The sequence below is a fragment of the Streptomyces sp. NBC_00104 genome (genome assembly GCF_045160825.1).
GTDB lineage: Bacteria > Actinomycetota > Actinomycetes > Streptomycetales > Streptomycetaceae > Streptomyces.
Genome location: NZ_CP108215.1, coordinates 9426621 through 9483726 on the forward strand (window position 1 = coordinate 9426621; position 57106 = coordinate 9483726).

At 71.5% G+C, this 57106-nt stretch carries 48 protein-coding genes and 3 pseudogenes (2 of these 51 only partly in view); 20 read left to right on the forward strand and 31 right to left on the reverse strand.

What is annotated here, in order from left to right:
• Positions 1 to 1501, forward strand: partial view of an alpha-mannosidase gene (locus OG272_RS41180; protein WP_405895741.1) — the final stretch only. Its footprint begins 1547 nt before the window's first position; only the last 1501 of its 3048 coding nucleotides appear in the window; its start codon lies beyond the left edge, outside the window; it ends in the stop codon at positions 1499 to 1501.
• Between the two features lie 158 nt (positions 1502 to 1659).
• Positions 1660 to 2541, forward strand: coding sequence for a sulfotransferase (locus OG272_RS41185; protein ID WP_328224407.1), 882 nt, complete (start codon positions 1660 to 1662; stop codon positions 2539 to 2541).
• 142 nt (positions 2542 to 2683) lie between these two features.
• Here OG272_RS41185 and OG272_RS41190 read toward each other — a convergent pair whose 3' ends face one another.
• Complete coding sequence (locus tag OG272_RS41190; RefSeq protein WP_327726835.1) at positions 2684 to 3817, reverse strand: ATP-grasp domain-containing protein; 1134 nt, start codon at positions 3815 to 3817, stop codon at positions 2684 to 2686.
• A gap of 277 nt (positions 3818 to 4094) precedes the next feature.
• On the opposite strand from OG272_RS41190, the gene OG272_RS41195 reads away from it, so the two are divergent.
• Genes OG272_RS41195 through OG272_RS41205 form a run of 3 tightly spaced genes read left to right on the forward strand, consistent with a single transcriptional unit; the run spans position 4095 to position 6629 of the window.
• Positions 4095 to 5006, forward strand: coding sequence for a metallophosphoesterase (locus OG272_RS41195; protein ID WP_326574631.1), 912 nt, complete (start codon positions 4095 to 4097; stop codon positions 5004 to 5006).
• A complete protein-coding gene (locus OG272_RS41200; protein ID WP_405895742.1) occupies positions 4951 to 5661 on the forward strand; it encodes a 4'-phosphopantetheinyl transferase in 711 nt (236 codons plus the stop codon). Before OG272_RS41195 ends, OG272_RS41200 begins: the two co-directional genes overlap by 56 nt.
• On the forward strand, positions 5658 to 6629 hold the full coding sequence (locus OG272_RS41205) for a polyprenyl synthetase family protein (RefSeq protein WP_405895743.1): 972 nt from the start codon (positions 5658 to 5660) through the stop codon (positions 6627 to 6629). The genes OG272_RS41200 and OG272_RS41205 overlap by 4 nt, the downstream gene beginning before the upstream one ends.
• A gap of 770 nt (positions 6630 to 7399) precedes the next feature.
• Here the strand turns inward: OG272_RS41205 and OG272_RS41210 are convergent.
• The 6 genes from OG272_RS41210 to OG272_RS41235 form a co-directional block, all read right to left on the reverse strand.
• The gene (locus OG272_RS41210; RefSeq protein WP_405895744.1) at positions 7400 to 8824 is read right to left on the reverse strand and encodes a cation:proton antiporter; all 1425 of its coding nucleotides are present in this window, start codon (positions 8822 to 8824) and stop codon (positions 7400 to 7402) included.
• A gap of 669 nt (positions 8825 to 9493) precedes the next feature.
• A complete protein-coding gene (locus tag OG272_RS41215) occupies positions 9494 to 9721 on the reverse strand; it encodes a hypothetical protein (protein ID WP_326574627.1) in 228 nt (75 codons plus the stop codon).
• Positions 9722 to 9846: 125 nt separating this feature from the next.
• Positions 9847 to 11274 (reverse strand): FAD-dependent monooxygenase, encoded by a 1428-nt coding sequence (locus tag OG272_RS41220; RefSeq protein ID WP_327726830.1) that lies wholly within the window; start codon positions 11272 to 11274, stop codon positions 9847 to 9849.
• Positions 11258 to 12472, reverse strand: coding sequence for an MAB_1171c family putative transporter (locus OG272_RS41225; protein ID WP_327726829.1), 1215 nt, complete (start codon positions 12470 to 12472; stop codon positions 11258 to 11260). Before OG272_RS41225 ends, OG272_RS41220 begins: the two co-directional genes overlap by 17 nt.
• A 53-nt stretch (positions 12473 to 12525) precedes the next feature.
• Entirely contained in the window at positions 12526 to 13056 is a 531-nt protein-coding gene (locus tag OG272_RS41230) for a toxin-antitoxin system, toxin component (RefSeq protein ID WP_326574624.1), read from the reverse strand.
• 31 nt (positions 13057 to 13087) lie between these two features.
• Complete coding sequence (locus OG272_RS41235; RefSeq protein ID WP_326574623.1) at positions 13088 to 13744, reverse strand: helix-turn-helix transcriptional regulator; 657 nt, start codon at positions 13742 to 13744, stop codon at positions 13088 to 13090.
• A 274-nt stretch (positions 13745 to 14018) separates the two neighbouring features.
• On the opposite strand from OG272_RS41235, the gene OG272_RS41240 reads away from it, so the two are divergent.
• Entirely contained in the window at positions 14019 to 14702 is a 684-nt protein-coding gene (locus tag OG272_RS41240; protein ID WP_326574622.1) for a hypothetical protein, read from the forward strand.
• 82 nt (positions 14703 to 14784) lie between these two features.
• Here OG272_RS41240 and OG272_RS41245 read toward each other — a convergent pair whose 3' ends face one another.
• From OG272_RS41245 to OG272_RS41260, 4 genes are read right to left on the reverse strand one after another with little or no spacing between them, the layout of a single operon-like run.
• Positions 14785 to 15579: an ABC transporter ATP-binding protein gene (locus OG272_RS41245; protein ID WP_327726828.1), complete on the reverse strand. Its 795-nt coding sequence runs from the start codon at positions 15577 to 15579 to the stop codon at positions 14785 to 14787.
• A gap of 26 nt (positions 15580 to 15605) precedes the next feature.
• Positions 15606 to 16382: an ABC transporter permease subunit gene (locus tag OG272_RS41250; protein ID WP_327726827.1), complete on the reverse strand. Its 777-nt coding sequence runs from the start codon at positions 16380 to 16382 to the stop codon at positions 15606 to 15608.
• Positions 16379 to 17152: an ABC transporter permease gene (locus tag OG272_RS41255; protein ID WP_327726826.1), complete on the reverse strand. Its 774-nt coding sequence runs from the start codon at positions 17150 to 17152 to the stop codon at positions 16379 to 16381. The genes OG272_RS41250 and OG272_RS41255 overlap by 4 nt, the downstream gene beginning before the upstream one ends.
• Positions 17149 to 18117: an ABC transporter substrate-binding protein gene (locus tag OG272_RS41260; protein ID WP_326574618.1), complete on the reverse strand. Its 969-nt coding sequence runs from the start codon at positions 18115 to 18117 to the stop codon at positions 17149 to 17151. Before OG272_RS41260 ends, OG272_RS41255 begins: the two co-directional genes overlap by 4 nt.
• 272 nt (positions 18118 to 18389) lie before the next feature.
• Between OG272_RS41260 and OG272_RS41265 the strand changes: the two genes are divergently transcribed.
• Positions 18390 to 19331 carry an IclR family transcriptional regulator C-terminal domain-containing protein gene (locus tag OG272_RS41265; RefSeq protein ID WP_327726825.1) on the forward strand — a complete coding sequence of 314 codons (942 nt, stop codon included), beginning with the start codon at positions 18390 to 18392 and terminating at the stop codon, positions 19329 to 19331.
• Here OG272_RS41265 and OG272_RS41270 read toward each other — a convergent pair.
• Genes OG272_RS41270 through OG272_RS41280 form a run of 3 tightly spaced genes read right to left on the reverse strand, consistent with a single transcriptional unit; the run spans position 19282 to position 21478 of the window.
• Positions 19282 to 20238 carry a PDR/VanB family oxidoreductase gene (locus OG272_RS41270; RefSeq protein ID WP_327726824.1) on the reverse strand — a complete coding sequence of 319 codons (957 nt, stop codon included), beginning with the start codon at positions 20236 to 20238 and terminating at the stop codon, positions 19282 to 19284. The genes OG272_RS41265 and OG272_RS41270 overlap by 50 nt on opposite strands.
• Positions 20235 to 20417, reverse strand: coding sequence for a hypothetical protein (locus OG272_RS41275; protein ID WP_326574615.1), 183 nt, complete (start codon positions 20415 to 20417; stop codon positions 20235 to 20237). The genes OG272_RS41270 and OG272_RS41275 overlap by 4 nt, the downstream gene beginning before the upstream one ends.
• Positions 20414 to 21478 (reverse strand): aromatic ring-hydroxylating dioxygenase subunit alpha, encoded by a 1065-nt coding sequence (locus OG272_RS41280; protein WP_327726823.1) that lies wholly within the window; start codon positions 21476 to 21478, stop codon positions 20414 to 20416. Before OG272_RS41280 ends, OG272_RS41275 begins: the two co-directional genes overlap by 4 nt.
• Before the next feature lie 193 nt (positions 21479 to 21671).
• Here OG272_RS41280 and OG272_RS41285 point away from each other — a divergent pair, with 193 nt between their 5' ends.
• The 7 genes from OG272_RS41285 (at position 21672) to OG272_RS41315 (ending at position 33190) form a co-directional block, all read left to right on the forward strand.
• Positions 21672 to 21929 carry a hypothetical protein gene (locus tag OG272_RS41285; RefSeq protein WP_405895745.1) on the forward strand — a complete coding sequence of 86 codons (258 nt, stop codon included), beginning with the start codon at positions 21672 to 21674 and terminating at the stop codon, positions 21927 to 21929.
• A 235-nt stretch (positions 21930 to 22164) separates the two neighbouring features.
• Positions 22165 to 25059, forward strand: a complete 2895-nt coding sequence (locus tag OG272_RS41290; protein WP_405895746.1) for an AAA family ATPase — start codon at positions 22165 to 22167, stop codon at positions 25057 to 25059.
• Between the two features lie 345 nt (positions 25060 to 25404).
• Complete coding sequence (locus OG272_RS41295) at positions 25405 to 26805, forward strand: amidohydrolase family protein (protein ID WP_327726820.1); 1401 nt, start codon at positions 25405 to 25407, stop codon at positions 26803 to 26805.
• 811 nt (positions 26806 to 27616) lie between these two features.
• Positions 27617 to 27904, forward strand: a complete 288-nt coding sequence (locus OG272_RS41300) for an Atu4866 domain-containing protein (protein ID WP_405896123.1) — start codon at positions 27617 to 27619, stop codon at positions 27902 to 27904.
• Positions 27905 to 27991: 87 nt separating this feature from the next.
• Complete coding sequence (locus OG272_RS41305) at positions 27992 to 29602, forward strand: Na+/H+ antiporter (RefSeq protein ID WP_328224410.1); 1611 nt, start codon at positions 27992 to 27994, stop codon at positions 29600 to 29602.
• Between the two features lie 438 nt (positions 29603 to 30040).
• The gene (locus tag OG272_RS41310) at positions 30041 to 32953 is read left to right on the forward strand and encodes an AfsR/SARP family transcriptional regulator (RefSeq protein ID WP_405895747.1); all 2913 of its coding nucleotides are present in this window, start codon (positions 30041 to 30043) and stop codon (positions 32951 to 32953) included.
• A gap of 45 nt (positions 32954 to 32998) precedes the next feature.
• Positions 32999 to 33190, forward strand: a complete 192-nt coding sequence (locus tag OG272_RS41315) for a hypothetical protein (RefSeq protein ID WP_326574608.1) — start codon at positions 32999 to 33001, stop codon at positions 33188 to 33190.
• Here OG272_RS41315 and OG272_RS41320 read toward each other — a convergent pair.
• On the reverse strand, positions 33176 to 33640 hold the full coding sequence (locus OG272_RS41320; protein ID WP_327750282.1) for a DUF2255 family protein: 465 nt from the start codon (positions 33638 to 33640) through the stop codon (positions 33176 to 33178). The two genes, OG272_RS41315 and OG272_RS41320, sit on opposite strands and share 15 nt — an antisense overlap.
• Positions 33641 to 33834: 194 nt before the next feature.
• Positions 33835 to 34122, reverse strand: coding sequence for a DUF1330 domain-containing protein (locus OG272_RS41325; protein ID WP_327726817.1), 288 nt, complete (start codon positions 34120 to 34122; stop codon positions 33835 to 33837).
• 131 nt (positions 34123 to 34253) lie between these two features.
• Here OG272_RS41325 and OG272_RS41330 point away from each other — a divergent pair, with 131 nt between their 5' ends.
• The gene (locus OG272_RS41330; protein WP_405895748.1) at positions 34254 to 34592 is read left to right on the forward strand and encodes an ArsR/SmtB family transcription factor; all 339 of its coding nucleotides are present in this window, start codon (positions 34254 to 34256) and stop codon (positions 34590 to 34592) included.
• A 113-nt stretch (positions 34593 to 34705) separates the two neighbouring features.
• Here the strand turns inward: OG272_RS41330 and OG272_RS41335 are convergent.
• The 4 genes and pseudogenes from OG272_RS41335 to OG272_RS41350 all read right to left on the reverse strand — a co-directional run.
• A pseudogene (locus OG272_RS41335) lies at positions 34706 to 34810 on the reverse strand (NADPH-dependent FMN reductase); the annotation flags it as partial.
• 18 nt (positions 34811 to 34828) lie between these two features.
• Positions 34829 to 35377 carry a dinucleotide-binding protein gene (locus tag OG272_RS41340; protein WP_326574605.1) on the reverse strand — a complete coding sequence of 183 codons (549 nt, stop codon included), beginning with the start codon at positions 35375 to 35377 and terminating at the stop codon, positions 34829 to 34831.
• 80 nt (positions 35378 to 35457) lie between these two features.
• A complete protein-coding gene (locus tag OG272_RS41345) occupies positions 35458 to 36441 on the reverse strand; it encodes an alpha/beta hydrolase (protein WP_328224412.1) in 984 nt (327 codons plus the stop codon).
• Between the two features lie 242 nt (positions 36442 to 36683).
• Complete coding sequence (locus OG272_RS41350) at positions 36684 to 37337, reverse strand: hydrolase (RefSeq protein ID WP_326574603.1); 654 nt, start codon at positions 37335 to 37337, stop codon at positions 36684 to 36686.
• A gap of 264 nt (positions 37338 to 37601) precedes the next feature.
• Between OG272_RS41350 and OG272_RS41355 the strand changes: the two genes are divergently transcribed.
• Positions 37602 to 37847, forward strand: a complete 246-nt coding sequence (locus OG272_RS41355) for a hypothetical protein (protein ID WP_328224413.1) — start codon at positions 37602 to 37604, stop codon at positions 37845 to 37847.
• 114 nt (positions 37848 to 37961) lie between these two features.
• Here OG272_RS41355 and OG272_RS41360 read toward each other — a convergent pair.
• A pseudogene (locus OG272_RS41360) lies at positions 37962 to 38660 on the reverse strand (SDR family NAD(P)-dependent oxidoreductase).
• A 214-nt stretch (positions 38661 to 38874) separates the two neighbouring features.
• Positions 38875 to 39750, reverse strand: a complete 876-nt coding sequence (locus OG272_RS41365) for a helix-turn-helix transcriptional regulator (RefSeq protein ID WP_327726814.1) — start codon at positions 39748 to 39750, stop codon at positions 38875 to 38877.
• 224 nt (positions 39751 to 39974) lie between these two features.
• Here OG272_RS41365 and OG272_RS41370 point away from each other — a divergent pair, with 224 nt between their 5' ends.
• On the forward strand, positions 39975 to 40847 hold the full coding sequence (locus tag OG272_RS41370; protein WP_327726813.1) for a helix-turn-helix transcriptional regulator: 873 nt from the start codon (positions 39975 to 39977) through the stop codon (positions 40845 to 40847).
• A gap of 350 nt (positions 40848 to 41197) precedes the next feature.
• On the opposite strand, the pseudogene OG272_RS41375 reads toward OG272_RS41370, so the two are convergent.
• Positions 41198 to 41510, reverse strand: a pseudogene (locus OG272_RS41375) (lipase family protein); the annotation flags it as partial.
• Positions 41511 to 41806: 296 nt separating this feature from the next.
• Here OG272_RS41375 and OG272_RS41380 point away from each other — a divergent pair.
• On the forward strand, positions 41807 to 43858 hold the full coding sequence (locus OG272_RS41380; protein ID WP_327726812.1) for a phosphocholine-specific phospholipase C: 2052 nt from the start codon (positions 41807 to 41809) through the stop codon (positions 43856 to 43858).
• A gap of 268 nt (positions 43859 to 44126) precedes the next feature.
• On the opposite strand, the gene OG272_RS41385 is transcribed toward OG272_RS41380, so the two are convergent.
• On the reverse strand, positions 44127 to 45098 hold the full coding sequence (locus OG272_RS41385) for a hypothetical protein (RefSeq protein ID WP_326574600.1): 972 nt from the start codon (positions 45096 to 45098) through the stop codon (positions 44127 to 44129).
• Complete coding sequence (locus tag OG272_RS41390) at positions 45095 to 45895, reverse strand: phosphatase PAP2 family protein (protein ID WP_328224414.1); 801 nt, start codon at positions 45893 to 45895, stop codon at positions 45095 to 45097. The genes OG272_RS41385 and OG272_RS41390 overlap by 4 nt, the downstream gene beginning before the upstream one ends.
• Positions 45896 to 46126: 231 nt before the next feature.
• Here OG272_RS41390 and OG272_RS41395 point away from each other — a divergent pair, with 231 nt between their 5' ends.
• The gene (locus tag OG272_RS41395; protein WP_328224415.1) at positions 46127 to 46741 is read left to right on the forward strand and encodes a TetR/AcrR family transcriptional regulator C-terminal ligand-binding domain-containing protein; all 615 of its coding nucleotides are present in this window, start codon (positions 46127 to 46129) and stop codon (positions 46739 to 46741) included.
• Between the two features lie 168 nt (positions 46742 to 46909).
• Here the strand turns inward: OG272_RS41395 and OG272_RS41400 are convergent, their stop codons facing one another.
• The 3 genes from OG272_RS41400 to OG272_RS41410 form a co-directional block, all read right to left on the reverse strand.
• Complete coding sequence (locus OG272_RS41400) at positions 46910 to 47956, reverse strand: DUF2510 domain-containing protein (protein WP_405895749.1); 1047 nt, start codon at positions 47954 to 47956, stop codon at positions 46910 to 46912.
• 701 nt (positions 47957 to 48657) lie between these two features.
• The gene (locus tag OG272_RS41405; protein ID WP_405895750.1) at positions 48658 to 49845 is read right to left on the reverse strand and encodes an anhydro-N-acetylmuramic acid kinase; all 1188 of its coding nucleotides are present in this window, start codon (positions 49843 to 49845) and stop codon (positions 48658 to 48660) included.
• Positions 49846 to 49851: 6 nt separating this feature from the next.
• Positions 49852 to 51168, reverse strand: a complete 1317-nt coding sequence (locus OG272_RS41410) for an MFS transporter (RefSeq protein ID WP_328224417.1) — start codon at positions 51166 to 51168, stop codon at positions 49852 to 49854.
• 241 nt (positions 51169 to 51409) lie between these two features.
• Between OG272_RS41410 and OG272_RS41415 the strand changes: the two genes are divergently transcribed.
• Complete coding sequence (locus OG272_RS41415; RefSeq protein ID WP_405895751.1) at positions 51410 to 54082, forward strand: ATP-binding protein; 2673 nt, start codon at positions 51410 to 51412, stop codon at positions 54080 to 54082.
• A gap of 46 nt (positions 54083 to 54128) precedes the next feature.
• Here the strand turns inward: OG272_RS41415 and pcaD are convergent, their stop codons facing one another.
• The 3 genes in view from pcaD to pcaG are tightly spaced (each overlapping or abutting the next) and all read right to left on the reverse strand, a layout consistent with a single transcriptional unit that may run on beyond the window.
• Complete coding sequence (gene pcaD / locus OG272_RS41420) at positions 54129 to 55256, reverse strand: 3-oxoadipate enol-lactonase (protein WP_328224419.1); 1128 nt, start codon at positions 55254 to 55256, stop codon at positions 54129 to 54131.
• Entirely contained in the window at positions 55253 to 56674 is a 1422-nt protein-coding gene (gene pcaB, locus OG272_RS41425) for a 3-carboxy-cis,cis-muconate cycloisomerase (protein ID WP_405895752.1), read from the reverse strand. The genes pcaD and pcaB overlap by 4 nt, the downstream gene beginning before the upstream one ends.
• Positions 56671 to 57106: the 3' portion of a protocatechuate 3,4-dioxygenase subunit alpha gene (pcaG, locus tag OG272_RS41430; protein ID WP_405895753.1), read on the reverse strand. Its footprint extends 170 nt past the window's final position; only the last 436 of its 606 coding nucleotides appear in the window; the start codon falls outside the window, past its right edge; it ends in the stop codon at positions 56671 to 56673. Before pcaG ends, pcaB begins: the two co-directional genes overlap by 4 nt.

Genomic DNA, 57106 nt, shown 5'->3' on the forward strand with positions numbered 1-57106 from the left:
GTACCTGGAGCTCCACCGCGCCACGTACACCTCCCAGGCCCGCACCAAGCAGGGCAACCGCCGCAGCGAGCACAAGCTGCGCGAGGCCGAACTCTGGGCGACCACGGCCGCGCTCCACGCGCCCGGCTACTCCTACCCGTACGAGAAGCTCGACCGCCTCTGGAAGACGGTCCTCCTCCACCAGTTCCACGACATCCTGCCGGGCTCCTCGATCGCCTGGGTCCACCGCGAGGCGGAGGCGGAGTACGCGCGGGTGGCGAAGGAACTGGAGGAGCTGACGGCTCAGGCGATCTCGGCGCTCGGCGGCGGAGACCCGCGGGTCTTCAACACCAGCCCGCGCGACCGGGCCGAGGTGGTCCGTACGCCGGCGGGTGCACCGGTGTACGTGACGGTACCCGCGAACGGCAGCGCGCCCCTCACCGCCGCCGAACCCCCGCACCCCGTCACCGTCTCCGGCCGCGTCCTCGACAACGGCCTGGTCCGGGTGGAGATCGCCGAGGACGGCACCCTCGCCTCCGTGCGCGACCTACGTGCCGACCGCGAGGTGCTCGGCGACACGGGCAACCTGCTCCGTCTGCACACCGACCTCCCGAACTACTGGGACGCCTGGGACGTCGACAAGCACTACAAGAACCGCTACACGGACCTGCTGGACGCCGAGTCGGTGACCGTGGTCGAGGAGGACCCCCTCCTCGGCGCCATCCGCGTGGAGCGCTCGTTCGGCAAGGGATCCCGCATCACCCAGACGATCACCCTGCGCGCCGGCAGCCCCCGGATCGACTTCGAGACGGACATCGACTGGCACGAGGCCGAGAAGTTCCTCAAGGCCGGCTTCCCGATCGACGTCCGCGCGCCCCACTCCTCCGCGGAGATCCAGTTCGGCCACATCCAGCGCCCCACCCACACCAACACCAGCTGGGAGGCGGCCCGCTTCGAGGTCTCCGGCCACCGCTGGGTGCACGTCGCCGAGCCCGGCTACGGCGTGGCGGTGATCAACGACTCCACCTACGGCCACGACGTCTCCCGCACGGTCCGCGAGGACGGCGGTACGACCACCACGGTCCGCCTCAGCCTGGTCCGCGCCCCGCGCATCCCGGACCCCGAGGCCGACCAGGGCAAGCACCGCATCACCTACTCGCTCCTGCCCGGCGCGAGCATCGAGGACGCGGTCGCCGAGGGCTACGCCCTCAACCTGCCGCTGCGGGTCGCGGACGCGGCCGGCGCCCCCGAGCCGGTCGTGTCCGTGGACGGCGCCGGAGTGACCGTCGAGGCGGTCAAGCTCGCCGACGACGCCTCCGGCGACGTCGTGGTCCGGATCTACGAATCGAGTGGCGGCCGGGCCCGGGGCGTCCTGCGCACCGGCTTCCCGCTCGCCGGTGCCCAGATCACCGACCTGCTGGAACGCCCCCTGTCGGAGACGGCCACGGACGGCGACGGCGTCCCGGTGACGCTGCGCCCGTTCGAGGTGCAGACCCTGCGGCTGGCGGTGGGGGAACGGTGACCGCCGTTCCCGTCAAGAATTAAGAAAGGCATGAAACAGCTGGTCGCGGCGGGCACCTTGCCCGCCGCGACCTCTTCTCGTTCCCTCCACGCCACCTGGAGTTCGCTCGGTGCCCGTGTGATACGGGAGAACGTGAGAGAGAGTGGTGAGGTGTCATCGTGCGAGATCCGCGCATGTCCGCGATAGGCAAGGGGCTCAGGCGCCGCGGCAGACTGATCGCCGAGGCGGTGAGCCCGCCGCGCAGGCCGCTGGACGCCGTCCCCGCACCCCGGACCGACCCCGCGCCCGAGGAGCCGCCGTACGTGGCGCCGCGCGCGTCCCGGCTGGTGGACGCGCCGGTGTTCGTCCTCTCCTCGGTGCGCTCCGGCTCGACGTTGCTGCGGGTGATCCTCAACAGCCACAGCCGGATCCGCGCCCCGCACGAGATGCATCTGCGGACGGTCCACGTCCATCTCTCCCGGGACTTCACCGGGGACGCGATGAGGGCGCTCGAACTCGACAGGTCCGAGCTGGAGCACGTCCTGTGGGACCGCATCCTGCACCATGAGCTCACCCGCAGCGGCAAGCAGGTCATCGTCGACAAGACCCCGCCGAACACCCTCATCTGGCCGCGCCTGCACCGATGTTGGCCGAACGCCCGCTACCTCCTGCTGCTGCGTCACCCCGGCGCCGTCGTCCAGTCCCTCACGAGCCGCCGCACCGACCCGGACCACGAGGCGATCCGGGCCGAAGTCCTCTCCTACAGCGAGAAGCTGGAAGAGGCCCGCCGGAACCTCCCCGTCCACGTGATCCGTTACGAGGAGCTCACCGCCGACCCCGAGAAGGTCACCCGGGGCATCTGCGACCACCTCGGCGTCGACTGGGAGCCGGGGATGCTCGACTACGGCACCAAGGACCACGGCACCTACCGCCCCCAGCTCGGCGACTGGTCCACCACCATCAAGTCCGGCCGCATCCAGCCGGCCCGCACGGCGGACCCGACAGCGGAACTCCCGCCCCGCCTACGGGAGCTGGCCGAGGAATGGGGGTACCAGGCTTGATCGCGCCCCGACAGGGGCGCGGGGAACTGCGCGAGAACCCCCCACCACCCGCACCCGACCACCCCCCTCAGCGGGGGCCCGGGGGCGCAGCCCCCTGGGACGGGACGGGTAGGGGCGGCGGGGGCGAGAATCCCCGGCGCCCTCAGACCGCCAACGGACGGTCGGCAGCCGGCTTGCACACCACGGGGGCCGAGACGGCCACGGGCCGCGCCTCCATGGCGACCGGCACCTCCGACACCTGGTGCGGCATGGTCACCGACCGCACCGGCCGCGTCCCCGACACCACCGTGTAGTCCTGGCCCAGCCGCGTCGGCATCACGTCCCCCGGGTCCTCCCCGAGCGCCAACTGCACAGCCGCCCAAGGGGCGTTGATCCCGCACAGCGCGAGCTGGTGCAGCCCGCCCGCCGGACGCGTGTTGACGTCCATGAGGACCGGCTCGTCGCCGTACATACGGAACTGGATGTTCGTCAGGTAGTGCAGCTCGAACCGCTCCGCGATCCGCCGCGCGGGCTCGATCCACGCGGGGTTGAGCGTGAAGCCACGCCGGCGGCCGTTCTTGGTGCGGCCCACGGCCATCCGGACCCGCCCGTCGGGTCCGGTCAGGCAGTCGACGGACACCTCCGGCTGTTCCAGCCGCGGCATCACCATCCAGTCCACGGGCTCCTCGGCCTCCCGCACCGCTTCCACGACCATGTCGAGCTGTACGTACGGGCTCGGGAATCCGCTGAGGTGATCGAGCGAGAAGGGTGCGCGTGTGATGACACGGAAACCCACACCTCCCGCCCCGGCCGCGGGCTTGAAGCACGCCCTGTGCCCGCCGTCCTCCAACTCCTCGACGGCGGCGGTGAGTTCATCGGTGTTCGTCACCCGGAACCACGGCGGCACCGGGACCCCGTGGGCCTGGACCGCCTCGTACGCGGTCACCTTGTCCTCGAAGACCTCGATGGCCTCGGCGGTCGGCGCCAGCAGCGCCGTACCGACGGCCGCGAACTCCTCGCGGTGCGCGGCGAGGGCCGCCTGGTGCAGCCGGGGCACGAACACGTCGATGCCGCGCTTGGCACACTGGTCGAGCGCGTACTCGACGTACGCGGCGGGGGAGAGGCCGTCCGGCTCCAGGTCGGCGGTGTCGGCGGCGGCCAGTACGGGGGAGTCGGCGTCGGCGTGCGTGGCATGGATGTCCACCGGACGAGCGTGCGGATTATGCCGCAGCTGATCCATGAAGAAGACGTTCTCCGCGTACGTGCGGTTGAGCCAGACGCGTACGCGAGAGACCATGCAGGCCGCCTTTCAGGGTTCGCGGGCAGGGCGGAGCAGGCCGTGCCCGGCCAGGGGGGATGGAGGTACGCCGAACCGCCGTACGCGAAGCAGGGGCGTGGCGGTGGTGTAGGACGGATCATACGGCCACTGGGACCCTGGTTTCTGTCACGCGCGTGTTAATCCTGGCGCGGCGGGGCGTCCGGGACACGTGTCGGGCCGCTCGGCACGTCGGTCTTGTCCACCGGTGTGCCCGTGTGTTCTCGTGTTGATGTTCGGTGTCCAGGAGGGAGCACGGGTGGAGTCGAGGGTCGGCCGTCACGGAAATCTGCTGGCCATCAGTGATCTGCACGTCGGCTATCCCGAGAATCGCGCCCTGGTCGAGAAAATGCGCCCCGAGACCGACGACGACTGGCTTCTCGTGGCCGGTGACGTCTCCGAGGCCGTCGCCGACATCCGCTGGGCCCTGGAGACACTCGCCGGCCGCTTCGCCAGGGTCGTGTGGGCGCCGGGCAACCACGAACTGTGGACCCACCCCGGCGAGACCGTCCCGTACAAGGGCGTCGAGCGGTACGAACACCTCGTCGCCCTCTGCCGGGAGCTGGGCGTCGTCACCCCCGAGGACCCGTACCCCCTCTGGGAGGGACCCGGCGGCCCGGTGGTGATCGCGCCGCTGTTCCTGCTGTACGACTACTCGTTCCTGCCCCAGGGCTGCGCGACGAAGGACGAGGGCCTGGAGTACGCGCACGGCACCGGAGTGGTCTGCGTCGACGAGCACGTGCTGTACCCCGACCCGTACCCGAGCCGCGACGACTGGTGCCGCGCCCGGGTCGCGGAGACCGAACGCAGGCTCGCCGAACTGCCGCCCGACCTGCCCACGGTGCTGGTCAACCACTACCCACTGGACCGGCACCCGACGGACGTCCTGCGCTACCCCGAGTTCGCCATGTGGTGCGGCACGGGGCTGACCGCCGACTGGCACCGGCGCTTCAACGTCGAGGTCATGGTCTACGGCCATCTGCACATCCCGCGGACCACCTGGCTGGACGGGGTCCGCTTCGAAGAGGTGTCCGTGGGTTACCCCCGCGAGTGGCGACCGCGTCCGGAACCCCCGGGCAGGCTGCGCCGCATTCTGCCGATGGAGGTCGGAACCGGTGTTCGAGGAACTGCTCCCGGGAGCGGTCGTGGTCGTGGAGGCGCCCGCCCATGACGCGGCCGCGGCCGTCGAGGGGATCGAGCTGTACCCCGAGGAGGAGGCGGTCGTGGCCCGGGCGGTGCCGAAGCGGCGCCACGAGTTCACCCTCGTCCGCGCCTGCGCCCGGCAGGCCATGGAGAAGCTCGGCGTGGCGCCGCGGGCGATCGTGCCCGGCGAGCGCGGCGCCCCCGGCTGGCCGGACGGGCTCACCGGCAGCATGACCCACTGCGAGGGGTACGCGGCCGCCGCCCTGGTCCGCGCCGCGGACCTCGCCTCCCTCGGCATCGACGCCGAACCCCACGACGCCCTGCCCGAGGGCGTCCTGACGGCGATCGCCCTCCCCGCGGAGGAGATCCGACTGCGCCGTCTGACCGCCGACCACCCCTCGGTCCACTGGGACCGGCTGCTCTTCAGCGCCAAGGAGTCCGTCTACAAGGCGTGGTTCCCGCTCACCGGGCGGTGGCTGGACTTCGCGGAGGCCGACATCGAGGTGACCGTCGACCCCGGCGGCCGCTCCGGCGCCCTGCGCGTCGGACTCCTCGTGCCCGGACCGGTGGTGGACGGTCGTCGCATCGACGCCTTCACCGGACGCTGGACCGTCCGGCGGAGGCTGGTGGCGACGGCGGTTTCGGTTCCCTTCCCCACCGCGGAGGACGAGGACGCCAGATGAGCACCCTTTCCTGTGCGGAGCTGCACAGACAGGTCGCGTCGGAGATCGACGCGGAGATCGCCACCGCCCTGGAGAGCCTCGGGCCGTCGTCCGTGGCGGTCCGAAGATCCATATCCGGGCTGCTGGGCCACCAGCAGATGAAATACCCCCTGTCCGTGCTCCCGCTCCTCGTGCACGCCTCCGAGACCGGGGTCCCGGGACCGGCCGTTCCCCTGTCGGCCGTGCACGTCCTGTGGTGGACGTCCGCCTGCTACCTCGACGACCTGGCCGACGGCCACGGCACCCACACCCCCGACGGACTCGGCACGGACGAGGCGCTGTTGGCGTCCGTCCTCAGCGGACAGGCCCTTCCCATCCGGGTCGTACAGGCCCAGTCGGTCCCGGACGCGGTGCGCAACGCCCTCACCGGTGAGATCGTCAACTGCTGGATCGACGCTGTGGAAGGCCAGTTGCGGGACCTGCGCGGCGACATGGAGAACGCCTCGCGGGACGCGGTCGTCGCCGCCTATCGTGGGAAATCCGGCGCCCCGTTCGGGATGATCACGGCGATGGCCGCGATTCTCTGCGGCGCCGGGACCGAACGGACCGAACAGTGGCGGGAATTCGGCGCCGTCTTCGGAATTCTCTGGCAGCTCTTCAACGACCAGGAGGACCTTCTCTCCGGCCGCGACGAGGATCTGCTGAACGGCACGGTCACGTATCTCCTCGCCTGCGCCCTGGAGGAGACGCCACCCGGATCGAGGACGCGGGTCACTGAACTCTCCGCCGCCGCACGGTGTTCCGAAACGGCCCGCGCGGAACTCCGCGCCCTGCTGCTCGCCCCCGGCGTGCTCCGGCGCTTCGAGAAGGACCTCGCGGCGTTCCGCGACGACGCGTACCGCGTGCTCGACGAACTGGGCGGTGACGAGACCTACGTGCCCGCCCTGCGCCAGTTGGTGGCTCAGGCCTCCGGGATGTACCTGACCTAGCCTCGATCTTGCATGACGGTCCGCCGACGGAGTCGGTGGGCCGTTTCGCTTTCTGTGGCTGATGGCGGGAATGCTGGTGGCCCGAGTGTCGTGTCGGGTGGGCGCCGGATTTTACTGTTCCGGGGTGGGTCCTCGTTTCGTAGGGACGGGGGAATCCGCTGTTCATCCGGGGTTCGGCAGGAGGGCGAGCCGTTCGAGCCGAAGAGGGCCGGCTCAAGGATCAGGAAGCGGCCGTGAAATGGGTCGAGGGTGTCCTGGATGCGTTCCAGGTACTCAAGGACATCAGGGTGGTGGCCGCGGTCATGTAGATGCGCAAAGCCATATGCGGGCACGTCCGCTTCCTTCGTTCGCTCCGGTACGACGACTTGAACGTAGCCACGCTCTGCGTACGCCGCGCTTACCCCTCCGAGGTAAGCGCCGGACAAGCCGCTCAGACCCGACTTCGGTCGTTCGGGAAACGGAGCCGTAGCTGCCCCTTCCGCAACCCACCACTCACCTCGGCTCCCATCCCGTCTGCCGTCGACCCAACACCGTGGAGCGGGCCTGATTCCTGGCGTCCAGGTGGAGGGCGCCACTGTGCGAACGACCTGGACGCCAGGTCGCCCCCGCGACAAGACCCCGTGGCTTCCCGCACGATCCGGTGGGACGGGAATGACACGGCCCGCCTCGTCGAGCGGTCCGGGCAGAGGCCGGACCTTCACAGTGGATAGGAGGTCAGCACGTCGGCTCGGGGGCGTCGTACATCGGTGGACTGCCCGGCGTAGGCGTATTCAGGTTGGCGGCCGCTCATGCGCAGAGGCGTCGCCCGTTGCGTCCGACTCCCTCTCCGGGGTCGTGGGCGGATGGGAACTGCCCACTGCCTCAATCGTCTTCCGCCCGGGAGCGGACTCCGGCGGAGCGTGCGGTGGGGCCGAGGAGAAGAGTGCGGGATCCCTGGACAGTGCCCGGGTCAGCCATGCGCCGGCGAGCTGCGAGGTGAGGATGGACAGCAGCACGAGGGCGACGAAGAACCGGCCATTGATGACGCCCGCGCTGAAGGTCACCGAGGCCAGGATGATGCCGGGGCCGCCGCGGGCGTTCATCGCCACCGCGAAGTGGGTCGACCAGGACGGTGACTTGCCGGCCATGCGGGCCCCCAGCCACACGCTGCCGAACTTGACCGCACAGGCCAGGACGAACAGCCAGCCGAAGAAGACCAGGTCGAGGTCGTGGACTAGGTCGAGGCGGAAGCCCACCAGCGCGAAGTAGATGGGGATGAAGAAGGCCAGCGAGAATCCACGTACGGCCTCCTCCCCGGGGGACGCCGTTTCGTGACCCGCCATGGCGATGCCCGCCATGAGCGCGCCGAAGATCGGGTCGATGCCCAGACCCATGCAGGACAGGCAGAGGGCGAAGAGGAAGACCAGGCGGAACGCCGCTGGGCTGCGCAGTTCCAGCACCTTCAGGGTGCCCGTGGCGAGCCGTTGGAACGCCGCACGGCCCCCAGCCAGGCAGACCGTGAAGAACAGCAGCGAGGCGCCCACGTAGTAGGCCACGTCCCAGCCGATCCCCTCGACGGGGAGCAGGGCGGGCAGGCCGTAGGCGGTGTCCGCCTGGATGCGGGCCAGCCCGAGGATCACGGCCAGGACCACGTAGAGGAGGACGTCCTCGATCACGGCCACCGTGAGCACCATTCGGGCGAAGAGGCTGCCCATGATGCCGAGGTCGATCATGATCCGGGATATGACGGGGATACTCGTCACCGCGATGGCCAGTCCCAGGACCAGGGAGATGCTCGCCGCGGACCCGTGCGGGCCCGCCAGGTCACCTGGGTCGACCCCCTGGGCGATGGCCAGTCCTCCGGCAAAGGGAATCACCAGGCCGGTGGCGGTGGTGAACACCACGGTCCTGCGCTCCGCACCGAGACCGCTCTGGCGCATCTCCAGCCCGGCCAGGAAGACCATCAGGATCGTGCCGAGCTGGTAGACCGCCCCCAGCGTGTGGGCGGTGGCGCTGGAGGACGGCACCAGCCAGGCGCTCACCGAGGGAGCCATCAGACCCAGGGCGCTGGCCCCGAGCAGCAGTCCCCCCGTGATCTCGCCGATCACCGGAGGCTGGCGCAACCGGGCGAAGACGTAACCGCCCACGTGCGCCGCGACCAGAAAGCCGGTCAGCACGATCAGAATCCTGGCCGTATCCGAAATCGTCAGGGACATGGGCACGCCTCCGGACCATCGAGAAGTGACGCTTTGTACTGGAGGCGTGGGGGAGGCTCCAACGATCAATGCAGTGCATTTATCGGATGATGCTTTTACGTCAGGGATACCCGAGCGTGTTCCGATGAACCCTCGAAATGGCCGACTTATCGGCATCCCATTCCCTCGATGCCGCTTCGAACTAAATAAAGCTATTATATGAATTTGAGTTATTGTTGACGGCTGTCAGGCCCACGTGTTCGTCGAGCCGCAGAGGCCCCAACATTCTGTGTGGTCACTGCAATTGGCTTCCGTCTCTTGGTCGATGGTTTCGAGACCTTTTCCCCGCATGGTCCGCTGTGGCGCTATTCCTGGCGACTCTCATCAATAGACGGGTGGTACCTGGATATATGCCTCGGTGTGAGTGCGTATCGCATTGCTGTCAGGCAGCCACGCTGGGGGCGACGCATTGGTCATTGCGCTCCTCCCCGTCTCCCCGTCTCCTCGGCCGGAGGCCTTCACCGCAACCCCGCCCCGGCCGCCGCCCCGGACGGCGCACCAGCCCCCGTCCCGCCTGGACCTCGGCCGGGGATGCTCGCGCCGCCTCGGGTATGGGTGCTTTCCGCGTTTCACCGCCGGTGTCCGGTGACGGTCCGCCGGGCACAGCCGGCGGACCGTCACTTCGCGCGCTCAGACCTCCGGGCACCAGCTCCGCAGCAGCTGGAAGAACTGCTCCTCGTTGCCCGAGAGGCCTGCCGCCGCCAGCGCCCGCTCCGCCTCGGCGAGCGCGGCGGGCGGCACCACGGGTGGTCGGCGGGACTCCGGCGGCCCGTCGAAGGCTGCTCGTACGGTCCCCAGCAGCCGCAGATAGGCCTGTACGGCGGCGCGCTCGCGGTCGGTCAGTACGGCGGTCGGCATCGAACGGCTCTCCCCTGGTCGGATCGGCGAAACTCGGTGCCGGCCCCGGCAAACGGGTGGCACACTCCCAGCTTGCCGTCCCCCACTGACAATCCCGCTCTTCCGCGCGGGGATGTCGCCCGGGGCTACCGCGGTGCCGTGCCCAGCACCGTCTCCCGCTCATGCTCCGTCAGCGGCGGTTCCGGCGGCGGGGGTTTGACGGGACCGCGCAGGACCGCCAGGACGATCTCGGGTCTGACGAGGGCGCCGATCGGCTCGGTGAGGGTGACCACGCCGAGGTACGCCTTGAAGACCAGGGGCCGTCCGAGCGCGGTCCGGATCAGCCGTTCCACATAGCGGCCGAACAGCCTCTGCACGGTGTTCGGCCGCTTGCCGATGGCCTCCGGGTAGCGGATGTCCGTGCCGGTGGCCAGCTCCCAGGCGAGAGTCACCGGCACCGCCACGGCCTTCTGGACCCGGCGCGCGAGCCCCGGCGCCGTGAGCCCGTGCGCGGCCACCCGTTCACGCAGCGCGAGGGCGCTCTGGGCGGCGACGGACATGCCGTGGCCGTAGATCGGGTTGTACGTGGCCACCGAGTCGCCGATCGCGACGAAGCCGTCGGGCCAGCCGGACACCTTCTCGAAGAAGCGTCGCCGGTTGATCGTGCTGCGGGTGACCACGACGTCCGTCAGGGGCTCGGCGCGGGAGATCAGCTCCCCCACGACCGGATGCCGGACGGTGCGCGCGAACTCCTCGAACTCCTCGGCCCGGGCGGTCGGCTGACCCCCTCGGGTGCCCGACAGCGTCACCAGCCAGCGCCCGTCCTCGATGGGCACCAGCGTCGCGCTCCGCCCCGGGACCGGCTGCGACCCGTCCGGCTGCACATTGACCACCGGGTACTCCTCGGTGCCCGCGGGCGCCCGGAAGATCCGGCTGGCGTACACGAGACCGGAGTCGACCTCGTCCATCGGCGCGGGCGGGACGCCGAGCGCGTCGAGCCAGGCCGTGCCCCGCGAACCGCGCCCGGCGGCGTCCACCACCAGATCGGCGGTGAGTACCCGCTCCTCGCCCTCGGCGGGGCGCACCCGTATCCCCGTCACCCGGGAGGCGTCGCCCTCCAGGCCCAGGATCTCGGTGCGGTCGAGCACGGTGACCCGGGGGCCGGCGAGGAGCCGGGCGCGGACGACCGTCTCCAGCAGATCGCGGCTGCACGCGATCATGAACGCCATCTCGGGCCAGCGCCGCACCCAGCCCTGGGCCGACAGGGAGACCAGACCGGTCGGCAGCGGGATGCGCCGGGCGCCGGCCGCCAGCCAGGCGTCGGTGACCCCCGGCAGCAGGTTCTCCATCGCCCGGGCCCCGCCGGACCACAGCAGATGGGTGTGGCGGGCCTGGGGCACGCCCTTGCGGGGCTCGGGCCCCTCGGGCAGCGCGTCGCGCTCGACGACGGTGACCTCGGCGTGGTCGCGCAGGGCGGCGGCGGCCAGCAGGCCGGCCAGGCCCCCGCCGACGACGACGGCACGCCGGGGAGACGTGACCGCGCGGTCGCGCGGGACGCTAACGGGTTCGCTCATGGAAGTCGCTCTCTGACCTGGTCGCGGCGGCCCATTCGCGGGCAGCGGCTACAACGGGTGACTGACGCAGGGCGATGGACATCCGTACGAGGTCACGGGGGTTCTCGGCGGGCGGGGCGGGGGCGGGTGCGTCGGCCGTGGCCGAGCTGATGACCCGGCCCTCCGGGTCGTCCTCCCTGGCCCGCACCGCCGCCGTCACCATCGCCGCGTCGGCCTCGGCCCGCGCCTGGACGGGCTCGGAGCCCGCCGCGACGGCGGCGTCGTACGCCTTGGCCCGTACCTCGGAGTCGAAGTACGGGTACAGGCTGAGCATGCCGTCGTGGATGTCGGACTCCCGCTGTGTCATCTGGAGCCGGGCCGGCGCCCACCAGGAGATCCGCACCTCGTGACTCGCCTGGGCCCAGACGGGCCGCAACTCCCGCCACAGCGGCCCGAGCCGACGGTACATGGACCAGATGGTCCAGGAGTCGCCGAGGCGCTCTCCGGCCAGCGGCAGACAGAAGCCGACCGCGCAGATCTGCGCGCCGACGGACGACAGCACGGGGGCGACGTACGTGCTCAGGTAGTCCAGGTCGCCGCCCTGCCAGCGGGCGACCACGGCGACCAGCTTGACCGCCGCGAAGGGGACGTTGAGCATGAAGCCGAACGCGATGATCAGCAGCCCGGCGCGCAGCCAGCCGCGCACCTGGAGCGCCCAGCGCCAGCACATGACGTTCATGGCGACGCCCGCGACGGTGAACCCGATCAGATAGAGCACGATCATCTCGCGCAGGAACGGGGTGTTGGCGTAGTACGTGTCGAAGTCCCGCACCCGCTCCACCGGTGCCTCGCCGAGCACGAACATCAGCACGATCGCCGCGCACACCGCGCCGTACCCGGCGATCCAGCGGTGCGAGAGGCGGCGTGTCGCCTGGGGCGGGCCACCGCGCCAGTTGGTGATCAGCACCAGACAGGAGCCGCTGAAGGCGCTCAGCAGGACGTAGACGAGGGCCGCCGAGACGTTGGTGACGCCGGTGGCGCGGTTGACCTCGGCGATCGTCGGCGGCGCGGCGAAGCAGAAGACCAGGGCGGCCAGCGTCATCAGCGCGCACACGGACCGGATCAGGGGATCGCCCCAGTTCCGCAGCAGCGCGGGCGTCTTGAGGGCGAGGGCGATCGTCATCGCGACGGCCGGAATGTAGTAGCTGGACCCGTCCATGTCTTCGGCGTCTCTGCGTCTCTGCGTCTCGGAGTCGCTGCGTTTCCGGCCGCTCAGCCCTGCGGCCCGCGGTAGCCCAGCGAGGCCCCGATGCGGCCGGCCAGGTGATCGCGACGCACCGGCCCGCGCAACGCGGAACCGGCGAGCCACGCCCGGCACTTGCTGGCCAGCAGCAGTCCGAAGCTCTCGGCGTCCTGCTCGTCCGTCAGGTCGAAACGAGTACGGGCGGCGACCCTCAGCACGGTCGCCCGCAGATCGGCGTCCTGGTTCAGTAAGCGCGCGGCGACCGAGGCACCCTCCACGTGCCGGCCGCAGTGCCCGGCCTGCATGTGCCACAGCTCGTGGCCGAGGATCACCAACTGGTGGTCGGGCGCGGTGCGTTCCTCGATGACGACCAGGTCCTGCTCGGCCATGTCCAGCCACAGCCCACTGGCCGTGCCCGGCGGGAAGACGGCCGTACGGTAGTGGACGGGGCGGCCGCGGCGTCTGCTCATGGCGTCGCACAGGGCGGCGTAGAGGTCGGCGGGGTCCGCCGGCGCCGGCAGCGTGAGTTCGCCGACCAACTCGCCGCACAGACGGCGCATTTCCTTTCCGATGCCCACAGATCTCCCCCGGTCAGGACTCGGGCCGCTTGACGCTCTCCAGCAGCATGTCCAGCCACTCCGCCACCTTGTCGCGGTGCTGGTCGGTGGGCAGCTGCGCCGCCCGCCAGGCGATGGAGCGCACACCGTGGTTCTGCAGCAGCCGCTGCAACGGGTCGTCCGCGGCCTCGGCCGCCGCGCGCTCACGGTCGGCGAGCTGCTGGAGAAGCTCCTGCTCGGTGCGCATCAGGGCGCTCGCCAGCGCCTCGGGATCCTCGGCGGTGAGGAAACCGGCGTGCACTCTGAAGAAGCGCTGGATGGCGTCGCAGTGCTCCATCGTGGGACGGCGGTCACCGTTGATCAAGGCCCCCGCCTGCTGGCGCGACATGCCGGCGCCGTCGGCGATCTCCTGCTGGGTGTACTTGCGGCCGCCCGGCTTGAGCCGGGTGCGTCGCAGCAGGTCCAGGCGCTGCAGAAAGCGGGCCTGGACGTCCGGCTCACCGGCGCGCTGCCCGCTCAGCAGGGCCTTCACCACCGCCTCCGGCACACCCGAGGCCACCGAGAGCCGCCGGGTGTCGAAGACCTCCGCGTGCCCCACGCGCAACTTGTCCGCCAGCGCGGTGACACGGGCCACGACGGCCGGCAGCAGAACCGTCGCCGCGGCGTCCGGAACCTCGAAGCCATCCGTCACCGACAGATCTCCTACGTCTCTCTCAGGCCAATTTCGCGGTACTGCGGAATCCGTGGAACCAAGCCTGGCGCGAGACCCTGGTCCCGGCAAGTACACCGTGAACTGCGGGGAGACTAGCGGTTTTGTCGAACTCACATCCAGGCATCGCCACAACTGTGGCGAGATTCAGCCGTCAACCGTCGCCGAATGCCACGATAGTTGACACGACTCCGCCCAGGGCAGGAGGATCAAGGCGCCGCGTGAAGGCCGCATAGGCAAGAGGGGTGACCTCCCGATGGCACATCAGGCAGGAGGGCAGCGGTCGGTACCGCGGCCCGTCCCCGACACATCCGAAGCCCAGGAAGCACAGGCGTACCTCCAGGACTACGCCGCGCTGCTGGAGTCCGTGACGTTCCCGTCCGTCGTCCTCGACCACCGCTGGGACGTCGTCCTGGCCAACTCCGCGTTCCGGACACTCTTCAACGGCGTGGGACCGCACCCGACGGCCATGCCGGGCGACAACTTCCTCCGCTTCGTGCTCTTCCACCCGGACGCCGCGACGGTCCTCGGCGACCACGAGTCCAGCTGGTGCCTGCCGATGCTCGCCCACTTCGCCGCCGCCGTGGAGTGCCACGGCCAGGACCGGGGACTGCAGTCCATCCGCCGGGAGATCGCCCAGGACCCCATCATGGACGCCGCCTACCGCCACGGCCTCCCGCACTGGCTCCGCACGGTCGGCCCCCACGCCGGCCGGCACGACGGTGCCGTACGCCCCCTGGTCCACCCGGACCCGCGCTGGGGCGCCACCCACTGCCGGGTCGTCAGCGAGAGCCCCGACACCCTCCGCGACCTGGGCTATCACCGTATGACCCTCGTCCTGCGCGAGGTGGGCCGCCCGACCGACCCCACCCGCAGGACGCGCCGCCCCCGCCGCGCCACGTCGACCCACCTGAGCGTGGTGCCCTCTCCCGAGAGGTGAGCCGCACGCCCTCCGGCGCCGCCGGCGTTCAGGTCGCCGACGGCGCCGGAGGTCACTCCTTGTCCAGCGACGGCGCCGGAGGTCACCCCTTGTCCAGGGGGACACCCCGCTTCGCCGCCTGGATCTGCTCGTACACACGCGTCCGCAGCTCCGCGAAGCGCGGTGCCACGCGGGTGTGCAACTGGTCGCGTTCGGTGGGGAGGTCGATCTTGAGCTGTTCCTGTACGACGGTGGGGGAGGCGGAGAGGACCAGGACGCGTTCACCGAGGTAGACGGCCTCGTCGATGTCGTGGGTGACGAAGAGGATCGTGATGCCCCGCTCCCGCCACAGACCCCGCACGAGGTCCTCCAGATCGGCCCGGGTCTGGGCGTCGACCGCCGCGAACGGCTCGTCCATCAGCAGCACGTCCGGTTCGTACGCCAGCGCGCGGGCGATGGCGACCCGCTGCTGCATACCGCCGGACAACTGCCAGGGGTAGGCGCCCGCCGCGTCGCCCAGGCCGACCGAGGCGAGCGCGTCGTCGACCAGCTCACCCCGTCGAACCTTGCTCAACTTTTTCTGTTTCAGGGGTAGTTCGACGTTGTCGCGGACCCGCATCCAGGGGAACAGGCTGCGCCCGTACTCCTGGAAGACGACCGCCATGCCCGGCGGCGGCCCGTCCACCGGCCGTCCTCCCAGGAGGACTTCACCGGCCGTCGGGTCCAGCAGCCCCGCCACACACTTCAGCAGGGTCGTCTTGCCGCAGCCCGACGGGCCCACCAGACAGACCAGTTCACCCGCGTCGACGGTGAAGGTGAGGTCCCGCACCGCCTCGACCCGGCGGCCGGAACCCTCGTAGACCTTCCTGAGGCCCGATACGTCAAGCAAGGCGTGCATCGCCTGCCGCTCCTTCTCGAGTTTCACTACGACCGCCGGGAGGACGCGCGCAGACCGTGGTACCAGCCGAGCACACGCCGCTCGACCAGCCGGAAGACGACGGACAGCAGGAACCCGAGCAGACCGAGGACGAGGATGCCGGTCCACATGTCGGGGACAGCGAAACCGCGCTGGAACTGGACGATGGTGTAGCCCAGTCCGTTGCTGGACGCGGTCATCTCGCTGATGACCATGAGGATGATGCCGATGGACAGCGCCTGACGCAGCCCCGCGAAGATCTGCGGGCTCGCCGAGCGCAGGACGACGTGGCGCAGCCGGGCCGCGCCCGTGATGCCGTACGACCGGGCCGTCTCGGACATGACGGAGTCCACCGCGCGCACGCCCTCGACCGTGTTGAGCAGGATCGGCCACACGCAGCCGCTCGCGATGACGGCGATCTTCATCGTGTCGCCGATGCCCGCGAACAGCGTGATGACCGGGACGAGGACCGGCGGCGGCACGGCCCGCAGGAATTCGAGGACCGGTTCGCACACCGCCCGCACCCGGCGGTAGGAGCCGATGACCGTGCCGAGGGCGACTCCTGCCACGGCCGCCAGGGCGTAGCCGGCGGTCAGGCGCACCAGGCTGGGCAGGACGTCGGCGCGCAGCCGCTCGGCCGTCCAGACGTCCGGGAAGGTGCCGAGGATCGTGCGCAGGGGCGGCCAGAACACATCGGTGCTGTCGTCCGACGCGAGCCACCAGACGATGACCAGGACGAGAGGGAGAGCGAGCGCGACCAGCGGCCGGAGCAGTACGCGGCTCACACCGCCACCTCCCCGCGCACCGACTGGTGCCAGGCCAGCGCCCGCCGCTCCACGGTCCGCGCCCCCACGTTGATGAGCAGCCCCAGCAGCCCGGTGACCACCACCAGGGCGTACATCTCCGGCACCGCCTGCGAGGACTGCGCGACCGAGATGCGCTGGCCCAACCCCGGTGCCCCGATGACCAGTTCGGCGGTCACGGCCAGGATGAGGGCCACGGCCGCGGCCAGCCGGACGCCCGTCATGACGTACGGCAGGGCGGTGGGCCACAGGACGTGCCGGACCCGTGCCCAGGTGCCCAGACCGTAGGAACGGGCGGTCTCCTCGGCGACCGGGTCGACGTCCTGGACGCCGTACAGGGTCTGGATCAGGACCTGCCAGAAGGACGCGTAGACCACCAGCAGGAGCACCGACTGCAGTTGGCTGCCGTACAGGAGGACGGCGAGGGGGATCAGGGCCACCGAGGGGATCGGGCGCAGGAACTCGATCGTGGAGGACGTCGCCTCGCGCAGATGCGGCACGACGGCGATGACCCCTCCGGTGAGGATCCCGGCCGTCACGGCGATCAGGAGCCCCACCGCCCAGCCGGTGAGGGTGTCCCCGAGCGCCGTCCAGAAGGCCCCGTCGGCGAGTTCGCCGGCGAGGGCGCCGGCGACCCGGCTGACCGGAGGGAGGTAGTCGTCCTCGACGAGGCCGAGCCGCGGGGTCGCCTCCCAGAGGGAGAGGAACCCCGCGAGCCCGGCCGCGCCGAGAGCGGCGTCGGCTCCTCTCACGGGAGCAGCTTGTCCAGGTCCGGGGCCTTCTCGAACAGGCCGTCCTCCTGGCCGAGTTCGGCCAGCCGCTCGATGGAGGCACGGTCCGGCTCGGCGGGCCAGCGGGGCAGCACGACCGTCTCCAGCAGGCTCTCCGGGATCTTCGTGTAGGAGGTGATGATCTCCCGTACCTCCTCCGGGTGTTCGTCGGCGTACGCGAGGGACTCGGCGGTGGCCTCCTGGAACTTCTTCACCAACTCCGGGTTCTTCTGCGCGTATTGCTGGGAGGTGAAGTACATGGCCACGGTGAGGTCCGGGGACACGTCGACGAAGTTCGACGCGAGGACGGTGCCGCCCTGGGACTTGATGGTGGCGAGCGCGGGCTCCACGACGCAGGCCGCGTCGACCTGGCCCTTGGAGAGCGCGGCCGGCATCTGGTCGAACGGCATCTCCACGTACTCGACCTTCGACGGGTCGCCGCCGTCCTTGCGGACCGACTCGTTGACCGAGGTGTCGCAGATGTTGCCGAGGGTGTTGGCCGCGACCTTCTTGCCCTCCAGGTCCTTGGCGGACTTCAGCGGGCTGCCCTTCGGCACGGCGATCTCCGCGAAGTCGGCGCCCGCCTCACCGGTGGAGGCGACACCGTTCACCACGGCCTTGACCGGCACGTTCTTCGACTGGGCGACCAGCAGGGAGGTCATGTTGCTGAAGCCGAAGTCGAACTGGCCGGAGACGACACCGGGCACGATCGCCGCCCCGCCCTGTGCGAGCGTCGGCTCCAACTCGAGACCGCGTTCGCTGTAGAAGCCCTTTTTCTCGCCCAGGTACAGCGGGGCGACATCGATGATGGGGATGACGCCGAGCTTGAGCGTGGTGGTGCCGCCGGAGCCCGCGTTCCCGCCGTCCGAGCCGGAGCCCGACGAACCGCAGGCCGTCGCGGTGACGAACAAGGTGCCGGCCGCGAGGCCGATGAGCAGACGACGCATGATTCCCCCATATGGGACCGCTCTTCGACAGGCTGTGCGCACACCGCACAGAAGTGCTCAGCCGGAAGGTAGAACGCCACCGGTTTCGGGTCAATGGCCTTGCCGTGCACGGTCGTTGACAGTTGCAGAAGTGTGCTCCTAGCGTGCGCAGAGCGCACCCCCGTGCGTACGGAGCGCATGTGCCGCGCTTCGTTCGTGTGGTTTCCGTGCGGCTTCCGTGCTGTTCCCGTGCGGCGTCCGTGGGGCGTCCGAGCGGCTTCCTGGAGGCGACGATGCCCGATCGAGACCGGTTCGTCGGAGCCCGTGAACCGCACTTCGTCCGGTCCCTGGAGCGGGGCCTCGCGGTCATCCGGGCCTTCGACGCCGAACATCCCGCGCTGACCCTGAGCGAGGTCGCCCGGACCTGCGAGCTGACCCGGGCGGCCGCCCGCCGCTTCCTGCTCACCCTCGTCGACCTCGGGTACGTCCACACCGATGGCCGGCTGTTCCGGCCGACCCCGCGCGTGCTCGAACTCGGCTACGCGTATCTGTCCGGCTTCACCCTCGTCGACCTCGCCCAACCGCATCTGGAGCGGCTCGTCGCGCAGGTCGGGGAGTCGTCCTCGCTGTGCGTCCTCGACGGGGACGACATCGTGTACGTGGCGAGGGTCAGCGCGAGCCGCATCATGACGGCGACGATCACCGTGGGCACCCGCTTCCCGGCCCATGTCACCTCGGTCGGCCGGGTGATCCTCGCGCATCGGCCGGACGAGGAGATCGACGCCAGGCTCGCCCGCGCCGACCTCGAACCCCGCACCCGGCGCACCCTCACCTCCGCCGACCGGCTCAGGGCCGAGCTGCGCCGCGTACGACGCCAGGGGTACGCCCTCGTCGACCAGGAACTGGAGGAGGGGCTCCGATCGGTCGCCGCTCCGCTCCGGGACCGGGACGGCGAGGTGGTGGCCGGTGTGAACATCCCCGTCCACGCCGGCCGCACCTCCGTGGAGTCGGTACGCCGCGACCTGCTGCCCCACCTGCTGGCCGCGGTCGCCCGGATCGAGGCCGACCTGTGCGTGACGGGGACGGCCGCGGGCCGGCTGCGCGCCGTGGCCCCCGGCGCCGCCACGGGCCTGGCGGACGCGGCGACCGGCCGGGCCGACGCTGTCACCGGCCGGACCGATGTCGCTACAGGTCGAGCACCAGCCGCGACCCCTGACACCGGGACACACAGATGAGCATGGTCTCCCCGGACTCGCGTTCCTCGTCGCTCAGCACCGAGTCGCGGTGGTCGGGGGTGCCCTCCAGCACGTCCGTCTCGCAGGTCCCGCAGGTGCCCTCCGCGCAGGAGTACAGCACCTCGACCCCGGCGGCCCGTACGGTGTCGAGCACGGAGATCCCCACGGGCACCGTCACGGTCTTCCCCGTCCGCTCCAGCACGACCTCGAACTCGCTGTCCGGGCCCGTCTCCTGCTCCTTCGGCCGGAACCGCTCGACCCTGAGCGCCTTCCCGGGGCACCGCTCCTCGACCGCGTCGAGCAGCGCGCCGGGCCCGCAGCAGTAGACGAGGGCGTCGTCGGGAAGGCCGTCCAGCACGGACCCGAGGTCGAGCAGCCCGGCCTCGTCCTGCGGGGCGACGGTCACCCGGTCCCCGTACGCTCCCAACTCCTCCTGGAACGCCATGGATTCACGGCTGCGCCCGCCGTACAGCAGGGACCACTCGGCGCCCGCCGCCTCGGCCGCGGCCAGCATCGGCAGGATGGGGGTGATGCCGATGCCGCCGGCCACGAACCGGTAGCGGGGCACCGGCTCCAGGGCGAAGTTGTTGCGCGGCCCGCGCACACGGACCTTGTCGCCCTCGGCCAACTCCGTGTGCATGTAGGCCGATCCGCCGCGCCCGTCGGGCTCCCGCAGGACACCGATCCGCCACACCTCGCGGTTCGCCGGGTCGCCGCACAGGGAGTACTGCCGCTCCAGCTCAGGGCCCAGCAGCACGTCGATGTGAGCCCCCGGCTCCCAGACCGGGAGTTCCTCGCCCAGCGGGTGCCTCAGGGTGAGGGCGAGCACGCCGTCGGCCGCGAACTCCCGCCTTTCGACGATGAGTTCGGCTTCGTACGACGACGAAGGCGAGGGGGACGAGGTCATGTGCTGTTTCCTTGCGGCTCGTGTCCTTGGGGGTGGGCGAGCATCCACTCCCACATCTCGATGGGGTCCTGTGCCGTGTGCTCGCGTCCGCAGTGACAGGTGCCGTGCAGGATGTCCGTACCCGGCAGCCAGTCGATGCGGTAGACCTCTCCGGTCCGGAAGGTGGGCGGTGTGCTCACTGGACCTTCTCCACCGGCTTCTCACCCTGCTCGACCAGCCGGGCGAGGATACGCCGGGCGGCCAGACCGCCGGTGTCGATGTTGATGCTCAGCTCCTGGTAGCCGGTGCGCTCGGTGCCCAGTGTCTTCTGGAGCAGGTTCAGCGCGTCGACGTCCTGCATGACGACCGTGTGGTTGTTGCCCCTGAGGAACTCGGTGACCTCGTCGTTCTCGGTCGCCCAGTCCCGGGAGACCATCCAGAAGTCGTACACCTTGCCGTCCGCCGACGGGGTGATGGCGTAGGTGATCTCGGTGTGGAAGCCGTTCGGGTCGCTGCCGTCCGCCTCGGGGACCACGCCCACGGGGGCGATCCGGCTGTGCAGCAGGTACAGGCACGGGGCGAAGTACTCGATGTCCTGCCAGCGGGTGATCCGCCCCTCGATACCGGTCGACTTCGCGTAGAACGGCGGGCACTCGGCGTCGTCCATGTGCCGGCTCACCCGCACGACGCCCGCACCCTCGTCGACCTCGGTGGTGATCGGCGTCTCGGCGACCTCGGGGGTGCCGATGTAGCCGCCGTGCAGATAGGTCTCGTGGGACAGGTCGAGCAGGTTGTCGACGAGCAGTCCGTAGTCGGCGTCGATCGGCTCCATGCCGCGCACGGTGACCCAGCCGGGGGTGGCCAGGTGCTTGGCGCGCGGGATGGTCTGCGGGTCGGCGAGCGCCGGGTCGCCTATCCACACCCAGATCAGCGAGTCCTGCTCGACCACGGGGTACGAGGCCACGCGCGCCGTCCGCGGGATCCGCTTCTGCCCCGGCACGTACACACACGCGCCCGTCGTGTCGTACGTGAAGCCGTGGTACCCGCACACGATCCGGTCCCCGTCCAGCCCGCTCTCCGACAGCGGGTACCGACGGTGCACACACCGGTCGTGCAGCGCGACCGGCGTGCCCTCCTCCGCCGTGCGGTAGAAGACGATCGGCTCACCCAGGATCGTCCGGCCGAGCAGCTCCCGCCCCACTTCTTCGGCGTAGGCGGCGACGTACCACTGGTTCCTGGCGAAGGCGGTCATGTGAGGCATGGGGGTTCCCGTCCCTGTCGGCGGGGCGTCGTCGCCCCGCGTGCCGTGGTTGGGATCAGGTTCCTGACGGGTGCGGTCGCCGCGCAAGGCGGCTTCTGCCAGGCGGAAGTGTCTCTGTGAAAGGGCTGCTGAGGGCTTTGCCGAGCGTCTTGCAGAAGTGGGTGGGGGCAGCAGGGCGGAGCGAGGTGAAGTGATGAGGCCGGACCGGGGACGGGTGGGCTCGCGGCGCCCCGCACGCCACGTGTCCCTCGGCCACGGCATCCACTCCATCGGGGCACCGCTGGCCCGCTTGGAGGCGTCGATCGCGCTGCGGGTGCTGCTGACCCGCCTGCCGGAGATGGCGTGGGCCCGGCCGACGGAAGGCGTCACCCGGCTGCCCGCGGGCATCACCCGGGGGCCGGTGCGCCTTCCTGCCACGTTCACGCCGGAAAAGGGTTCGGACGTGGCCTGATCTGCCCTGATCCGGCTGGGCACGACCAGGCAGGCAGCCTGTGCGCCGTGTGCCGCCGCCGCGGGTGGTGGGGCAGCGACCGACGGATCACTTCTAGCTAGACGCCTCATAGACGGTTCATAGACGGGCCTGACCGAGGATCACACCGGAGCCACGGACATCCGTCGCGACGACGAGACACAGACGTGAGCTGTCGAAAGGGTGGGGGAGGACGATCGTGCGGGTCGATGACAGGATGGGTGACCGATCAGAGGTCAGCCCCGGAGCGCCGGGGCTGCTGGGCCGCAGTGTGGAGACCGCCGCGCTGCGGGATCTCGTCCGGCGAGCCTGCGCCGGCAGCGGCGGCGCCCTCGTACTGCTCGGCGAGGGAGGCATCGGCAAGACCACCCTGCTCGACAGCGTGCACGCCGAGCACCGGACACTGCGTGTTCTGCGCCTGGAGAACACACAGAGTGAGACCGAGCTTTCCTTCGCCGGACTCCAGCACCTGACCGGTCCCTTACTGCGCCATTTAGGCGGCCTGCCGCAGCCGCAGCGCGACGCGCTGGGCGTCGCGCTTGGACGCCGCTCCGGCTCGGCCCCCGACCCGCTGCACCTGAGGCTGGCCGTCCTGAACCTGCTGTCGGCCGCCGCCGAGGAGCAGCCGGTCGTCTGCCTCGTCGACGACGCGCAGTGGATGGACCCCGGTTCGCTCGCCGTGCTTGCCTTCGTGGCCCGGCGTGTCGCCGCCCAGCGCGTTGCCCTCGTCTTCGCCGCCGAGGACATCGGCCGCCTCGGGGAACTGGCCGGCCTGCCGACGCGTGACGTCAGGCCGCTCGGTGACCGGGACGCACGGGAGCTGCTGGACGGCACCGTCCGCGCCCCGCTCGACCAGCGGGTGCGCGAGCGTGTTCTGACGGAGGCGCACGGCAATCCGCTGGCTCTGCTCCATCTGCCCCGCTGGATCGGACCGACGGAGATGGCGGCCAGGTCGGTCGGAGGATACAGGGGAGGGCCGAAGCGGCTGGAGGAGTCCTTCCGCATCCGCTTGTCCCAACTCCCCACCGACACACAGCTGCTGCTGCTCCTGGCGGCGGCGGAACCGGACGGCAATCCTCTCGTGGTGCGCCGGGCCGCGGCGCGGCTGGACATCGGCCCGGACGCCGCGGCGGTCGCGGAGGCCGCGGGCATCCTCGACACCAGTACGCGGATGTCTTTCCGCCACCCCCTCCTGCGGTCCATGGTCTACGCGGCGGCGTCCTCGACCGAGCGGCGGCGCGCGCATGCCACCCTGGCCGAGTGCTGTGACGCCATGCAGGAACCCGACCGCCACGCCTGGCATCTGGGGCAGGCCGCCGCAGGCTTCGACGAGGAGGTGGCCGGCCGTCTGGAGGATGCTGCGCGCAGTGCGGCGCGGGGCACCGGGGCGGCCGTCGCCTGCGGCTTCTGGGAGTTGGCCGCCGCTCTGACGGTGGATCGCCGGACCAGAGCGTCGCGGCTGCTGTCGGCGGCGTGCGCCAAGCGGGAGACAGGCGCGTTCCGCGAGGCACTCGCCATGCTGGCCTCCCTCAGACACGAACCGATGCCCGCCGCGGACCACGCCCGGGTTGCCTTGCTGCACGCGCGCACGGCGTACGCCGTGCAGCGTGACGAGGAGGCGGTGCGCCTCCTGGTGGACGCGGCACGTCTGGTGGCGGACGAGGACCCCGTTTCCGCTCGGCACGTCCTGCTCGACGCGTTCGCGGCCGTCGCCTACTCCGGACGACACCTGCCCCGGGAGCGGATCGTGGACATCGTCGCCCAGACGCAGCGGATATGCCCTGACCTGGCCGTGCCCCCGGACCCGTCCCCGGACACGGACGACTCGGCCGACGCCGAAAGCACAGAAAGCACAGAAAGCGCAGAAAGCACCGACGGCACTGACGGCACTGACAGCACCGCAAGCGCGGACGGTGTCGTGAGCCTTGTGCTGCGGGCCCAGATGGCCTCCGTCTCGAAAGGGCCCGTGGCCGCCGCAGCGCTCATGGCACGAGTGGTGCGGCGGTCTCTGGCCGAGGCCCGTTCCGATGCGCTGGACGACCCGAACGTGGCACGTCTCGCCAGCGACGCCGCCCTGTACGTGGGTGACGCGCGGGCGTGGCAGCGGCTGGTGGGCAGGCAGGTACGGAGCGCGCGCGAGAGACGGGACCACGCCGCACTGTCCATCGCGCTGAACCACCAGGCCATGGTGGACCTGCACTTCGGCCGTCTGGACGAGGCGGCGGAGCGGGTGGCGGAGGCCCACGGCATCACCGACACCCTCGGGATGGCGCCGCTGCGTTATGCGGATCTCGCGCTGGTCGCGTGGCGGGGCGACGAGCAGAGGGGTGTCCCGCTCATCGATCTCGCGGCACGTGAGGCCGCTGACCGCCGGGAGGGGCGGCTGCTGACGGCCACGGAATACGCCCGCGCAGTCCTGCACAACGGAGCGGGTCGGCCGGAGGCGGCGCTCGCGGCCGTGGGGGAGCTGTACGACGGTGCCGGTGCGGGGTACCGGGCCCTGCTGGCGGCGGAGTGCGCCGAGGCCGCCGCGGCCTGTGGGCAGACGCTCTCGGCCCGGTCTGCCTGCGAGGTGCTTCGGGACAACGCCCGGGCGTGCGGCACCCCGTGGGCCGAGGGGCTGTATCTGCAGACGGAGGCGCTGTTCCGGGACGGCCGGGAGAAGGAGGAGTCGTATCGGCGGGCCGTGGAGGAACTGACCCGGGCCGGTGCCGTGCTGCAGGCGGCCCGTGCCCACCTGCTGTGGGGCGAGTGGCTTCTGAAGACCGGGCGCCGCACTCAGGCTCGCCAACCGCTGCGGCAAGCATGGACGGTGTTCTCCGGTGCCGGAGCGCGGGCCTTTCGGACCAGGGCCGCCATCAGGCTCGGTGCGGCGGGCGAGCGGTCCGTGCGTCCCAGCACGGGCGTGCACACGCTGACGGCCCAGGAGTTGCGCGTTGCCCGCATGGTGGCGTCGGGAGAGACCTCGCGCGAGGTCGGCGCGGCCCTGTTCGTCAGTCCCCGTACGGTGGACGCTCACGTCCGCAGCATCCTGCGCAAGCTCGACGTCCCCTCGCGGCGTCAGCTCCGCCACGTGGAAGGACTGCGCCCGGCCGAGCGGAGCGAGCTGTGAACCCGCTACGGAGCCTGCGGCGGCCGCGAACCGGTCCACCGGCCGGGACCACGCCCCCGGCGCGAGGACACGGATGATCACGTCCCCTGCCGGGCCGGCCGGAGGCGTGGGACCTTGCGTACAGGAGGCGAGCCCGCCCACGGCGACGCTCCTTCCGGCGGCGCGGCGCGCCGTCCGAGCCCGCCTTTCGAGTCCTCGGCCGCAGCGGCCATTCGGACGGTTCCTGGGAGTGGTACTCCCAGGTACACGGCGGCCTGGTGCGGGAGACAGGACGCGACGACGGTGGTTGCAGCCGGCCCGCCCAGGTGTCGGCGGTGTCCCTCCGATCGAATGTGGGTGTGTCTCATGTATCTCGACGATTCCGTACGCAAGGGCCTGCTGGACCGGCTGAGCGCCTCGGCCGGCGACCGTGACAGGCGTGTACTGCTCACGGGGGCCACGGTGGTCACCATGGATCCGGCTCTCGGAGTGCTGTCCAGAGGCGATGTACTGATCGAGGGCGAGGTGATCGCCGCGGTGGGCGAGGACCTGCGGGCGCAGGGCGCCGCCACGGACGCGGTGGTGATCGACGCCACGGGATGCGTCGTGGCACCGGGGTTCGTGGACACGCACCGACACGCCTGGGAGACGCAGTTGCGCCGCGTCATGCCGGACGTGGACGACCTGGGCGGTTACGTGACCACCACGCTGTTGGGATACGCACAGGTGTACCGCCCGCAGGACATGTATGTCGGCACCCGGCTGGCGGCCCTCACGGCGCTCGACAGCGGCATCACCACCATGCTCGACTTCTCCCACAACTCGCGCACGGCCGCGCACTCCGACGCGGCGGTGCAGGCGCTGGCGGACTCCGGGATCCGAGGCGTGCACGCGGCGATGGCCCCACACTTCGGTGACTGGGACAAGCAGTGGCCCTCGGACGTGGCGCGGCTTCAGAAGGAGTACGGCAGCGGCCTCCTCACCTTCCGTATCGCCACGCTGGCGACGGGTGAGATCGCGGGCCCGGAGCTGGAGTACGGGCCGCGGCTGGCCGCGGCGGCCCGCGAGCTGGGTGTCGGAGTGAGCGTGGACGCGGTCTTCGGGCTGCCGTCGTCGCGGGCGATCCTGGAGTGGGAGCGGCAAGGACTGCTGGGTCCGGACCTCACGCTGATCCACTCCACCGGCCTGACCCCGGACGCGTGGCGGGCCATCGGCGACAGCGGGACCACGATCGCGCTGGCGCCGACGTCGGACGCGCAGATCGGCCTGGAGTCGGCGATCCCGGCGGTGGACGAGGCGCTGGCGGTAGGGGTGCGGCCGGGACTGAGCATCGATGTGGAGGTCGCGTTGGCCAGCGACATGTTCACGCAGATGCGGGCCCTGCACGCCATCCAGCGGATGCGGGCGGTCAACGCCGCCTACGGCACCGATGCGCGGCCGCGCCGGATCAGCACCCTCGACGTGCTGGACTTCGCGACTCTGCAGGGGGCCCGGACGAACGGGCTGGGTGAGGTGACCGGTTCGCTCACGCCGGGCAAGCAGGCCGACGTGCTCGTGGTCCGCGCCGAGGACGTCAACAACATGCCGCTGAACGACGCGGTGGGCACGCTGGTGCTGGGCACCGACGCCCGTAACGTCGACACCGTCTTCGTCGCCGGGCAGGTCCGCAAGTGGGACGGACGCCTACTGGACGTCGACCTCGCCGCCCTGCGCGACGACGTCGCCACCTCCCGCGACCACGTCCTCAACGCCGGTACCACCTCCTGACCCTCGCCCGGCCCCGCGGGCAGACGGCGCCACCGTCGGGTGGCGCCGTCCTCGCGGGTGAGGGGCCACCAGGCGCGCCGCTGCCCTACGGGCTCGTCCGTGCCACATCACATCTGCCGGGCTACCGGCCGACGTGGAAGCAACCGTGCCCGGCCGGCCCGTCCCGAGCGGCCGGCCCGGCTCGGCGTCCGCCGGCGAGGGGGTGTCACCGGCCCCGACGGAGACAGGGACGCCTCCCCTGCGGCGTCGCGTGCGCGGACTCGGCGCACCCGGCCGCAGGCCTTGAGCGGCCTCGGGAAGATCCGGCGTGGGAGGGATCCCCCCTGGAAGCCGTGGACAGTGCCGAAGCGCCGCCCGGCGTTCCCGTCCGCACGGGCCCTGGGCGATCTCCTCACCGGTGCGGCCGATGGAGTTCCACCGCAGGAGATCTTCTCGTCGAACGGCTCACTGCCCAGGAGCAGCAGTCCGCTCTCGGTGACGGCCCGCCGGGGAGCTCCCGGCGGCCGCACTCCCAGGTACAGCGGGCAGGGCGGCAGGCCATCGAGGAAGTCGCGCCCCGGCACGCCTCGCCGCGTCCGGGGCGCACCGTCGCCGCGCCCCGGACGCGGCGACGGTGCGCCGGCTCTTCTTCGACCCCTTCACCGGCCGGCAGGTACGCCAGTTCGGTGAGTTCCTCGACCGCGTCCTGACACGGGTCGACGCGGAGACGGCGGACCCGGCCCGAGCGCCGCCCACCGCTGAGCCTGGGTGGAGCGCACCCAGGAAACACGCGGCCTGGTACCGGCCGGTGCCGCGGGCGACGGTGGATGTCATGAACACCAACGACGCCTCTTCGCCCGCCCCGCACCCCTACGTCGGCATGTGGGTCACCGCCGACGGGCACATCCGCCAGGAACTGCTGCCGGACGGCCGCTACGACGAGGCCCGCGGCACCCGGCAGAGCGCCTACACCGGCAGCTACACCGTCACCGGCGATCACATCGACTACGTAGACGACACCGGCTTCACCGCCACCGGAGACGTCCGCGGAGGTGTCCTCTACCACGAACACCTGGTCCTGTACCGCGAGGACGAGATGCCGGCCCGCGACGGCCGCTGATCCGGCTGTCCCGCCCCGCGCACGGGCGGGACAGCCTTCCTCTCCCCCGCACTTCGTCCGCCCCGGAACCATGGAAGGCACACGGACATGGAGAACCTGGAACTGGTCGTCGCCGTCGCCGCGGCCGTGCTCGTCACCGGATGGACCGTCCGCCGCACCGGCCTGAGCGAACCCCTGCTTCTGCTGGGGGCCGGCTGCCTCATGGGCATGACGCCGCCCTTCGACGCCGTCACCCTCTCGCCCGAGACGGTGTTGCTGCTGTTCCTGCCCGCCCTGTTGTACTGGGAGGCGCTGACCTCCTCGGTGCGGGAGATCCGCCACAACCTGCGCACCATCGCCCTGCAGTCGACCGTGCTGGTCCTGGCCACCGCGCTGGCGGTGGCGGCCGTGGCCCACGCCTTCGGCTACCCCTGGCCCCTGGCCCTCGTGCTCGGCGCGGTGCTCGCGCCGACCGACGCCGCCGCCGTGGCCGCCGTGGCCCGCGCCATGCCCCGGCGCATCCTGACCGTGCTGCGCACCGAGAGCCTCCTCAACGACGGCACCGCTCTGGTGCTGCTCGCCGTCGCCATCGAGGTGGTCGCCGAGGACGTTCCCTTCAGCTGGGCGGGGACCTCGGTGCGCTTCATCGAGTCCTACGTCGGCGGCATAGCGATCGGCGTGGCCGTCGCCCTGCTGCTCAGGTGGGTACGGCGTCGGCTCGACGATCCGCTGCTGCACAGCGTCCTCAGTGTCGCCACACCGTTCTTCGCCTTCCTGCCCGCCGAACTCCTGCACGTCTCCGGTGTCCTGGCCGTCGTCACCTGCGGACTGGTCAGCAGCCGGTACGGACCCCGGGTGATCAGGCCTGACGCCCGTGTGCAGGCCTCCGCCTTCTGGGAGGTCACCAGCCACCTCCTCAACAGCGCCCTGTTCGTCCTGGTGGGCATGCAACTGCCCGCCGCGGTCCGGGCCCTGACCTCCACGGACCTGCTGCAGGCCGTCGCGGTGGCCCTCGCCGTGAGTGCCGCGGTGGTCGGAACGAGGTTCCTGTGGTTCTACAGCGTCCCCTACGCGGTACGTCTGGTGGACCGGCGGCCTGTACAGAAGGCGCGCCGGATCGGGGCGCTGCAGCGACTGCCGCTGGCCTGGGCCGGCATGCGCGGCGCCATCTCCCTGGCGGCCGCTCTCACCATCCCGGCGGTGACCGCCGAAGGACGTCCCGTGGATCACCGGGACGCCATCGTGTTCACGACCGTCGTCGTCATCGTCGTGACCCTCGCCGTGCTCGGTCCGACCCTGCCGGCCGTGGTCCGGTGGGCACGGAGCGACGCCGACGACGAGCAGACCGCCGAGTCCGTCCTCGCACACCGCCACCTCAGCGCTGCCGCGCTGCGCGCACTGCCCGCACTGGCCCGCCGCCACGGCGTCGAAGCGGGCACGGTCGCTCAGCTGGAACGCGACATCAGCGACCGCGTCCACGGCGGGGAGGCCGCCACCCGGCGCAGCCACAGCGCCCACCAGCTGGAGGCCGCGCTGCTCCGGGTCAAGCGGCAGGCGCTGACCGAGCTGCGGGACGCCGGGCACATCGACGACATCGTGCTCCGCGGCGTTCAGGACGTGCTGGACGCCGAGGACGTACGGCTGTCGCTCAAGGCGGCGCGGATGCCGATGGTGACCGGCGCACCGAATCCGGAGGCGGTGCCACCACGCTCTCCCTAGCCGGAGTTCCGCGTACACCAGGCTCTTCCCTCGCACGGCGGCGCTCCCGACACCCGGGAGCGCCTTTCGTGGCGCCGGGCCAGGGCGGATGTTCCTGCGGGACCGGTCAATCGGTGACCACGGCGGGCGGGCGTCGCCCGCACACCCCGCCGTCCACGCTCACACCGCCCGCGGCCGCCGCGCATGGGCGGCCTGTGCCCAACCAGCAGGCGGGTCGGCATCGCGCCGACCGGTCGGCTGCTTCTCCCTCGTCGACGGTCGTACCTTCCAGGGTCCGTCGCGTCGCTGGCAGCGAGAGGTGACGATGATCATGTGGCGGGATGAAAGGCAGCTCAACGCATAGGATGTGACGCGCTTTCGCTACTTCGCATACCAGTAAACATACGAACTGCTCCTGAGCGCCGAAGCTGCTCGGCGTCTCGCACACGATGAGGGATCATGGGGGGATCGGGTACGTCACGCCTTCACTTCGCGGTGCTCGGCCGGCTTCGGGCGAGCCGCGACGGCATACAGCTGGACCTCGGACCGCCCCAGCAGCAGGCGGTGGCCGCGGTCCTGATCCTGCGGCAGGGCCGCGTCGTGAGCAGGGACGACCTCGTGGGTGCCCTGTGGGACGTCCCGCCCCGGCGCCCGGAGACCGTGGTGCGTACATACGTATGGCGCCTGCGTAATCTCCTGGAGCCCGATCGCGCGTCTGGCGAGCCGTGGCGTGTTCTGCGGTCCGTGCCCGGCGGCTACTCGCTGAGTCCGGCCGACGGCACGCTGGACCGGGAGATGTTCGAACAGCAGGTGGCCGAAGCGCGGATCTGCGGCGCGGCCGGTGACTCGGCGGGAGCCCGGGACCTGTTCGACACCGCCCTGGCGATGTGGCGGGAGCCGACACTGACAGGGATACCCGGTCCCTTCGCGGAAGCCGAGCGCTCCCGGCTGGAGGAACGCCGCCTGGACGTGGTCGAGGCCCGCCTGGAGGCGATGGTGGAGCTCGGCGAGTGTGCTGACGCCGCCACCGATCTCAGCGCGCTCGCCGAGATCCACCCGCTGCGCGAAGGCCTGCACTATCTGCTGATGCAGGCGCTGCACCGCACCGGCCGCCAGGGCGAGGCACTGGCGGCCTACCGCCGGGCGCACCGCCTGCTCGCACGCGAACTGGGCATCGAGCCCAACGCCCGCCTGCAGCAGTTGCACGCCGACATCCTCGGCCGCACCGCTCCTTCCGCCCGGCCGCCCGAGGTCGTCTCCCGTCAGGAACGGGCGCCCCGTCAGATCCCCCATGCGGTGGCCGACTTCACCGGCCGCGCCCGGGAGACCGAAAGCATCAGGAACGCTCTGTCGCACCCTCCGGCGCAGGCACTGCCCATCGTGCTGGTGACCGGAATGGGAGGCGCCGGGAAGACCTCCCTGGTCATGCACAGCGTGCAGAGCGTGCTCGCCGCCTACCCGGACGGGCAGCTCTACGTCGACCTGCGTGGAGCCGACGGAACGCCCGCCGACCCCGGCACCGTGCTGGCGTCCTTCCTGCGCGCCCTGGGCGAGCGCGACTCCTACATCCCGACGGAGCTGAACGATCGGGCCGCCCTGTACCGCTCCCGGCTGGCCCAGCAGCGCGTGCTGATCGTGCTGGACAACGCCGCCGACATGGACCAGGTGACCCCGCTGCTGCCCGGCGCCCCCACCTGCGCCGTGGTCATCACCAGCCGCAGCGGCCTGGCGACCCTCCCGGTCAGCCTGCGGATCGTCCTCGGAGCACTGCCCCTGCGAGAGGCGATGGGACTGTTCACCCGGCTCATCGGGGCCGCCCGCGTCGAGGCGGAGCCACGTACCGCGCACCGCATCCTCACCGCCTGCGGGGGACTGCCGCTGGCCGTGCGGATCATCGGATCCCGGCTGGCCGCGCGCCCCGCATGGAGCCTGGCCGACCTGGCGGAACGCCTCGCCGACGAACAGCACCGACTGTCCGAACTGACAGTTGACACGGTCACCGTCGAATCCAGCTTCGCCCTCGGATACGGCCAACTCGACGACCTCACGCGCCGGACCCTGCGGCTGCTCGCCCTGCCCGCCCACGGTGTGTACGACCTGACGACCGCGAGCGCCGTGCTCGACTTTCCGGCGGAGACCGCCAAGGCCCTGCTGGAACGGCTGGTCGGCGTCGGGCTGCTGGAGTCGCCCGCGCTGGAGCGCTACCGCTGTCACGACCTGGTCCGCCTGTTCGCCCGACGCCTGGCTGCGGAGACGGACCCCGAACAGGTCCGCCACGCCGCGCTGGGACGCCTCCTGGATCTGCATCTGGTCGCCGCCGCCGAGTCCTACCGTGTCATCCGGCCCGGTCACACAGTGGCGCGCACGGCACTGCCCGTCGTGCCGGGAGGAACGCGCTTCGCCGGCGTCGACGAGGTGCTCGCGTGGAGCGCCTCCAGTCTCGACGACATCCTGATGCTCCTGACGCAGACAGCGGCCACGCACACCGACCGCGCCGCGACGCTGCTGCTGATGCTGGACGCCGTGCTGATGAACGCCCACCTGTGGCACCAGATCATCCCGGTGGCCACCCTCGTCGCCGACGCGGCCGCCCACGCGCACGACGGGCGTTCCGAGGGCCGTGCCCGCTACATCCTGGGCGGAGCGCTGTCCCAAGTCGGGCGGCTGAGTGAGGCGGAAAGCCAGGTGGCCCGGGTACTGCAGTCGTCGTGTGAGGGGGATGAGGACGTCCGCGCCATGGCACTGAACGTTCAGGCCATGGTCGTCGGTCACCGCGACCCGGTTCGCGCTGTCCGTTTGTTCCGAGAGGCCGCCGCCCTGGCCGGACGGCGAGGCAACCGGTCCCTGGAGTCGATGGTGCTGGGCAACGCAGTCCAGACCCGGCTGAGCAGTGAGGGCATCGACGAGCAGACCGTGGCCGAATCGGAGCGCCAGGTCGAGCTGTCCCGACAACTCGGCGACCGGCAGGGAGAAGCCCTGTCGAACTACCGCTACGGGCAGGTGCTGGTACGCCAGGGTTTGCTCGATGAGGCGATCGCCGTCTATCAGCACGTCCTGGGGCTGCTGGTCGAAGGGGATTGGGACTTCGTACGCGCGGGTACCCTCATTCGCCTCAGCGAGGCGTACACCGCGGCGAACCGCCTGCACCCGGCCGTGCGGTGTGCCGAAGAGGGGCTGAAGCTGACCAGGGCGGTCCGGCATGAGCAGTTGGAGGCTCTGTCCCTGCGCGCGCTCGGCGACGCCCTGGCCGCGATGGGCCGTGCCGAGGAAGCGGTGGAGCACTGGCGGAAAGCCCTGGCCATCCTGCGCCATCTCGGTTTCCAGGGCGACGCCGCAACCGTGGAGGAACGTCTCGCCGCTGCTGCCCCTTGACACCGCTTCGGACCTGCGCCACTCCGCCGCGCGATCCCCTGACGCATGATCAGCCCTTCGCACGCGCCGCGGGGTCTTCCGGCCCGCGAACGGGAACTTGCGACGATCGGCGACCTCCTCGCCGCGTCCGGTGCGGGCCGCGGCGGCACGCCGGTGGTCGCGGGTGAACCCGGGCTCGGCAAGACGGCCCTGCTGCGACGGAGTGCCGACGACGGGGGAGGGTCACGCGGTGTCTGATGGCTCCCCTCTTCGGCCGCCGATCTCCGGCGCACTGACGACGCGCAGGGTGGCGGCGCGGGCAACGGGTGCGGTGATGAAGCCGACGGGGCCCGGCCAGCCGAGTCCGTACTTCTGCGCATAGGCGGCATCGATCCGCTCCAGCAGGGGGAGGTCCGGCACGGGTTCGAAGTGCGCCTGCACGATGCCGTCCGCGCACCATACCTGTGCGGAGGAACCCGCCACCTGTCGGTGCCACCACGTCCGAACCCCGGACAGGGCCCGGACATACACATCGTCGTCCACGCTCACGATCCACAACTCACAGGTTCGATCCGTGTCTTGAGCCGTCGTGACACGTAGCGTGACCTGCATGTGCCGCCCCAGCCGAACCGACCGTTCCACGTGCAGCCTCCTCCGGATTCCGTCCGCCGCCACCGGGCGGAGGCTCGGTGACGGCCGACGGAACATGCGCAACGGCAGGAGGCCGACCCATGGGGGTACGGACACGTGGCCTTCCAGCCGTTCGTGCGATCGGGAACACCACTGTGTCGGAACCGCGAAGAGGCCGCTTCGGTGAAACTCGCCTAGCCCGACCCGGTTCGCGGTGTGCGGGGCGGGTCGAGCGGTGTGGGTGCGGCTCGGTGTGCTCAGACGGACCGGGGTCAGACGGAGTCGATCACGAGCGCGCCGGCGGTGGCGAAGGTGTGCCGGAACTCCTTGAGGGGCTTGTAGTCCTCGGAGTGGTAGAAGTCGAGGACGGCCTGCTTGTCGGGGAACTCCAGGATCACTCCGATGCCGGGACGCTGGTCGGCTTCCAGGACGATGCATTCGGTGTCCCGGGCGATGGGCCTGCCGCCGTAGCGGGAGACCACGTCGAGCGTCCGGGACTCGTAGTCCCGCATCTTCTCGTCGTCCTGGGGGGTGACGCTGATGACCATGTAGGCACTCAACTGACCGCATCCTTCGTTAGTTCGCAATGACGTGAACTATTGAACTGTAAGGCACCTGCGAGGCAAAACGCCAGGTCTGTGAATCGGGGCACATGAATTCGTCAGTCCGCAAACTTGCGTACACTCGAAGAGTGAAAGCGCTGACGCATCCCGCCCGGACCGAACTGCGCATCGAGTCGGTGCTGGACGCGATGGCCAACCCCACGCGGTTGAGGATCATCGAGCGCCTCGCCCGGGGCGAGGAGCTGACCTGCGGGACGACGCTGCCCGACGTCTCGGCCTCCACGGCCAGCCGCCACTGGCACGTCCTGCGCGATGCCGGCGTACTGAGGGCCCGCCGGGAAGGCCGGATCATCCTGCACAGTCTGCGCCGGGACGACCTGGACGCCCGCTTCCCCGGCCTGCTCGACAGCGTCCTCGCGGCCGTACGCGACGCCCAGGAGACAGCGGCCGAGCCGGACGGCCGCTGACCCGGGTGCCTTCGTCGCGCGGAGCGGGCGGCACGCACCGCAGGTGCGGATCCGCCCTCCTTGCCGGGGCCTCGGGGCCGCGGCTTCCCCTCTCGGCACCGCCCGGCGGCGCCGATCACCAGTCGCAGGTGCTCGACGGCGCGGGTGCCACCGACGCTGCCGTGACTGACGAAGCCGGCGGCCTCGTTGTTCCACTCCTTGTAAAGGAAACCGATGGCGGGCGGTGGAGCGCGGGCTTACAGCTCGCCCGGGCGCCCGTAGCGGTAGAAGAAGGGACCGATCTGCGCGGCGAGGGCGCGGGTGAGCGCCGAGCTGTTCTCCAGCAGCCGCGCACCGGGGTCGAGGTCGCCCACGTACAGCGGGTCGAAGCCCGCGTCACGGATGAGCCGCTCAGTGACTTCCTTGGCGCCGGGTTCGGCCGCGAAGAGGTTGCTGGGCACGACCCGCTGCGCGTCGATCTGCTCGTACGCGGCGGCGAAGACGGTGGAGAACGACTTGGCGGTGGGCCCCCCGATGACCGCCTTGATCTGGTGGGAGAGAGACGGGTAGGTCTCGTCCCGTGTTCCGTAGAGGTTGGTGGCGTCGACGGTCACCTGGCCGGCCAGCCCGGTCACCTTCCCCAGTGCTGCGGCGATCGCGTCTCCGGGTACGGCCACGACGACGACCTCGGCGTCGCAGGCATCGCCGCCCTCGCGTCCCAGCGCGGTCACCTGGTGGCCGGCCTGCTGCCATCTGCGGGCGAGGCCACCGCCGACGCGACCCCGGCCGATGACGGTGATGTCCATGCTGACCTCCTTGTTGATTCATCAATGAATTAGCCCGGTGATTGCTGGCACGTCAGCAATCGCTGTGCGCCGAAAGACGATCAGCCGAGCAGCGTCCGCCGCAGCCACGCCGCCCTGGCCGCGCGTGCCCGCTTCGACAGCTCGGCGTCCGGGGCGAGCGCGTCGAAGCCGTGGAAGCCCCCGGGCCACACGTGCAGCTCCGCCTCGCCCCCGGCCTGCCAGACGCGCGAGGCGTAGGCGACGACCTCGTCGCGGAACGTCTCGGCGGAACCTACGTCGATGAAGAGCGGCGGCAGGCCGGACAGGTCCTCGGCGCGCGCGGGCGACGCGTAGGCCGTGACGTCCGGGCCGCCGCGCCGCTCACCCAGCAGCGCCGTCCAGCCCGTGTCGTTCGCGGTGCGGTCCCAGGCGCCCACACCGGCCATCTGGTGGGCGGACAGGCTGTCGTTGCGGTCGTCGAGCATCGGGCAGACCAGCAACTGCCCCGCTGGCACGGGGCCGTCGAGGTCCCGGGCGAGCAGCGTCAGGGCCGCGGTCAGGCCACCGCCGGCGCTGGGCCCCGACACGACCAGCCGGCCGGGATCGACGCCCAGCTCGTCCGCGTGGTCCACGGTCCAGCGCAGCCCCGCGTACACGTCCTCCAGCCCCGCGGGGAAGGGGTGTTCGGGGGCCAGCCGGTACTCGACGGACACGAGCACGACGCCCAGCTCCTGCACCCAGTCGAGCATCTCCCCGATGAGGTTGCGGTTGTCCCCGAGGATCATGCCGCCGCCGTGGGTGAAGTAGACCGCGGGCCGTGGCCCGGTGGAGCCGGCCGGTCGGCAGATCAGCAGCGAGATCTCGGGAGCGCCTTCCGGCCCCGGGACCCGGCGCTCCGTGAAATCGATCGCACCACCCCGGTGCAGCTCGTCGTCGGTCGGCGCCGTGGCCGCCATGAACGCGCGCAGGGCCGGGATCATCTCTGGCAGGACAGCCGACGGCATGGTGTGTGCCAACTCCGTGAGAACGGGCACCAGTTCGGGGTCGAAGGGGGGTGGCGGTCCGGGGCGGGACGTGTCGGTCATCGGTGTCGGTGCACTCCTGTCGGGCGGGACGGCACGCGCGCAGGGGCCGAGCACCCGGACTGCCTGCCGTGACGGACGGAAGAAGGCCGACCGGCCGCCGTGCGGGGCGGCCGGGGCTTCGGACATGGCTCGGGCCCGGCCCCGGCCTGGGGCAGCCAGGTGGGGGCGAGCCGCGGGTGGCACGGACCGAGCCGTTGCCGTGCCACCCGCGCTCCTCGTCCCCCTGGGACGAGGAGCGCTGCTCAGCCCTTGTTCTGGCCGAGCAACTGGAGCTCCCAGGCGAGGCTGGTGCCGAAACTGCCGCCGTGCTCCAGAAGGATCTCGGTCATGCCGGGAACGGTCTCCTCGCGGGCCCAGTCCCGCTGCCACTCGGAGATGACGGTGCCGGAGCAGGTGGGTATGACACCGGCCTGGATCATCCGCTCGATGCCGCGCTCATGAGCTTCGGTGGTGGTGGCCCCCGAGGCGTCGGTCACGGCGAAGACGCGGTAGCCGTCGGCGAGGGCGTGGATGGCGGGCCAGGCCAGGCAGATGTCCGTCCACAGACCGGCGATGACGAGGTCCTTGCGCCCGGTGGCCGCGACGGCGTCCACGACGCGCTGGTCCTCCCAGGTGTTGATCGCCGTACGGTCGATCGGCGTCTGCTCCGGGAAGACGTCCTGGAGCTGGCGGATGATGTGGCCGCCACGGTCCTCGACCACTGTGGTGAGGATGGTGGGGACGTCGAACAGTTTGGCGCCCTTCGCCAGCGCGGTCACGTTGTTGACCACCAGGGTGGCGTCCATGCTGCGCATGCCCGCGAACTGGGCGCCTTGGTGGTCGATCAGCAGCAACACCGACTTCTCAGGGGTGAGAAGGGCGTCGAGGCCGGTGTACGTGATGCCCTTGGCTGCCATGAATTCTCCGATGGTTGTCGAGTGACGGACGACCCCGGATGCGGCCGCCTCGACCAAGGTCGCACCGGCGGAGCCGGCCCCGCATCGGTGACGAGTACGTACGTGATGACGCACCCTCGTCGGACCGTTCGGTACGTACCTGAAGTCCGGGAGGGAGGACGACTGCCGCAACGAGGCAACGAGGCAACGAGACAACGAGGCAACGAGGCAACGAGGCAACGAAGCGGCGACGCGACGGCCGAACGCGTCGCGCACAGGCGGCCAGTGCGGCCAGTGCCGGTCGGCGACCCCACGCTGCCCACACTGCGCGATCCACGGACCTTCGACGGCCTGACCCGTCTCCTCCTCTCCGGCGGAGCCTGGCCGGCCGACGATCCGCAGCCGGTGGGCGAGGTGCACGTCATGGCCGGTCTCGACAACCGGTGGAGCCCCACCGCCGACACGGCGGCCCCGTCGTCACCGGCCTGGTGCGGGTGGGCGACATCCTCGTCCGCACGAACCCGACCCTGACGCAGGGCATCTCCCTCGCCTTGTGGGCGGCCGCACGGGTGGCCCATACGGCCCACCACGCCACCCGCCACGAGGAGTTCGCCGGGTCCTACGACCGGTGGGCGCACACCGTCCTCAACCCCTGGTTCGACCCGCGGGTCGCGGCGGACAAGCCTGTCGGCCGACGGAGTCGTGGTAGGCGCGGCGTGCGGCCCCGGCGGTCTGGTCGTAGTCCGCGATGGGGTCCTGCGTCTCCTGGGAGGAGCCGGCCCAGTCGGTGCGGAACGCGGACGGCTCGACGGTCATGACCGTGATGCCGAGAGGTTCCACCTCGTGCCGCAGGCTCTCCGAGAGGCCTTCGACGGCGAACTTGGTGGCGCAGTAGTAGCCGACGGCGGGATGCCCGACCAGTCCGCCGATCGAGGTGAGGTTCACGATGGTGCCCGAGCGCCGGGCGCGCATGCCCGGCAGGACCGCGTGAATGACGCGGGCGACACCGTGGAAGTTGACGTCGAAGAGACGTCGCGCGGTCTGCGGGGAGGGTTCCTCCACCGCTGCGAACTAGCCGATGCCGGCATTGTTGACCACGACGTCGAGCCGGCCGAAGTGCTCTTCCGCCCGGCGTACCGCTTCCGTCACGCCGACGTCGTCGGCGACGTCCAACGCCACGGCGAACGCGTTGTCGCGGGCACCGAGATCCTTGATCTGCTCGGTCCTGCGGGCGGTGACCACCACACGAAACCCTTTGTCGAGCAGGTGTGCGGCGATGCTCCGCCCGAATCCGGTCGAGCAACCCGTCACCAGCCAGACCGGCGCATCTTGCCTGCTTTCCATGATTTCTCTCCTTCAGCTCTGTCGAGGACCGATATCCGGTTGCTCGGGAACCCCTGAGAAGAGAATGGCCGTTGTGCTTTCCGACAGGCAGGCCACGATTTACCTGGGAGAAGGACTCCTGGGAAAGGCTGTCCTGGACCGCCCGGGAAAGGGCGCGCGACGCAGCGCACCGCCGGGCCCTCCCCGGGGCCGGCGGTGCGCGGAACGCCCTTTCTCAGCTGTCGGTACTCGGCTCCTGCCGGCTCGGAAACGTCGGCGCTCCGATGGAACCGAGCAGGGACAGCGCATCGGCCGACGCGGAGCCGGGTTCGGTGTGCAGGACGACGAGTTGCTGTCCGGGCGCGCTGCGGATGTGCAGTGCTTCGTGGCGTAGTTCCAGGTCGCCGATGGCGGAGTGGCGCATCTGCTCGACCTCGTACGGAGGGACCCGTGAGTACTCCCGTGCCCAGAGGGACCGGAACTCGCCACTGCGCACCGACAGTTCGCCGACGAGTTCGAGGATACGCGGATCGTCCGGCGTCTCCGTGGCCGTCTGCTGCAGGTCGGCCACGGCTCGGTGCTCGGCACGCCGGGGATCACGGTAGAAGGCCTTGGCCGCGGGGTCGAGGAACAGCATGCGCAGGACGTTGTCCTGCTGGGCGAAGTCCGAGTACAGGGCCTGCGCCAGGTCGTTGGCCGCCAGGATGTCCTGGGCGTGGCCGATGACGAAGGCGGGTGTCCTGGTCCAGCTCTCGATCAACTGCCGCAGTGGAGGGTGGGCGCGCTCGACACGGAAAGGAGACCTCGTGCGGCGTGTGGTGGGCCGTGCCGTGCGGAGGAGGTGCAGCCGGTCCTCGTCGCTCAGTTGGAGCACGCGAGCCACCGCTTCGAGGACCCTTCGCGAGGGGTTGAGTTCGCGTCCCTGCTCCAGCCGCACGTAGTAGCCGGCGCTGACGCCGGCCAGGGCCGCGACCTCGTCGCGACGCAGCCCCGGCACCCGTCGGCGGCCGGTACTGGGCAGTCCTACGGCCGCGGGGCTGAGGAGCTCCCGTCGGGAGCGGAGAAACCGGCCCAGCCCTTCCACCGTGGCAGGGTGCTCTTCTTTGTCCATGTCATCGAGGCTAGAGGGAATCTGCCGTGAAAGGGCACGCTGACCGTGGGTGCATCACTCCCAGGATCGAGGGAGGCAACGGTGGTCGGCGGGTATTGTCGAACCGGTGGGCCGAAGCCGGGCCGCGAGACCAGCCGCTGCAGGTGGTGAGGGCCGAGAGCGAAGATTTGCCACCTTACCTGTTCGAAACTCAACATCAACCGTATTCGGTCTACCCTTTGCGCATGAGCAACGGGACGCCTTTGGGTGAATTCCTCCGAGCCCGTCGAGAGGCTCTCAAGCCGCATGACGTCGGTCTGCCCGAGCACGGGCGGCGCCGGGTTCCGGGACTGCGCAGGGAGGAAGTGGCGCTCCTGGCCGGAGTGAGTTCCGACTACTACATCAGGCTCGAGCAGGGCCGCGAGAACAGCCCCTCGCCTCAGGTCGTCGAAGCGGTGGCGCAGGCGCTGAAGCTGAACGCGGAGGCCACCGACCATCTCAACCGACTGTGCCTTTCCGCCTCGCAGCGCCGACGCGACCACGGCCACGCAGCGGTGAGCGGCCAGCTGTTGCAGCTCATGGACGGGTGGCAGCACACGCCCGCCTTCGTCCTCGGACCCGCTCTCGACGTCCTTGCCGGCAACGCGCTGGCCACTGCGCTGCACAGCGGCTTCGACCGGTTCGACAACCTGGCCCGGATGGTGTTCGTCGACCCCGCGGGCCGGGACTTCTACCAGGAGTGGGAGCGTGCGGCGCACTCCTGCGTCGCTGAGATCAGGGCCGCCTACGGCTTCGATCCGGACTCGGCGCGCATCGCCGAGGTGGTCGAGGAACTCTCGGTGCAGAGCGAGGAGTTCACGGAGCTCTGGCAACTGCACGAGGTCAAGAGCAAAAGCCAGGAGGGCAAGCACCTGAGGCATCCGCAGGTGGGGGACCTGCACATCGCGTTTGCCGCCTTCACCGTCAACGGCGCGCCGCACCAGCAGCTCGTGGTGTACCAGGCGGAGCCGGCCAGCCCGACGGCGGCCGCCTTCGAGGCGTTGCGCGCGATGGCCACCGCGCCGAAGCAGGAGGAACGGGGCACGACCGAACCGGCGTTGTCCTCCGCCGAGGCATGAAACGGTTCCGGAGCCGTCCCTGATGCATCAACGACATACTGCGGTGGGCTCCCGCCCGGGAGGTTCCCTCGCGCAGCGACGCCGTGCGTCCCGAGCCCGGGGACACCATCGTCGTGTCGGCCGCCACCGGAGGAGTGGGAACATTCGCCGCACGGTCGGCCCGCCTGCGCGCCGCCACCGCGATCGGCACCGCGCGACCGCACAACGCCGACTTCCTCCGCTCGCCAGGCGTCACCCCCGTGTACCACAGCCTCGACGCGTGGGGTACGCCGAGGCTGTGGCGGCGACTGATCCAGGTGGAGCGTGTCCACGACGACCGGTGCACCGAGAGCGCCCTCGACCACGTCCCATCAGCGCTGGAAGGGCATCGTCCAGCAGTTGGACGTGGTCGGGTCGCCTCCAGACGTTCGGTGAGCCAGGAGATCGCCTCTCCCTGGTCGGCGATGAGGGGGCGAGGCGGTTGGTGAGGATCCTGTCGCCGAGGTCGGGCAGGTCGACTGCCGCGTAGGTGATGTTGCCGCCCTTGCGGCACCAGTCCACTGCCAGTTGGCGGGCCTGGCCGTGCGGAACGATGTCGTCCTGGACACCGGTGGCCACCCGGACCGGACCGGCCGGTTTCAGCGTCCCGATGCGCTGCTCGTCGAGGACGGCCTCGGGCCCTGGAGGCCGAAGCGCATCGGCTCGGTCGGGTGCCCCGGCTGCGGACGACGGCGGTGTTGTCGTCGCGGGGGCGGATCTCCACGATCTCCATCGTGCCGTGCAGCACGTCCCCGGGCCGGACCGGCGCCCGCATGCGCAGGGAGTCGAGGTGGCGCGCCCGCCCGGCGGTGTTCGCGCGGCGGTCCCCGGCGCGTCACACCCGCGCCACGACCCCTTCCCCGGCGTTCGTTCCTCTTGGACCATTCCTTGCGCGCAGGTCACATCCGACGCACCACGTCAGGACAAGAGGTCATCCACCCATGCCTGAAGTCAACCGGCGGCGATTCCTCCAAGTCGCGGGCGCCACAACGGCGTTCAGCGCACTGTCGGCCAGCATCCAGCGGGCCGCGGCGCTGCCCGCGCACCATCGTTCCGGCACGATCGAGGACGTCGAGCACATCGTCGTCCTCATGCAGGAGAACCGGTCCTTCGACCACTACTTCGGCTCGCTGAGAGGCGTACGGGGCTTCGGCGACCCGCATCCGGTGACGCTGGACAACGGCAGGAGCGTGTGGCACCAGTCGGACGGCACGAAGGACGTGCTGCCGTTCCACCCCGAGGCCGACGATCTCGGCATGCAGTTCCTGGAGGGCCTGCCGCACAGCTGGCCGGACGGCCACGCCGCCTACAACGGGGGCAAGTACGACAAGTGGGTGCCGGCCAAGGGCACCACGACGATGGCGTATCTGACGCGCGAGGACATCCCGTTCCACTACGCCCTCGCCGACACGTTCACCGTCTGCGACGCCTACCACTGCTCGTTCATCGGCTCGACCGACCCGAACCGCTACTACATGTGGACCGGGTACACGGGCAACGACGGCAAGGGCGGCGGTCCCGTCCTCGGCAACGACGAGGTCGGCTACGACTGGACGACCTACCCCGAGCGCCTCGAAGAGGCCGGGATCTCCTGGAAGATCTACCAGGACATCGGCGACGGCCTGGACGCGGCCGGCTCCTGGGGCTGGATACAGGACGCCTACCGGGGCAACTACGGCGACAACTCGCTGCTCTACTTCAACAAGTACCGGGGCGCCAAGCCCGGCGACCCCTGGTACGACAAGGCCCGCACCGGTACGAACGCGAAGGCCGGTGACGGCTACTTCGACCGGCTGAAGGCCGACGTCAGGGCGGGCGAGCTGCCGCAGATCTCCTGGATCGCCGCGCCCGAGGCGTTCTCCGAGCACTCCAACTGGCCCTCGAACTACGGCGCCTGGTACATCTCCCAGGTCCTCGACGCGCTCACCTCCAACCCGGCCGTCTGGGCGAAGACGGCGCTGTTCATCACCTACGACGAGAACGACGGCTTCTTCGACCACCTCGTGCCGCCGCTGCCGCCGCGCGACGCCTCCCGCGGCAAGTCCACGGTCGATGTCGGACCGGACCTCTTCGCGGGCAGTTCGACGCAGGTCGCCGGACCGTACGGGCTCGGACCACGGGTGCCGATGCTGGTCGTCTCCCCCTGGAGCAAGGGCGGCTACGTCTGCTCGGAGACCCTCGACCACACCTCGATCCTGCGGTTCATGGAGCGCCGGTTCGGGGTGAAGGAGCCGAACATCTCGCCGTGGCGGCGGGCCGTCTGCGGCGACCTCACCTCCGCGTTCGACTTCTCCCGCAAGGACAGCCGGCCGGCCGCGCTGCCGGACACCGACGCGTACGAGCCGCCGGACCGCGAGCGCCACCCCGACTACCGGCCGGCCGTGCCGGGTGACCCCAGCATGCCGAGGCAGGAGCGGGGGCTGCGACCGGCCCGGCCGCTCAAGTACGCGCCCAGGGTGGACGGTTCGGCCGATCCGAAGGCCGGGACCCTCACCCTCACGTTCGCCTCCGGCGGCAAGGCGGGTGCGGCCTTCCTCGTCACCTCCGGGAACCGTACGGACGGGCCGTGGACGTACACCACCGAGCGGGGCAAGGCCGTGTCGGACACGTGGAACTCCGCGTACTCCGGCGGCTCGTACGACCTGACGGTGCACGGGCCGAACGGCTTCCTGCGGGTCTTCAAGGGGCCGGGGAAGACCTCGGCGGCCGGGCCCGAGGTCACCGCGCGCCATGTCGGCGACGACGTGGAGCTGACCTTCACCAACAAGGGGTCCGGCACGGTGAGTCTGAAGGTCACGAGCGCCTACGGCGGCCGGTCCCGCACGGTCGGGGTGCGGGCGGGGGCGACCGTCCGACAGGTCGTGGACCTGCGGGCGAGCCGACGCTGGTACGACCTGAGCGTCACCGCCGACGGGGGCTTCCTCCGGAGGTTCGCCGGGCACGTGGAGAACGGGCGGGCGGGGGTGAGCGATCCGGCGCTGGGGTGGCGGTAGGGCATCTGAGAGGGCGGAGAGCTCGGGGGCGAGTGTCCCTGAGTGACTGCGGCTCGCACGTGGTCGCGCGTGCAGTTCCCCGCGCCCCCTGAAGGCCTACGGCCCAGGGTGCGCGGTCCTGCTGCCGACACCGCCCCAGCAGCGGCAGTCGTGCCGCCGGGTGCCGCCATGCCTGCCGTCCGCACTGCGGGCAGTCGTGCCGCTGGGGCGGCACGGGTGGGCGCAGGCGGCGCCCTGTCAGCGCCGGTAAGCGTCTCCGGCTCCGCTCTCAGAGGGGGGTGAGGTGTCCCGGCGCCGGGGAGCCCGGCAGGCGGGGGAGCAGCGACGGTTCCGTCGGGGCGTGTCGGGCTTCCAGGGCGAGGACGGCCGCCACCGGGTGGTCCTCGTCCACCGGGGCAGGACCCATCGGCCGGATCTCGACCGCCGGCGTCACCCGGGTCAGCAGCACCACACCCCGCGCCGCCACGCCCGCTCCCGCCACGGCGAGCAACACCCCCGCGACGCCGCCCCGCAGGCCCTCGCCGAGGAGCGAGAGGCCGATCACGGCGGCGGCGAGCGGGTTGGTGAGGGTGACGACCGCCAGGGGGGCTCCGAGCCCGCCTCGGTAGGCCGTCTGGGAGAGCAGGAGGCCGCCCACGGCGAACGCGGCGACCAGGAGGGCCACCACGACGACCTCGACGTCCAGGAGGGAGCCCGAGCGGTCGGTCGCGGCGACCGTGACGGTCTGGGTGAGCGCGGAGGCGACGCCCGAGGCCAGGCCGGACGCGCCGGCGTGGCGCAGTCCGGACGTGGTGCCGCGACGGGACAGGAGCCCGACCAGCGCGGCGGTGGCGCCGGCCACGGCGAGGGCCTCCGGGACGCTCAGCACGTCGTCGGGGGCGGGGCCGGACGCGGCGATCAGGATCGCGGCGAGGCCGGCCAGCGTGAGCGCGGTGCCACGCCACTCCGCCGCGGTGACCCGGCGCCCGGCGACTCGCGCACCGAGTGGCACCGCGGCCACCAGGGTGAGCGCGCCGAGGGGCTGTACGACGGTGAGGGGCCCGTACTTGAGGGCCACCACGTGCAGCAGCGCGGCGCCCGCGTTCAGCGCGACCGAACTCCACCAGGCACCGCTGGCGAGCATCCGCCGTACGCCCGTGTCGGCGCTGCGGGAGGCGAGCCGCTCCTGGGCCACGGCGGCGGTCGCGTAGGCGACGGCGGAGACCAGGGACAGGGCGACGGCGAGGAGTGTGGCGTTCATCGGCCCGCTCCCACCAGGACGGGCTCCTCGGCCGGTACGAGGGCCTTGGAGTGCTGCCCGGCGGTCGTGGCCGTGCGGTGCGGGAGCTGGATCACGGCGAGCGCGAGGGCCAGCAGGACGCCCGCCACGATCGCGTCCAGCCAGTAGTGGTTCGCGGTGCCGACGATCACGATCAGGGTCACCAGTGGGTGCAGCAGCCACAGCCAGCGCAGGCGGGAGCGGGTCGCGGCGATCAGGCCGACCGCGACCATCAGGGCCCAGCCGAAGTGCAGGGAGGGCATCGCCGCGAACTGGTTCGCCAAGGAGTCGGTGGCCGGAGCCGCCGAGTAGACCGTCGGCCCGTACACCTGCCCGGTGTCGACGAGACCCGCGACGTCCAGCATCCGCGGCGGGGCCAGCGGGAACGCGAGGTGCAGCAGCAGGGCGGCGGCGGTGAGGGCGGCGAGGACCCGGCGCGCCCAGACGTAGTGCGCGGGGCGCCGCAGGTACAGCCAGACCAGGAAGGCCACGGTGGCCGGGAAGTGGACGGTCGCGTAGTAGACGTTCGCGAAGTGGACCAGCGTGTCGCCGTGCAGCAGCGCGGACTGTACGGAGCCCTCGCCCGGCAGGTCCAGGGCGCGCTCCCAGTCCCACACCTGGTGGGCGTTGCGGAAGGCCTCGGCGGTGTGGCCGCCCGCCAGCAGTCGGCCGAACTTGTAGACGAGGAAGAGCCCTGCGACGAGCAGGAACTCACGGACGAGGGGTGGCCGCGATATCGCGGCGGCCCGCTCCTGCACAGGCTCGGTGCGGCATTCCATCCCCCGGCCCTTTCACTGACGGCGCTGGTGGCGCTGGTTCCCTGGACGGCACAAACGATCGATACGCGGCAGTACCGAAACGCGGCAGTACCGATACGAGAGTGTACCGATACGCCACTGTACCGAAACGGGGGGGTATCGATACGGCACTGTACCGATACGGCGGCGTTCCGGTACAGTGGCGTTTCGACAGGCTTTTCGGCATGGGGACGACCGAAGGAGACAGGGGCCATGACGTCGCAGGCAGCGGACGGGCCGGAGACGGCCGTCGCCTCGCGCCGCTCCAAACTCACGCCCGAGCGTGAGCAGGAGTTCTTCGACGCCGTGCTCGAACAGATCCGTGCGTGCGGGTACGACTCGGTGACCATGGAGGGCGTCGCCGCGACCACGCGGTGCAGCAAGTCGACGCTCTACCGGCAGTGGAGGACGAAGCCGCAGTTCGTGGCGGCCGCCCTGCGCGCGCGCCGCAGTGTCCGCTTCGCGGGGATCGACACCGGCAGCCTCGCCGGTGACCTGCGCGAGGTGGCCCGGCACGCCGGTGAGGGCTACGTTCTGGAGGGGCGGCTGTTCCAGGCCCTCGGCCACGCGGCCGTGCAGGACGAGGAGTTGCGGGCGGCCCTGCGGGACGCGCTGGTGGACCCGGAGATCGACGCGCTCAAGGTCATGATCGACCGCGGGGTGGCCCGGGGCGAGGTCCCCGCGGACCATCCGGCGCTGGAGTTCATCCCGGCCCAGATCTTCGGCGTCCTGCGGGCCCGCCCGGTTCTGGAGGGCCAGGACGCGGACGAGACGTACATCATCAAGTTCATCGAGGCGGCGGTGCTACCGACGCTCGGCCTCGCGTGAGACTCGGGCCGCCGTTCGTGGGTTGAACCGGACGACGACCTGATCGCGCCGCACCGTGGGGACGGGGGCGGCGCGTAACCCCGGCCGGGTGGGATTCCTCTGGAGCGGAGAGGAATTCCACCCGGCCGACTTTTCCGGGTGCACCGGGCCGTTCGGGAGTGTGCGGGATCACACGTCCTGGCCGCTGCCGCCCCCGCTGATCGACGCCTCCTTGATGCCCTTGGTGATGTCGTCGATGACCGACTGCTTGGGCGCCTCGTCGCTCACGTCGATGCCGAAGCGGACCACGACGAGCCGCGAGGAGTCGGCCGGGGAGGGGAAGGCGAGCGACTCGACATAGCCGTCGTCGCCCTTGCCCGTGACCACCTTCCAGCGGACGTAGTAGCCCTTCTCGCCCGCCACGGTCACCGCCTTGGAGGCCAGCTCCTCGTGGGAGGTGATCTTCCCGTAGCCCTCGGAGCCGTAGGCGGCCTCGGCGGCCTGGGAGATGTCCTCCTTGGCGGCCGCCTCGGCGGTGGTGGCCTTCAGCTTCAGCAGCTCGGCGGGCGACGAGTAGGCGCCGCCGCGCGTGCAGGTCTTCGTGGCGTCGGCCGGGCACTCGTACGACGCCTCGGTCGTCACCTGCGCACCGGCCGGCAGGGCCGAGCCGACCCAGTCGTCGGGCACGGGGATGCTGATGCCGCTGGTCGTGTCGGTGGCGTACCCCTCCTCGGTCTGCGGCGGCTGCCCGGACCCGTCCGGCTCCGGCGTCTGGCCGCCGGAGCCACCCGATCCACCGGGTCCGCCCTGGCCGCCGGAGTTGCCACCCGGCCCGCCCTGGCCGCCGTCCGCACCGCCCCGGCCGTTCTGCCCGCCGGGGCCCTGGGACGTCGTACTGCCCTCGCCGCCTCCGTCGTTGCCGGCCAGGGCGTACACGCCGACCCCGATGCTGGCCAGCACCGCCGCCGCCACGGCCACGGCTATCCCGGTGCGCAGGCCGCGCTTCGGGGCGGGGGCCGGGTACCCGGGATAGCCGGGGTATCCGGGGTGGCCCCCGGCCCCCGGCGGGTACGGGCCCGCGCCCGGCGGGTAGGCCGGGGGACCGAACCCCGCGGCCGGGCCCACGGGCCGGACCTGGTCCGTCCACGCCTTGCCGTCCCACCAACGCTCGAGGGCGGGAGCGTCATTTGTCTGCCCGGGGTCGGGATACCAGCCGGGAGGAGTCACCTGCGTCATGGGGCAACCGTATGAGGCCGGAGTGAAAAGCGGATGAGAGGGGACGGTAATTGGCACGCCCACCGCCCGATTTCCCTGCCGACCTGCCGACTTGCCGACCTGCCCACCTGCCCACCTGCCCACCTGCCCACCTGCCGACCTGCCGATCCGCCGCCCCGCTGTGCCGTCGACCCGCCGCCCTGCCGCCCCGCCGATCCGCCGCCCCGCCGATCCGCCGCCCCGCCGCCCCGCCGATCCGTCGACCCGTCGTGCCGTCGTGCCGTCGACCCGTCGTGCCGTCGGTCTGCCGACCCGCCGTGCCCTCAACCTGCTGGCCCGCCGACCCGCCGACCCGTCGCCCTGCCGCCCCGCTGTGCCGTCGACCCGCCGCCCTGCCGCCCTGCCGCCCTGCCGCCCCGCCGATCCGCCGATCCGTCGACCCGTCGTGCCGTCGTGCCGTCGATCTGCCGTGCCTCGGTGCCCTGGCCCTGCCGCCCCCGCCGCCCCGCCGCCCCGCCGACCCGCGGAGTTCGACGGCAGCAGCCGCTGCGGCGACTCGCGGGAGGGGTGACCGGCGGAGGCGTCGGCCGAACGGGCCGCCGTCGCCACGGGTGCCGCTCAGGACGACCGGCGGCCCCGGCGAACGGTCGGATGTCCGGCCACCCCGGCAGATTTCCCGCGCGACGGCCGGGCGCGGGGGTGACGCCGAGGCCGCCTGCGGCTCACCGGATGACGAGCCGCACCGGCGGCCGCACGGCACATGGCACACCCGAACGCCCCGGCGAAGGCAGACCCCGGCGCCCCGGCGTCACCGAACCCAGCACACTCGGGTGCCGGGCTCCCGTGCTCGACGGGTCCGTACCCGGTAGCCCGTGGACGGTCAGGAAGCCCAGGACGGCGAAGGCGTACGCCTCCTTCGCGTCCGCCGGGAGCCCCAACTCGTCCGACACCCGCAGCGGTACGCCGGCGAGCTCGGCGCCGAGCATCCGCATCAGCGTCGGATTGCGGGTGCCGCCGCCCGACGCGATCACCTCGGTGCCCCGCACCGCGCGGGTGGCGGCCGCGACCGTACGGGCGGTGAGGAGCGTGAGGGTCGCGACGACGTCCGCCGGGCGCAGCCCCGTGACCTCGGCCAGAGCGGAGCGCAGGTAGCCGTCGTGGAACAGTTCCTTGCCCGTGGTCTTCGGCGCGGGCAGCGCGTAGTACGGCTCGGCGAGGAGCCGGCACAGCAGCGGCTCGTGGACGGTGCCACGGGCGGCGAGGGCGCCGTCCACGTCGTACGACAGGTGCCCGCCCGTCGAGTCCCGCACGGCAGCGTCGATCAGGGCGTTCGCGGGCCCGGTGTCGAAGGCGGTGCCGTCGGGGGCGGTGAGGTTGGCGATGCCGCCCAGGTTGAGGGCGACCGGTGTGCCGGGCCTGCCGCGCAGCCACAGCAGGTCGACGAGGCTCACCAGGGGCGCGCCCTGGCCGCCGGCGGCGATGTCCCGGGGCCGGAAGTCGGCCACCACGGGCAGCCCCGTCGCCTCGGCGATCCAGGCGGGCTGCCCGAGCTGGAGCGTACCGAGCACCTCGGTCCCCTCGCCCGCCTCCGTCCCCTGGGTCCAGTGGAAGACCGTCTGGCCGTGCGAGGCCACCAACTCGGCCCGCCCGTCGCAGAGTTCACGGTCGGCCTCGACCGCCAGCGCCGCGAACGCCTGTCCGATGCGGGTGTCCAGCCGGCACACCTCGCCGACGGTGGTGGCCGCCGGAGGGAGCGCTCTGGTCAGCGCCTCGTGGAGATCGTCGTCGTACGCCCGGCTGACCAGTCCGAGCGGCTTCAGGGCGAGGGTGTCGCCGTCGAGGTCCAGGTCGGCCGCCGCCGCGTCGACGGCGTCGTACGACGTCCCGGACATCAGCCCGATCACCCGCATGCCCACTCAACTCCCCTGTTCCTCGCGAGGCTTACGGAGCGTCAGCAGCGTGAGCGTGCTCACCGCGCAGGTCGCGGCCGCGTAGTACGCCGGGATGTCCACGCTGCCCGTCCGTCGAATCGTCTCCGTGATGATGAGGCCCGCGCAGCCCGAGAACACGGCATTGGACAGGGCGTAGGCGAGTCCCAGCCCGGTGTAGCGGACGCTCGTCGGGAACATCTCGGAGAGCATGGCCGGACCCGGACCCGCCATCAGCCCGACGACCGCCCCCGCCGCGAACACGGTGACCGCCTTCGCCGTGGTCGAAGTACCCGTGTCCTGCAGGAGGTTGAGAAGCGGCAGCGCCAGGACGGTCACCGACAGGGTGCCCGTGAGCATGACCGGCCGCCGTCCCACCCGGTCGCTGAGCCACCCGGCCGGGACGATCGTGACCGCGAAGCCGAGATTGGCCGCCACGGTGGCCAGGAGGGCCTGCTGGAAGGTGGCGTTCAGACTGCCCTGCAGATAGGAGGGCAGCACGACCAGGAAGGTGTAACCGGCCGCCGCCCAGCCCATGACGCGGCCCGCACCGAGCGCGATGGCCCGGGCGGTCTCCCGGACCGGCGGCCGTACCGAGGCCCCTCCTGCCGAGGCCCTTTCGTGTTCTTGCCGAAAGGCCGGCGTCTCGTCCAGCCGCAACCGCAGCCACAGTGCGCCCAGGCCGAGCGGCAGCGTCAGCAGGAACGGCAGCCGCCACCCCCACGACTCCAGTTCCCCCGGGGACAGGGCGGATGCCAGCAGGGCGGCCACTCCGGCCCCGCCCAGCAGCCCCAGCGCCACCGTGAACGACTGCCACGACCCGTACAGCCCCCGTCTGCCCGCCGGCGCGAACTCCGTCATCACCGACACCGCGCCCCCGAACTCCCCTCCCGCGGACAGCCCTTGGAGCACCCGCAGGAAGGTCAACAGCCAAGGCGCGACGGCGCCGATCGTGTCGTACGTCGGAAGCGCGCCGATCAGGGTCGTCGCGACCGTCATCAGGACGATCACCAGAACCAGCACCGGACGGCGGCCGATCCGGTCACCGAGCCTGCCGAACAGCGCGGCGCCCACCGGCCGGAAGAAGAACGCCAGCGCGAACGAGGCGTACGTCCTCACCAGCGCCTCGACCTCACTGCCGCCCTCCGGCGTGAAGAACCGTGCCGCGATGATCGTCGCGAAGTACCCGTAGACACCGAACTCGTACCACTCGATGAAGTTCCCCACCGCCCCCGCGAACAGGGCCCTGCGGGACCGCTCGGGCCGGCCGGGGCGCGGCTCCGGCCCGCGCGCGGATGCGGTCATTCCGTCTCCTGAAGGGATGGGGCCCGTCGACACCGGAAGACCGGAAATTCAGCCTCGGACCACGGGAAGTTGACTGTCCATCACGTCAACGCGGCAGGCGGGCGGGCGGATGCGTCGCCCCGGAGGCATGCGATGTCACCCGACACGGCAATAGGTGTCCGGACCAGCCTCCACTTCGGCAGCCGGAGGGCTACGCTCAATGACCTGTACGTCGTTCGGGCGACGCTGGGGAGGTAGCGGGATGACGGAGGGACGGCCCGATGCGGCCGCCTCGGCTTCCCTGTGGGAGCGCGACGCCGAGATCGTCGCCATCACACAGGCGATCGACGAACTCCGCGTCGACAAGGCTTCCCCGGGCAGTGTCCTGGTGTTCAGCGGTGAGGCGGGCATCGGCAAGACCGCCCTGCTCGCCGAGGCCCGCCGGATCGCCGGGGACCGGGGCTGCACGGTTTGGTACGCACGTGGCGGCGAGACCGTCACGTCCGTCCCGTTCAACGTCGTACGGCAGTTGCTGCAACCCGCGCTGATCGGGCTGATGGAAGAGGAGATCCGCGAGTATCTCGGCGACTGGTACGACATCGCCGGTCCCGCCCTGGGGCTTACGGAGCCGGGCGCGAGTCCGGCCGACCCGCAGGCCGTCTGCGACGGGCTGGTCGCCGCCGTGAACCGGCTCTCCCGGCGGACCTGGCCGCTCGTGCTGCTCATCGACGACGCCCACTGGGCCGACCAGGAGACCCTGCACTGGCTGTCCGCCGTCACCGAGCGCCTGGCGGAGATGTGCGTCCTCGTCGTGGTGGCCCGCCGTCCCGGTGAGGTCACCGGCGAGGGCGCGCGGCATCTCGCCCAGGTCGCCGCCAGAGCCCGCCCGGTCGCCACGCTCCGGTCGCTCACGCCGGAGGCCACCGCCGGACTCACCCGCGCCACGCTCGGCGAGCACGCGGACGACCCGTTCTGCCGCGAGGTGTGGGCGGTGACCGGCGGCAACCCGTACGAGACCGTGGAACTCCTGGCCAAGGTGCAGGACAGCGAGCTGGAACCGGCCGAGGGCTCCGCCGCCGAACTGCGCGCCCTGAACCGGACGGCGCGTGGCCGCGGTCTCGTCGCGCGGCTCGAGACACTCGGCGTCGACGCCACCCGCTTCGCCTGGGCGGCGGCCATCCTGCACACCGGCATATCGGTGGAGATCGTGGCCCGGCTCGCCTCGCTGAGCCGGGAGACGGCGGCGGAGTGCGCCCACCTGCTGACCTCGGCCCGCATCCTCACCGAACCCAGTCCGGTCAACCGCAGGGCGGAGGACGGCGATCTCGAGTTCGTGCACCCGCTGATCGCCACCGCGGTCTACAAATCGATCCCGCCCGGCATCCGTACCGCGTTCCACGGCGTGGCCGCGACGGTCGTCAGTGAGTCCGGGCGAGGCGCCGCGGCGGCTTCACGCCACCTCGTCGAAGTGCACGCCGACGGCGACCCCGAACTGGTCGAGCAGTTGCGCGCCGCCGCGCGCGAGCACCTCGCCGTGGGTGCCCCGGACGCCGCCCGCCGCTGTCTGGAGCGGGCCCTGAAGGAGCCGCCGCAGCAGGATGTCCGCGTCCGCGTGCTCTACGAGCTGGGCTGCGCCACTCTCCTGACCTCGCCCGCCACCACCGTCGAGTACCTCCGCTCGGCACTCGCCGAGCCGGGCCTCGACAGCGCCGAGCGCGTGGACGCGGTGTTCCGACTCTCCCAGGCGCTGCTTCACAACGACCAGTTGGAGGAGGCCGTCCGCACGGTCGACGCCGAGGCCGCCCGGCTGGAACCGGGCCCGGCCCGGATGCGGCTCCAGGCCGCCCACTACATGTGGGAGGTCATCCACGCCGACGTGGACCTCTCGCCCACCCACTCCCAGGAACTCTCCGCCCTCGCCGCGGCCTGTACGGGGAGGGACAACTCCGAGCGTGCGCTGCTCATCCTGCGCGGATTCGACGCGGTGGTGCGGGGCGAGAGCGCCGAGGAGGTCGTCGAGTTCTGCGACCGGGCCCTCGTCAACGGCCGACTGGCGCCGGGCCTCGGCTGGACCGACAGTGAGTGGGGCATCGAGCTCCTGCTGATGCTGGCCATCGCGTACGCCTACGCGGACCGGCTCGACCGGGCGGAGAGCCTCTACACGGAGGCCGTGCGCACCTACGAGAGCGTCGGATGGAGCGGCGGCCATCTCGCCCTGGCCCACGCCTATGTCGGACACGGCCATCGCATGCGGGGGCGTCTCAAGGCCGCGGAGGAATCCCTGCGCAAGTCGCTGGCCTTCGCCGAGCGAGTCGGCCGTGGGCTGCCCCTGCACTGGTCGTCGACCTGCAACCTCGTCGACACGCTGCTGGCCCGCGGCCATGTCCAGGAGGCCTGGAAGGTCGCGGAGGAACACGGCTTCGCGCCTCCGTACCCGTCCACCCTCGTGCTGCCCGACCCCCGTTCCGTACGGGGCCGGCTGCTGCTCGCCGTCGGCCGCACCAAGGACGGCATCAATGAACTGGAGGCCGCCGAGAAGGCCGCGGCCGCCCGGGGGCACCACAACACGGTCATCGCACCCTGGGGCGGAGACCTCGCCCGCGCCCTCGCCACCGAGGACCCGCGCCGCGCCGCCGAACTCGCCATGAGCGTCCGCCGCCGAGCTGAACGCCTCGGCACGGACACCGCCATCGGCGAGGCACTCCGTGTCGAGGCCTACCTCGCCACCGGCAAACAGGCCGCCTCCCTGTACGCCAAGGCGGTCACCTACCTGGCGGCCTCGCCCTCCGCCTACGAGCACGCCGCGGCGCGCGTGGACTACGGCATCGCCGTCCGCTCGGTCTCCGAACTCAACCGGGGCCTGACGCTGGCCGCCTCCTGCGGCGCGGACGGCCTGGTCAAACGGGCGAGCGAGGCACTGGACCAGCTCCTGTAGCTCCAGCTCATGTGGCTCCAGCTCATGTGGCTCCAGCCCATGTGGCTCAGGTCCGGCCCGCGTCCTCCTCCGCCAGCACCCGCTGGGCCGTGGCGAACGCCGAGTTCGCCGCTGGGACTCCGCAGTACACGGCGGTCTGGAGGAGTACGGCGCCGATGTCTTCCGAGGTGAGGCCGTTGCGGCGGGCCGCTCGGATATGCATGGCGAGTTCGTCGTAGTGGCCGTGGGCGATCAGCGCGGTCAGTGTGATCATGCTGCGTTCGCGGCGGGACAGCGTGGGGTCGGTCCAGATCTCGCCCCAGGCGTACCGGGAGATGAAGTCCTGGAAGCGCTCGGTGAAGGGCGTCTGCCGGGACTGGGCACGGTCCACGTGCGTGTCGCCGAGGACTTGGCGGCGCACCTCCATCCCGCGCTTCGCGTACCCGTCGAAGTGTCCGCGCAGCGCGGCCAGTACGGCCTCCGGGCGCTCGGCGGGGGCGAGATGGGACGCGCCGGGGATCTCCGTGAGCGACGAGCCGGGCACCGCGTCGGCGATCTCCCGCAGATGCGCGGGCGGCGTCGCCGGGTCCTGCCGGCCGGCGACGAGGAGAGTCGGCGCGGAGATTCCGGGCAGGTCCGCGCGGATGTCGAACGCGGCGAGCGCGTCGCAGCAGGCGGCGTACGCGCGCGGGTCGGCGTTCCGGTGGTCGTCGACCAGCTCCGGCACGGTGAAACCGGGAGTGAACCAACGCGAGTCGGCGGATTCCGCGAGCCCGGCCAGCCCCTCCCGGCGCACCAGCTCCGCCCGCTCCTGCCACGCCTTGGCGCCGTTGAAGTGGGCCGAGGAACAGATCACGGCGAGGGACGAGACCCGCTCCGGGTGGTGCGCGGCCAGGTGCAGCCCGACCGCGCCGCCCAGGGACACACCCGCGTAGGCGAACCGCTCGACGCCCAGCGCGTCCGCCAGGGCCAGCACCAGGGCGGCCAGGTCGCCCACCGTCGCACCCGGAGCGATCAGGCCGGCGGGGGAGTCGCCGTGTCCCGGCAGGTCCCAGCGGATCACCCGGTGCGTGATCGACAGCTCGGGCGCCACCTTGTCCCACAGCTTGGTGGAGGTACCGAGGGAGGGGCCGAGCAGCAGCGGGGGAGCGGAGGTCGGGCCCTCCGCACGGTGGTTGAGCAGCTTGTCGGTCAACGTCGCTCCAGGGCACGGTCGGTGAGGGCTCCGGCGGAGCCGGTGTAGCGGGTGGGATCGGTGAGGTCGGTGATCAGTTCCGGGTCGACGGCTTTCAAGTCCGGCTCCTCGGCCAGCAGTTCGCCCAGCGACCGTCCTTCGGCGTAGACGCGTTCGGCCGTCCTGGTGAGCAGTTCCTTGGCGCGGGCCCTGCCCAGCACCGGAGCCAGCTCGACGGCCAGCCGCTCGGAGACGATCAGACCGTGGGTGAGGTCCAGGTGCCGACGCATCACGTCCGCGTTCACCCGGAGCCCCCGCGTGAGTTCCACCGCGTCCCGGGCGGCTCCGCCGACCAGTCGGAGCAGGTCGCGCAACGGCTCCCATTCGGCATGCCACGCCCCGGCCGGCCGCTCGTCCTCGGCCGCCAGCGCGCCGTACAGCGTGGCCGCCAGCTGGGGCGCACGCCGGGCCGCCGCCGCGATCAGCGTCGACCGTACGGGGTTCGCCTTGTGCGGCATCGCCGAAGAACCGCCGCCGCTGCCTTCGGTGACCTCCGCGATCTCCGTACGGGCCAGCGTGAGCACGTCCACCGCGATCTTCCCCAGGGCACCCGCGGCGAAGGCCAGCGCTCCGGCCAGATCCGCGATCGGGGTGCGCAGCGTGTGCCAGGGCAACTCCGGCTCATGGAGGCCGAGTTCGCGAGCATAGGCGGCGACGAGGGCGCGCGTGTCGACCGGGGCCGGGGTCGGGGCGTCCGCGGCGGCCTGGACGCCGACCGGGTGGTGGACATCGGCCGAAGCCTGAGCGCCGGTCACCGCCCCGAAGGCCGTGAAGGCCGCCAACGTGCCCGCCGCGCCGCCGAGTTGGGCGGGCAGGGTCGCCCGTACGACCGCGAGCCGGTCCCTGGCGTCCAGGATCAATGAGCGCCAGCCCGCCGCTTTCAGCCCGAAGGTCGTCGGCACGGCGTGCTGGGTGAGCGTGCGGCCCGGCATCGCGGTGTCCCGGTGCGCGGCGGCGAGCGCGGCCAGCGCGGACTCCGTACGGCCGAGGTCGGCCAGGATCAGGTCGAGGGTGCGCGCGGCGACCAGCATCGTCGCCGTGTCCATGATGTCCTGGCTGGTCGCGCCCCGGTGGACGTACGGGCCGTACTCCGTGCCGACCGCCTTCGTGAGGTCCGCGACCAGCGGGATCACCGGGTTGCCGCCGCCGCGGGCGCGTTCCGAGAGAGACCGGATGTCGAAGGCGGCGGCCTCCGCCGCCGAGGTCACCGCGGGGCCGGCCGCGGCGGGGACCAGCCCCAGTGCGGCCTGGGCGCGGGTCAGCGCGGCCTCGGCGTCGAGCAGCGCCCGCAGGTAGGCGGTGTCGCCGGTCGAGGCCGCGGCCGGGGAACCGGCCCACCCGGGGGCGAGCAGACCGGTGTCGGCGTCGGCAGAAGTCACTGGAACTCCAGGAAGACCGTCTCGCCTTCGCCCTGAAGGCGGATGTCGAAACGGTAGGTGCCGTTGCCCTGGTCCTCGGCGATCAGCGTGCCCCGGCGCGCCTCGTCCACCCGGGAGAGCAGCGGGTCGGCGGCGAGCGCGGCCTCGTCGCCCGGCAGATAGATCCGGGTGAACAGGTGGACGAGCAGGCCCCGCGCGAAGACGCACACGCTGAGGTACGGCGCGTTCCGCCCGCGCGCGCCCGGCCGCAGCGTACGCGCGGTCCAGTGGCCGCCTGCGTCGGTCTGGACGCGGCCCCAGCCGGTGAACTCCACGCCGTTGCGGCCCAGGAAGCCACCGCTCGCCGGGTCGCGCCGCATGGAGCCGTCGACCTGGGAGAGGTTGCCGTCCGGGTCCGGCCCCCACAGCTCCAGGAAGGCGTCCGGCAGCGGG

What these genes read in the sequence shown, in the direction of transcription:
- OG272_RS41190 (WP_327726835.1), bottom strand. Translation starts at nt 3,817, where the DNA reads ATGGTCTCTCGCGTACGCGTCTGGCTCAACCGCACGTACGCGGAGAAC.
- OG272_RS41205 (WP_405895743.1), top strand. Translation starts at nt 5,658, where the DNA reads ATGAGCACCCTTTCCTGTGCGGAGCTGCACAGACAGGTCGCGTCGGAG.
- OG272_RS41210 (WP_405895744.1), bottom strand. Translation starts at nt 8,824, where the DNA reads ATGTCCCTGACGATTTCGGATACGGCCAGGATTCTGATCGTGCTGACC.
- OG272_RS41215 (WP_326574627.1), bottom strand. Translation starts at nt 9,721, where the DNA reads ATGCCGACCGCCGTACTGACCGACCGCGAGCGCGCCGCCGTACAGGCC.
- OG272_RS41220 (WP_327726830.1), bottom strand. Translation starts at nt 11,274, where the DNA reads ATGAGCGAACCCGTTAGCGTCCCGCGCGACCGCGCGGTCACGTCTCCC.
- OG272_RS41225 (WP_327726829.1), bottom strand. Translation starts at nt 12,472, where the DNA reads ATGGACGGGTCCAGCTACTACATTCCGGCCGTCGCGATGACGATCGCC.
- OG272_RS41230 (WP_326574624.1), bottom strand. Translation starts at nt 13,056, where the DNA reads ATGCGCCGTCTGTGCGGCGAGTTGGTCGGCGAACTCACGCTGCCGGCG.
- OG272_RS41240 (WP_326574622.1), top strand. Translation starts at nt 14,019, where the DNA reads ATGGCACATCAGGCAGGAGGGCAGCGGTCGGTACCGCGGCCCGTCCCC.
- OG272_RS41245 (WP_327726828.1), bottom strand. Translation starts at nt 15,579, where the DNA reads ATGCACGCCTTGCTTGACGTATCGGGCCTCAGGAAGGTCTACGAGGGT.
- OG272_RS41260 (WP_326574618.1), bottom strand. Translation starts at nt 18,117, where the DNA reads ATGCGTCGTCTGCTCATCGGCCTCGCGGCCGGCACCTTGTTCGTCACC.
- OG272_RS41265 (WP_327726825.1), top strand. Translation starts at nt 18,390, where the DNA reads ATGCCCGATCGAGACCGGTTCGTCGGAGCCCGTGAACCGCACTTCGTC.
- OG272_RS41270 (WP_327726824.1), bottom strand. Translation starts at nt 20,238, where the DNA reads ATGACCTCGTCCCCCTCGCCTTCGTCGTCGTACGAAGCCGAACTCATC.
- OG272_RS41280 (WP_327726823.1), bottom strand. Translation starts at nt 21,478, where the DNA reads ATGCCTCACATGACCGCCTTCGCCAGGAACCAGTGGTACGTCGCCGCC.
- OG272_RS41285 (WP_405895745.1), top strand. Translation starts at nt 21,672, where the DNA reads ATGAGGCCGGACCGGGGACGGGTGGGCTCGCGGCGCCCCGCACGCCAC.
- OG272_RS41290 (WP_405895746.1), top strand. Translation starts at nt 22,165, where the DNA reads ATGGGTGACCGATCAGAGGTCAGCCCCGGAGCGCCGGGGCTGCTGGGC.
- OG272_RS41295 (WP_327726820.1), top strand. Translation starts at nt 25,405, where the DNA reads ATGTATCTCGACGATTCCGTACGCAAGGGCCTGCTGGACCGGCTGAGC.
- OG272_RS41300 (WP_405896123.1), top strand. Translation starts at nt 27,617, where the DNA reads ATGAACACCAACGACGCCTCTTCGCCCGCCCCGCACCCCTACGTCGGC.
- OG272_RS41305 (WP_328224410.1), top strand. Translation starts at nt 27,992, where the DNA reads ATGGAGAACCTGGAACTGGTCGTCGCCGTCGCCGCGGCCGTGCTCGTC.
- OG272_RS41310 (WP_405895747.1), top strand. Translation starts at nt 30,041, where the DNA reads ATGGGGGGATCGGGTACGTCACGCCTTCACTTCGCGGTGCTCGGCCGG.
- OG272_RS41315 (WP_326574608.1), top strand. Translation starts at nt 32,999, where the DNA reads ATGATCAGCCCTTCGCACGCGCCGCGGGGTCTTCCGGCCCGCGAACGG.
- OG272_RS41320 (WP_327750282.1), bottom strand. Translation starts at nt 33,640, where the DNA reads ATGTTCCGTCGGCCGTCACCGAGCCTCCGCCCGGTGGCGGCGGACGGA.
- OG272_RS41340 (WP_326574605.1), bottom strand. Translation starts at nt 35,377, where the DNA reads ATGGACATCACCGTCATCGGCCGGGGTCGCGTCGGCGGTGGCCTCGCC.
- OG272_RS41345 (WP_328224412.1), bottom strand. Translation starts at nt 36,441, where the DNA reads ATGACCGACACGTCCCGCCCCGGACCGCCACCCCCCTTCGACCCCGAA.
- OG272_RS41350 (WP_326574603.1), bottom strand. Translation starts at nt 37,337, where the DNA reads ATGGCAGCCAAGGGCATCACGTACACCGGCCTCGACGCCCTTCTCACC.
- OG272_RS41365 (WP_327726814.1), bottom strand. Translation starts at nt 39,750, where the DNA reads ATGGACAAAGAAGAGCACCCTGCCACGGTGGAAGGGCTGGGCCGGTTT.
- OG272_RS41370 (WP_327726813.1), top strand. Translation starts at nt 39,975, where the DNA reads ATGAGCAACGGGACGCCTTTGGGTGAATTCCTCCGAGCCCGTCGAGAG.
- OG272_RS41380 (WP_327726812.1), top strand. Translation starts at nt 41,807, where the DNA reads ATGCCTGAAGTCAACCGGCGGCGATTCCTCCAAGTCGCGGGCGCCACA.
- OG272_RS41385 (WP_326574600.1), bottom strand. Translation starts at nt 45,098, where the DNA reads ATGAACGCCACACTCCTCGCCGTCGCCCTGTCCCTGGTCTCCGCCGTC.
- OG272_RS41390 (WP_328224414.1), bottom strand. Translation starts at nt 45,895, where the DNA reads ATGGAATGCCGCACCGAGCCTGTGCAGGAGCGGGCCGCCGCGATATCG.
- OG272_RS41395 (WP_328224415.1), top strand. Translation starts at nt 46,127, where the DNA reads ATGACGTCGCAGGCAGCGGACGGGCCGGAGACGGCCGTCGCCTCGCGC.
- OG272_RS41400 (WP_405895749.1), bottom strand. Translation starts at nt 47,956, where the DNA reads ATGACGCAGGTGACTCCTCCCGGCTGGTATCCCGACCCCGGGCAGACA.
- OG272_RS41405 (WP_405895750.1), bottom strand. Translation starts at nt 49,845, where the DNA reads ATGCGGGTGATCGGGCTGATGTCCGGGACGTCGTACGACGCCGTCGAC.
- OG272_RS41410 (WP_328224417.1), bottom strand. Translation starts at nt 51,168, where the DNA reads ATGACCGCATCCGCGCGCGGGCCGGAGCCGCGCCCCGGCCGGCCCGAG.
- OG272_RS41415 (WP_405895751.1), top strand. Translation starts at nt 51,410, where the DNA reads ATGACGGAGGGACGGCCCGATGCGGCCGCCTCGGCTTCCCTGTGGGAG.